Annotated in this window: 52 protein-coding genes and 2 pseudogenes (1 of these 54 running past the window's edge); 27 read left to right on the top strand and 27 right to left on the bottom strand. The window is 65.5% G+C overall.

Going from position 1 to position 55,088, the window contains the following annotated elements:
• From rpoD to EN846_RS32005, 3 genes are all read right to left on the bottom strand, one after another.
• Positions 1-1,282 carry the 5' portion of an RNA polymerase sigma factor RpoD gene (rpoD, locus tag EN846_RS32015; protein WP_127391802.1) on the bottom strand. Its footprint begins 749 nt before the window's first position, so only the first 1,282 of its 2,031 coding nucleotides appear in the window; the start codon lies at positions 1,280-1,282; the stop codon falls past the left edge of the window.
• A gap of 367 nt (positions 1,283-1,649) precedes the next feature.
• The gene (dnaG, locus tag EN846_RS32010) at positions 1,650-3,587 is read right to left on the bottom strand and encodes a DNA primase (RefSeq protein ID WP_135859043.1); all 1,938 of its coding nucleotides are present in this window, start codon (positions 3,585-3,587) and stop codon (positions 1,650-1,652) included.
• 143 nt (positions 3,588-3,730) lie between these two features.
• Positions 3,731-4,099 (bottom strand): RcnB family protein, encoded by a 369-nt coding sequence (locus EN846_RS32005; RefSeq protein ID WP_127284902.1) that lies wholly within the window; start codon positions 4,097-4,099, stop codon positions 3,731-3,733.
• A gap of 387 nt (positions 4,100-4,486) precedes the next feature.
• On the opposite strand from EN846_RS32005, the gene EN846_RS32000 reads away from it, so the two are divergent.
• The 3 genes and pseudogenes from EN846_RS32000 to EN846_RS31990 all read left to right on the top strand — a co-directional run bounded on the left by EN846_RS32000 (position 4,487) and on the right by EN846_RS31990 (position 7,784).
• On the top strand, positions 4,487-6,151 hold the full coding sequence (locus EN846_RS32000; protein ID WP_135914092.1) for a Na/Pi cotransporter family protein: 1,665 nt from the start codon (positions 4,487-4,489) through the stop codon (positions 6,149-6,151).
• A 147-nt stretch (positions 6,152-6,298) separates the two neighbouring features.
• Positions 6,299-6,502 (top strand): annotated as a pseudogene (locus EN846_RS31995) (DUF2061 domain-containing protein); the annotation flags it as partial.
• A gap of 100 nt (positions 6,503-6,602) precedes the next feature.
• Entirely contained in the window at positions 6,603-7,784 is a 1,182-nt protein-coding gene (locus EN846_RS31990) for an MFS transporter (RefSeq protein WP_127393205.1), read from the top strand.
• An 88-nt stretch (positions 7,785-7,872) separates the two neighbouring features.
• Here EN846_RS31990 and EN846_RS31985 read toward each other — a convergent pair whose 3' ends face one another.
• Positions 7,873-8,430 (bottom strand): GNAT family N-acetyltransferase, encoded by a 558-nt coding sequence (locus tag EN846_RS31985; protein WP_127393204.1) that lies wholly within the window; start codon positions 8,428-8,430, stop codon positions 7,873-7,875.
• A 124-nt stretch (positions 8,431-8,554) separates the two neighbouring features.
• Here EN846_RS31985 and EN846_RS31980 point away from each other — a divergent pair.
• Positions 8,555-9,540: pseudogene (locus EN846_RS31980) on the top strand (hypothetical protein).
• Between the two features lie 33 nt (positions 9,541-9,573).
• On the opposite strand, the gene EN846_RS31975 reads toward EN846_RS31980, so the two are convergent.
• Complete coding sequence (locus EN846_RS31975) at positions 9,574-10,023, bottom strand: GatB/YqeY domain-containing protein (protein WP_127284896.1); 450 nt, start codon at positions 10,021-10,023, stop codon at positions 9,574-9,576.
• Positions 10,024-10,344: 321 nt separating this feature from the next.
• Between EN846_RS31975 and carA the strand changes: the two genes are divergently transcribed.
• Positions 10,345-11,550: a glutamine-hydrolyzing carbamoyl-phosphate synthase small subunit gene (carA, locus tag EN846_RS31970; protein ID WP_128346341.1), complete on the top strand. Its 1,206-nt coding sequence runs from the start codon at positions 10,345-10,347 to the stop codon at positions 11,548-11,550.
• Positions 11,551-11,563: 13 nt separating this feature from the next.
• Here the strand turns inward: carA and EN846_RS31965 are convergent, their stop codons facing one another.
• A complete protein-coding gene (locus EN846_RS31965) occupies positions 11,564-12,832 on the bottom strand; it encodes a TCR/Tet family MFS transporter (RefSeq protein ID WP_127393218.1) in 1,269 nt (422 codons plus the stop codon).
• Positions 12,833-12,996: 164 nt separating this feature from the next.
• The gene (locus tag EN846_RS31960) at positions 12,997-13,911 is read right to left on the bottom strand and encodes a neutral zinc metallopeptidase (RefSeq protein WP_127393219.1); all 915 of its coding nucleotides are present in this window, start codon (positions 13,909-13,911) and stop codon (positions 12,997-12,999) included.
• Positions 13,912-14,093: 182 nt separating this feature from the next.
• Here EN846_RS31960 and EN846_RS31955 point away from each other — a divergent pair, with 182 nt between their 5' ends.
• On the top strand, positions 14,094-16,145 hold the full coding sequence (locus EN846_RS31955; RefSeq protein ID WP_245493360.1) for a hypothetical protein: 2,052 nt from the start codon (positions 14,094-14,096) through the stop codon (positions 16,143-16,145).
• Positions 16,146-16,163: 18 nt separating this feature from the next.
• Here EN846_RS31955 and EN846_RS31950 read toward each other — a convergent pair whose 3' ends face one another.
• Complete coding sequence (locus EN846_RS31950; RefSeq protein WP_127393220.1) at positions 16,164-16,352, bottom strand: hypothetical protein; 189 nt, start codon at positions 16,350-16,352, stop codon at positions 16,164-16,166.
• A 97-nt stretch (positions 16,353-16,449) separates the two neighbouring features.
• Positions 16,450-16,905 carry a manganese-binding transcriptional regulator MntR gene (gene mntR, locus EN846_RS31945; RefSeq protein WP_187331431.1) on the bottom strand — a complete coding sequence of 152 codons (456 nt, stop codon included), beginning with the start codon at positions 16,903-16,905 and terminating at the stop codon, positions 16,450-16,452.
• A 230-nt stretch (positions 16,906-17,135) separates the two neighbouring features.
• On the opposite strand from mntR, the gene EN846_RS31940 reads away from it, so the two are divergent.
• The 3 genes from EN846_RS31940 (at position 17,136) to EN846_RS31930 (ending at position 20,359) form a co-directional block, all read left to right on the top strand.
• Positions 17,136-18,497: an Nramp family divalent metal transporter gene (locus EN846_RS31940; RefSeq protein ID WP_128346340.1), complete on the top strand. Its 1,362-nt coding sequence runs from the start codon at positions 17,136-17,138 to the stop codon at positions 18,495-18,497.
• Positions 18,498-18,659: 162 nt separating this feature from the next.
• Positions 18,660-19,559 (top strand): protein-L-isoaspartate O-methyltransferase, encoded by a 900-nt coding sequence (locus EN846_RS31935; protein ID WP_127393894.1) that lies wholly within the window; start codon positions 18,660-18,662, stop codon positions 19,557-19,559.
• A 149-nt stretch (positions 19,560-19,708) separates the two neighbouring features.
• A complete protein-coding gene (locus EN846_RS31930; RefSeq protein WP_127393895.1) occupies positions 19,709-20,359 on the top strand; it encodes a dihydrofolate reductase family protein in 651 nt (216 codons plus the stop codon).
• Positions 20,360-20,609: 250 nt separating this feature from the next.
• On the opposite strand, the gene EN846_RS31925 is transcribed toward EN846_RS31930, so the two are convergent.
• Positions 20,610-21,479, bottom strand: coding sequence for a LysR substrate-binding domain-containing protein (locus EN846_RS31925; RefSeq protein WP_127393896.1), 870 nt, complete (start codon positions 21,477-21,479; stop codon positions 20,610-20,612).
• Between the two features lie 96 nt (positions 21,480-21,575).
• Here EN846_RS31925 and EN846_RS31920 point away from each other — a divergent pair, with 96 nt between their 5' ends.
• A complete protein-coding gene (locus tag EN846_RS31920; protein WP_127309544.1) occupies positions 21,576-22,175 on the top strand; it encodes a LysE family translocator in 600 nt (199 codons plus the stop codon).
• Positions 22,176-22,257: 82 nt separating this feature from the next.
• Here the strand turns inward: EN846_RS31920 and EN846_RS31915 are convergent, their stop codons facing one another.
• Positions 22,258-23,052 carry an SDR family oxidoreductase gene (locus EN846_RS31915; RefSeq protein WP_128346613.1) on the bottom strand — a complete coding sequence of 265 codons (795 nt, stop codon included), beginning with the start codon at positions 23,050-23,052 and terminating at the stop codon, positions 22,258-22,260.
• A gap of 192 nt (positions 23,053-23,244) precedes the next feature.
• Between EN846_RS31915 and EN846_RS31910 the strand changes: the two genes are divergently transcribed.
• Positions 23,245-23,709, top strand: coding sequence for a MarR family winged helix-turn-helix transcriptional regulator (locus tag EN846_RS31910; RefSeq protein WP_127393977.1), 465 nt, complete (start codon positions 23,245-23,247; stop codon positions 23,707-23,709).
• A gap of 132 nt (positions 23,710-23,841) precedes the next feature.
• On the opposite strand, the gene EN846_RS31905 is transcribed toward EN846_RS31910, so the two are convergent.
• Positions 23,842-25,020, bottom strand: a complete 1,179-nt coding sequence (locus EN846_RS31905) for an MFS transporter (protein WP_127309547.1) — start codon at positions 25,018-25,020, stop codon at positions 23,842-23,844.
• 196 nt (positions 25,021-25,216) lie between these two features.
• On the opposite strand from EN846_RS31905, the gene EN846_RS31900 reads away from it, so the two are divergent.
• The 4 genes from EN846_RS31900 to carB all read left to right on the top strand — a co-directional run bounded on the left by EN846_RS31900 (position 25,217) and on the right by carB (position 30,993).
• Positions 25,217-25,573, top strand: coding sequence for a helix-turn-helix transcriptional regulator (locus EN846_RS31900; RefSeq protein WP_127393976.1), 357 nt, complete (start codon positions 25,217-25,219; stop codon positions 25,571-25,573).
• Positions 25,573-26,331, top strand: coding sequence for a metallophosphoesterase family protein (locus EN846_RS31895; RefSeq protein WP_128346615.1), 759 nt, complete (start codon positions 25,573-25,575; stop codon positions 26,329-26,331). The genes EN846_RS31900 and EN846_RS31895 overlap by 1 nt, the downstream gene beginning before the upstream one ends.
• A 130-nt stretch (positions 26,332-26,461) precedes the next feature.
• Positions 26,462-27,268, top strand: coding sequence for an SH3 domain-containing protein (locus EN846_RS31890; RefSeq protein WP_127393511.1), 807 nt, complete (start codon positions 26,462-26,464; stop codon positions 27,266-27,268).
• A 221-nt stretch (positions 27,269-27,489) separates the two neighbouring features.
• On the top strand, positions 27,490-30,993 hold the full coding sequence (gene carB / locus EN846_RS31885; RefSeq protein ID WP_127393512.1) for a carbamoyl-phosphate synthase large subunit: 3,504 nt from the start codon (positions 27,490-27,492) through the stop codon (positions 30,991-30,993).
• Between the two features lie 237 nt (positions 30,994-31,230).
• On the opposite strand, the gene EN846_RS31880 is transcribed toward carB, so the two are convergent.
• Positions 31,231-31,782 carry a DUF4142 domain-containing protein gene (locus EN846_RS31880; RefSeq protein ID WP_135860831.1) on the bottom strand — a complete coding sequence of 184 codons (552 nt, stop codon included), beginning with the start codon at positions 31,780-31,782 and terminating at the stop codon, positions 31,231-31,233.
• 139 nt (positions 31,783-31,921) lie between these two features.
• Here EN846_RS31880 and EN846_RS31875 point away from each other — a divergent pair, with 139 nt between their 5' ends.
• Entirely contained in the window at positions 31,922-32,254 is a 333-nt protein-coding gene (locus tag EN846_RS31875) for a hypothetical protein (protein WP_245518758.1), read from the top strand.
• A gap of 255 nt (positions 32,255-32,509) precedes the next feature.
• Here EN846_RS31875 and EN846_RS31870 read toward each other — a convergent pair whose 3' ends face one another.
• Positions 32,510-32,992: a GNAT family N-acetyltransferase gene (locus EN846_RS31870; RefSeq protein ID WP_127394272.1), complete on the bottom strand. Its 483-nt coding sequence runs from the start codon at positions 32,990-32,992 to the stop codon at positions 32,510-32,512.
• Between the two features lie 5 nt (positions 32,993-32,997).
• Positions 32,998-33,918: a lytic transglycosylase domain-containing protein gene (locus EN846_RS31865; RefSeq protein WP_135859030.1), complete on the bottom strand. Its 921-nt coding sequence runs from the start codon at positions 33,916-33,918 to the stop codon at positions 32,998-33,000.
• A 175-nt stretch (positions 33,919-34,093) separates the two neighbouring features.
• Here EN846_RS31865 and EN846_RS31860 point away from each other — a divergent pair, with 175 nt between their 5' ends.
• Positions 34,094-34,663 carry a methylated-DNA--[protein]-cysteine S-methyltransferase gene (locus tag EN846_RS31860; protein ID WP_127285918.1) on the top strand — a complete coding sequence of 190 codons (570 nt, stop codon included), beginning with the start codon at positions 34,094-34,096 and terminating at the stop codon, positions 34,661-34,663.
• Between the two features lie 41 nt (positions 34,664-34,704).
• On the opposite strand, the gene EN846_RS31855 is transcribed toward EN846_RS31860, so the two are convergent.
• On the bottom strand, positions 34,705-35,034 hold the full coding sequence (locus tag EN846_RS31855; RefSeq protein WP_127285917.1) for a hypothetical protein: 330 nt from the start codon (positions 35,032-35,034) through the stop codon (positions 34,705-34,707).
• On the opposite strand from EN846_RS31855, the gene EN846_RS31850 reads away from it, so the two are divergent.
• Positions 35,024-35,287, top strand: coding sequence for a hypothetical protein (locus tag EN846_RS31850; RefSeq protein WP_127394209.1), 264 nt, complete (start codon positions 35,024-35,026; stop codon positions 35,285-35,287). The genes EN846_RS31855 and EN846_RS31850 overlap by 11 nt on opposite strands.
• A gap of 37 nt (positions 35,288-35,324) precedes the next feature.
• On the top strand, positions 35,325-35,537 hold the full coding sequence (locus EN846_RS31845; protein ID WP_006202464.1) for a cold-shock protein: 213 nt from the start codon (positions 35,325-35,327) through the stop codon (positions 35,535-35,537).
• A 481-nt stretch (positions 35,538-36,018) separates the two neighbouring features.
• Here EN846_RS31845 and EN846_RS31835 read toward each other — a convergent pair whose 3' ends face one another.
• The 3 genes from EN846_RS31835 to EN846_RS31825 form a co-directional block, all read right to left on the bottom strand.
• On the bottom strand, positions 36,019-36,627 hold the full coding sequence (locus EN846_RS31835; RefSeq protein ID WP_127393642.1) for a glutathione S-transferase family protein: 609 nt from the start codon (positions 36,625-36,627) through the stop codon (positions 36,019-36,021).
• 75 nt (positions 36,628-36,702) lie between these two features.
• Positions 36,703-37,563 (bottom strand): EAL domain-containing protein, encoded by an 861-nt coding sequence (locus EN846_RS31830; RefSeq protein WP_127310771.1) that lies wholly within the window; start codon positions 37,561-37,563, stop codon positions 36,703-36,705.
• The gene (locus EN846_RS31825; RefSeq protein ID WP_127393641.1) at positions 37,560-38,456 is read right to left on the bottom strand and encodes an EAL domain-containing protein; all 897 of its coding nucleotides are present in this window, start codon (positions 38,454-38,456) and stop codon (positions 37,560-37,562) included. The genes EN846_RS31830 and EN846_RS31825 overlap by 4 nt, the downstream gene beginning before the upstream one ends.
• Before the next feature lie 214 nt (positions 38,457-38,670).
• Between EN846_RS31825 and EN846_RS31820 the strand changes: the two genes are divergently transcribed.
• Positions 38,671-39,873: a pyridoxal phosphate-dependent aminotransferase gene (locus EN846_RS31820; RefSeq protein WP_127393640.1), complete on the top strand. Its 1,203-nt coding sequence runs from the start codon at positions 38,671-38,673 to the stop codon at positions 39,871-39,873.
• Between the two features lie 139 nt (positions 39,874-40,012).
• Here EN846_RS31820 and EN846_RS31815 read toward each other — a convergent pair whose 3' ends face one another.
• Positions 40,013-40,408 carry a cupin domain-containing protein gene (locus tag EN846_RS31815; protein WP_127393639.1) on the bottom strand — a complete coding sequence of 132 codons (396 nt, stop codon included), beginning with the start codon at positions 40,406-40,408 and terminating at the stop codon, positions 40,013-40,015.
• Between the two features lie 134 nt (positions 40,409-40,542).
• Positions 40,543-41,094 (bottom strand): isoprenylcysteine carboxylmethyltransferase family protein, encoded by a 552-nt coding sequence (locus EN846_RS31810; RefSeq protein ID WP_127393638.1) that lies wholly within the window; start codon positions 41,092-41,094, stop codon positions 40,543-40,545.
• Between the two features lie 147 nt (positions 41,095-41,241).
• Between EN846_RS31810 and EN846_RS31805 the strand changes: the two genes are divergently transcribed.
• The 3 genes from EN846_RS31805 to EN846_RS31795 all read left to right on the top strand — a co-directional run bounded on the left by EN846_RS31805 (position 41,242) and on the right by EN846_RS31795 (position 45,554).
• Complete coding sequence (locus tag EN846_RS31805; protein WP_127393860.1) at positions 41,242-42,102, top strand: alpha/beta hydrolase; 861 nt, start codon at positions 41,242-41,244, stop codon at positions 42,100-42,102.
• Positions 42,103-42,322: 220 nt separating this feature from the next.
• The gene (locus tag EN846_RS31800) at positions 42,323-44,374 is read left to right on the top strand and encodes an elongation factor G (protein ID WP_127286252.1); all 2,052 of its coding nucleotides are present in this window, start codon (positions 42,323-42,325) and stop codon (positions 44,372-44,374) included.
• A 682-nt stretch (positions 44,375-45,056) separates the two neighbouring features.
• On the top strand, positions 45,057-45,554 hold the full coding sequence (locus EN846_RS31795; protein ID WP_127311572.1) for an isoprenylcysteine carboxylmethyltransferase family protein: 498 nt from the start codon (positions 45,057-45,059) through the stop codon (positions 45,552-45,554).
• A 55-nt stretch (positions 45,555-45,609) separates the two neighbouring features.
• On the opposite strand, the gene EN846_RS31790 is transcribed toward EN846_RS31795, so the two are convergent.
• A complete protein-coding gene (locus tag EN846_RS31790; protein ID WP_127286933.1) occupies positions 45,610-46,506 on the bottom strand; it encodes a LysR family transcriptional regulator in 897 nt (298 codons plus the stop codon).
• A gap of 74 nt (positions 46,507-46,580) precedes the next feature.
• Complete coding sequence (gene trxB / locus EN846_RS31785) at positions 46,581-47,555, bottom strand: thioredoxin-disulfide reductase (RefSeq protein ID WP_135859025.1); 975 nt, start codon at positions 47,553-47,555, stop codon at positions 46,581-46,583.
• 245 nt (positions 47,556-47,800) lie between these two features.
• Between trxB and EN846_RS31780 the strand changes: the two genes are divergently transcribed.
• Positions 47,801-48,277, top strand: a complete 477-nt coding sequence (locus tag EN846_RS31780; protein ID WP_127393090.1) for an Lrp/AsnC family transcriptional regulator — start codon at positions 47,801-47,803, stop codon at positions 48,275-48,277.
• Between the two features lie 66 nt (positions 48,278-48,343).
• Here the strand turns inward: EN846_RS31780 and EN846_RS31775 are convergent, their stop codons facing one another.
• The 4 genes from EN846_RS31775 to EN846_RS31760 form a co-directional block, all read right to left on the bottom strand.
• A complete protein-coding gene (locus tag EN846_RS31775) occupies positions 48,344-48,946 on the bottom strand; it encodes an HAD family hydrolase (protein WP_348630850.1) in 603 nt (200 codons plus the stop codon).
• Positions 48,947-48,974: 28 nt separating this feature from the next.
• Positions 48,975-49,547, bottom strand: coding sequence for an SIS domain-containing protein (locus tag EN846_RS31770; RefSeq protein WP_127393088.1), 573 nt, complete (start codon positions 49,545-49,547; stop codon positions 48,975-48,977).
• 7 nt (positions 49,548-49,554) lie between these two features.
• Positions 49,555-51,039 carry a D-glycero-beta-D-manno-heptose-7-phosphate kinase gene (gene rfaE1, locus EN846_RS31765; protein ID WP_127393087.1) on the bottom strand — a complete coding sequence of 495 codons (1,485 nt, stop codon included), beginning with the start codon at positions 51,037-51,039 and terminating at the stop codon, positions 49,555-49,557.
• Positions 51,040-51,189: 150 nt separating this feature from the next.
• A complete protein-coding gene (locus EN846_RS31760) occupies positions 51,190-51,822 on the bottom strand; it encodes a LysE family translocator (RefSeq protein ID WP_127393086.1) in 633 nt (210 codons plus the stop codon).
• Positions 51,823-51,984: 162 nt separating this feature from the next.
• Between EN846_RS31760 and rfaD the strand changes: the two genes are divergently transcribed.
• The 3 genes from rfaD to waaC are packed head-to-tail and all read left to right on the top strand — an operon-like array spanning position 51,985 to position 54,901.
• Positions 51,985-52,935 (top strand): ADP-glyceromanno-heptose 6-epimerase, encoded by a 951-nt coding sequence (rfaD, locus tag EN846_RS31755; protein WP_127393085.1) that lies wholly within the window; start codon positions 51,985-51,987, stop codon positions 52,933-52,935.
• Positions 52,908-53,915 carry a lipopolysaccharide heptosyltransferase II gene (gene waaF / locus EN846_RS31750; RefSeq protein WP_127393084.1) on the top strand — a complete coding sequence of 336 codons (1,008 nt, stop codon included), beginning with the start codon at positions 52,908-52,910 and terminating at the stop codon, positions 53,913-53,915. The genes rfaD and waaF overlap by 28 nt, the downstream gene beginning before the upstream one ends.
• Positions 53,912-54,901, top strand: a complete 990-nt coding sequence (gene waaC / locus EN846_RS31745; protein WP_128346680.1) for a lipopolysaccharide heptosyltransferase I — start codon at positions 53,912-53,914, stop codon at positions 54,899-54,901. The genes waaF and waaC overlap by 4 nt, the downstream gene beginning before the upstream one ends.
• Positions 54,902-55,088: the final 187 nt, after the last annotated feature.

Here is a 55,088-nt window from a genome sequence, read left to right as displayed (position 1 = left end):
CCTGGTTGACGATCTTGCGGAATTCCAGGATCGAGATCGCCGTTTCGGTGGCGAGGTTCTGGATCTCGGAACGCAGATCGCGGATCGCGTCCTTCTCGTTCTTGGTGAATTCCTTCCAGCCGCGCGAGGTCAGGTTGGCGATCGAGCGCGTCCAGTTCGGATCGAGCTCCGAGCCCTGATACTCCTTGAGGAATTCCTCGCGGCGCACACCGTAACTTTCGGCCAGCCGCAGGAGCTTGCCCTCGTTCTGCACCAGGCGCTTGTTGATGTCGTAGAGCTGCTCGACCAGCGCTTCGATGCGCGCCGTGTTGAGCGACAGCGACTTCACCGCCTTGATCAGCTGATCCTTCAGCTCCTTCAGCCGGCGGTCCTGGCTGGGCGACAGCGTACCGGCCGCGGCCAGCCTGTTCTCGACCTGCTGGTCCTGCAGCTTGCGCAGCTTCTTGTAGGTGTCGGCGATGACGTCCAGCGTCTCCATCACCTGGGGGCGCAGTTCCGCTTCCATCGCCGCCAGCGACAGGCTCGCCTCGTCCTCGTCGTCCTCGTCTTCCTCCAGCCCGCGCGTGTCGCCGCCGACATTGGTGATGTCGTCTTCCTCGTCGCGAGCGGCGGAGCGGCCACGCGGCTTTTCGTCCGCCTTGGGGGCTTCCTCGATTCGCTCGACCACTGGCGCCTGCTTGGCTTCGGGTCCGGCATAGGTGGCTTCGAGGTCGATGATCTCACGCAGCAGGATCTTCGATTCGTTGAGCTCATCGCGCCAGATGATGATGGCCTGGAAGGTCAGCGGGCTTTCGCAGAGCCCCGCGATCATCGTCTCGCGGCCGGCCTCGATGCGCTTGGCAATGGCGATTTCGCCCTCGCGCGACAGAAGCTCGACCGAGCCCATCTCGCGCAGATACATGCGGACCGGATCGTCGGTGCGATCGGTCGGCTCCTTCTTGGTGGTCGTGGTGGCGACGGCGGTGCCGGTCTGCTCGGCGAGTTCGTTGGCGTCTTCCTCGGCGTCCGCGCTCGTATCGGCGGCCTCAGACTCCTCGCCCTGCTCGTCGTCCTCGACGACATTGATGCCCATGTCGGAGAGCATCGCCATCGTGTCCTCGATCTGCTCGGAGGTCACTTCCTCCGAAGGCAGCACCGAGTTCAGCTCGTCCATCGTAACGTAGCCGCGCTTCTTGGCGGCCTTAATCATCTTCTTGACAGCATCATCGGAAAGGTCGAGCAGAGGGCCATCGGTGGCGCCTTCGCGTTCGGTCTCGACCTCTTCCTTTTCCTTTGTCGCCATTCTTTGTCGTCTCCAAGCGGCCTTAAAGCGGAGCCGCGTAAGCTGCAGTGCCGGTCAAATCGGATGCGCTCGCACCAGAACGCTCTTCACCGGGCCAGTAACCGCATCTCTCGTTAAGTCCAGATTAACCCTGATATCTGTGGCAGGCCTTTTGCCCGTCCAGTGACCAGTACCCGGCATCTCTCAATTTTCCCGTCGACGCCTGGCACGGGTTAATATTTCGAATCGTCCTGATTCCGCCATTCTGCCAGAAGGTCAAGCGCCTCTCGCATGATTCGCATGAAAAAAGCGAATCAATTACCCGACTTAGAGGCGTCGATTCGACGCGGGGACATTTCCATTTCGCTCTTTGGACGGAGTTTGGACCCTATACGCGCCCGACTCTGCCCGAGGATACGCCAAACCCTTCGATCAGCGCTTCCGTTGCCTGTACATCGTTGAATTGCGCCTGAATCTCGATCAGATGCCGGAAATTTTCGTCCGAGGGATCCGCGTCGAGCGCTGCCTGCGCCTGTTTCAGCTCTCTATGTAAGGTGCGCGCGCTGCGCTGCAAGTGCAGCGCCTGGTTGAAGGCGTCGCGGGCATCCTCGAGCGCGGCGGTTTCGAGCGCCGGCCACTGCCGCGCGCGCTTGATCAGTTCCACCGCCCGCCCCCAGATGCCGCCGCACCCGGCCCGCTCAATCGTGGCGATCACCGCGCCGCGCTCGTCGGCGGCATCATGCGCCATGGCGTCGAGGATCGCGGCGTGCAGTTTCTTCAAGTCGGCATTGGCAAGGTCGAGGAATTCGACATGGGCGAAATTCTCGTCGATCAGCGGCGGGTGGTTGACGAGCGCCACGATGATCGTCGCCTCCCGCACCGACATGCCCTCGCCGCGCTTGACCAGCGCCGACTGTCCGAGGCTCTCGGTGATGGCGATGCGGCCGCTTGCGCCCTTGGCGAACTGTCCGCCGGGCGCCTTGCCCTGGCCGCGCTCCCCCGGCCGGCCGCCATCATGACGACCCTGCCGCGGGCCGCGCTGCGAGCCGAAGAAGCTCTGTTCGCGCTCGCGCATCTCCTGCTGGTAGTGATAGCGCGTGCTTTCGTCGCGGATGCGGCTGGTCAGTTCACGCAGCGTCTTTCCCAGTTCCGCCCGCCGCTCCGGCGTGTCGAAAACGCCGCCCGCCGTCTCGCGCATCCACAACAGGTCCACCAGCGGCCGCGCATCGGCAAGCACCGCGCGGAACGCGTCCGGCCCCTCGGCCTTGACCAGATCGTCGGGATCCTTGCCTTCCGGCAGCAGCGCGAAACTCGCCGAGCGCCCGGCCTGTACCGACGGCAGCGCAAGATCGGCGGCACGCCATGCCGCCTTCAATCCGGCCTTGTCGCCGTCGAAGCACAACACCGGCTCCGGCGCCATGCGCCACAGAAGCTCCAGCTGGTTCTCGGTGAGCGCGGTGCCGAGCGGCGCCACGGCATTCTCGAAACCGGCCTGCGCCAGCGCGATCACGTCCATATAGCCTTCGACCGCGATCACCGTACCGCCCTTGGCCAGTGCCTTGCGGGCGCGGGCGAAATTGTAGAGCACATTGCCTTTGTGGAAGAGCTCGGTATCGGGCGAGTTCATGTATTTGGCGAGCGCGTCGGGCGCCAGCGCCCGGCCGCCAAAGGCGATGATCTTGCCACGCGAATCCGGGATCGGAAACATGATGCGGTCGCGGAACCAGTCGTAGGAGACCGGGATGTCGTCGCCATGCCGCACCAGCCCGCAGGCCTCGATATCGGCCTTCGGCACGCCCTTGGCGGCAAGATGCTCCTTCAGCGCATTGCGGCTGTCCGGCGCATAACCCAGCCGAAACGACTGCTGGGTCGCCGAGGTCAGACCACGCTCCCTCAGATAGGCGCGGGCCTTTGCGCCTTCCGGCCCCTGCAACCGCTCCTGGAAGAAGGCGGTCGCCATCTCCATGACATCGGTCAGACTGGCGCGTTCCTTCTCGCGCCGTTCCTCCTGTTCGTCGCGAACCGGCATCGGCACGCCGGCCATGTCGGCGATCTTCTCGACCGCCTCGGGAAAGCTCATGCCGTCGAGCTCGGTCAGGAACTTGAAGTGGTCCCCCGACACCGAGCAGCCGAAGCAATGGTAGCGGCCCTTCTTGTCCTCGCAATGAAAGGACGGGCTCTTCTCGCCATGGAACGGGCAGCAGGCCCAATAGTCGCCGCGCGATGCATTGGTCTTCTTCCTGTCCCACGCGACGCGCTGGCCGATGACCGAGGAAATCGGCACACGGTCGCGGATCTCGTCGAGGAAGGCGGGCGGAAAGCGCATCGGGAAACTCTTTTCCCGTCCATATAAGCACGCTTGCCGGACCGCACGACCCCAAATACGGACGATGCCCGGTTTCCACAGGGCAAAAGGAAAGCGGCCGTCGCCGGCCGCCTTCTTCAAAACGCAGCTCAGTGCTGGCTGGCTTACTGCGCGGCGATGGCACCAAAGATGATGCCGGAGAAGATGCTGACCAGCACATAGTCGTTGCCGACGCGGATCCACTCCTGGCCAGGGCCCGGACGGCGCAGGCCATAACGGCCGTAATTGCGGATCGGCTGGTGCCGCTTCCAGCTGGAGTACTTCTGCCCGTTGCGCCAATGACTGCGCTTCACCACGACCTTCTTCTTGATGACGCGCTTCCTCACGTCGACGTGCTTGCCGGGCTGCTGCCAGTCGACCTGGCTATAGTTCGACTGCGGCGCGACCGGCGCATTGAGCGGCGCGGCCTGGCCCGAGACGGACGTGGCGGCCAGCATCGAGGCGGCGACGGCGGAAAGAACGAGACGTTTCATCACGGGTACTCCTTGGTTGTCGATGCACAAGCAATAGGGTGCCGGGGATGAACCGAAACTGAATGGTAGAATTACAATTATGTAATGATTTCTTGCATTTAGGATGCCAAATTCAACATCGTCGTCAGATGGGGCGTTTGATAGGCGCGGGAGCGCCGGGCGGCATGCCGCCACCGGGCCGGCGGGCCATGCAACCAAATCGCCGTCCATCCATTTCCGACACGCCCTGTCGTGCGCCAACCGTCGCCCGACGGTCAAAATCTATTATCCGGCTAAAGTAAATCGGCGTATTCTCGGTTCTGAAATGTCTATGATTCGCACCCTCTATTGCCTGGTCGACGGTTCGGCTCGCGCGCAGCGCGCGCCCGTCGGATCGCGAGATCGCGCATGAGCGGTTCCGTCGTCCTTCTGCATCTTGCCGGCGCCGTGGCGCTGATGTTGTTCGCCACCCGCATGGTCAAGACAGGCGTCGAGCGCGCCTATGGCGATGCGCTGCGCCACAGGCTGCGCGCCACCATGCGCAATCCGCTGATGGCGGTTCTGGCCGGCTGCGGCCTCTCGATCGCGCTGCAGAGCTCCACCGCCGTGACCTTGCTGGTCGGCTCCTTCGCCGGCGCCGGCATCGTCTCCGGCATGTCCGGCCAGTTGGCCGTGCGCGGCGCCGAGATCGGCTCGGCGCTGGTGGTCAAGCTGCTCACCTTCGACCTCTCGCTGCTGGTCCCGGTATGCCTGGTCGCCGGCACCCTCATGTTCATGGCCACCGAGCGGCGCGACTGGCGCCAGTCCGGTCGCATCCTGGTCGGCATCGGCCTATTGCTTCTGTCGCTGGAGATGATCGGCCAGGCCTCGGAACCGCTGCGCCAGAGCACGCTGATGCCGATGATCGTCAACTATTTCTCCGGCGATTTCGTCACCGCCTACCTGCTTGCCGCGCTGGTCACCTGGCTGTTCCATTCCTCGATCGCGGCCGTCCTGCTCCTGGTGACGCTGGCTGGCCGCGGCTTCATCCCGCCCGAGCTCGGCATCGTGCTGGTGCTTGGCGTCAATCTCGGCTCTTCGATCATCGCGCCGCTGCTCACCCGCAACGCCGAGCCCGGCGTGCGCGTCGTGCCGGTCGGCAACCTGCTGATGCGCGGCATGGGCTCGCTGGTCATGCTGATCCTGTTCATGACGCTGAAGCCGCCGGTCGGCTTCCTCGGCGCCAGCGTCCCCGACCAGATCGTCAACGCCCACATCCTGTTCAATGTGATCGTCCTGCTCGCCGGCCTGCCGCTCGCCAGCCTCGTCTACCGCGCCTCGGAGAAGATCGTGGCGCTCGGCGCCAAGCCGGAGCAGGCTTCGGCGCTCGACATCGTCGAACTGTCGGCGCTCAACGAAAGCGCGCTTGATACGCCGAGCCAGGCGCTGGCCAACGCTACCCGCGAGGTCGTGAGGGTCTGCGAGACCGTCGAGATCATGCTGAAGCGCATCATCGAGCTCTACGAGAGCGCCGACGCCGACAAGATCAAGGCGCTCGCCGCGCTCGACGACCGCGTCGACAAGAAACACGCGGCGATTAAGCTCTATCTGGCCAAGGTCACCAAGAACCCGATGAGCGAGGACGAGGCGCTGCGCTGCCAGGAATTGATCGGCGCCTGCGTCAAGCTGGAGCAGGTCGGCGACATCATCGTGCGCAACATGCTGGTGCATGTCAGGAAGAAGCTCGAGCGGGGGCTGGAGTTCACGCCCGAAGGCTGGCGCGAGCTCAGCGCCTTCCATGCCTCGGTGCTCGCCAATGCGCGCCTTGCCTTCAACGTGCTGGTCTCGCGCGACCCCGAGGCCGCCCGCCAGCTGGTGCTGGAAAAGGACCGGCTGCGCGACCGCGAGAAGGAAACCAGCGCCAGCCATTTCGTGCGGCTGCGCGACGGCACCGCCAAGAGCGTCGAGACCAGCTCGATCCACCTCGACACCATCCGTGACTTGAAGCAGATCAACTCGCTGCTCGCCTCCATGGCCTATCCGGTGCTGGAAGAGCGTGGCCTGCTCGGCGGTTCAAGGCTGAAGGCGGGCTAGGTCGATACCGGGTGCGGCGACATCACCTCAGTCCCATCAGAATTTGTCTTTGCTCATCCTCTCGTCTCTCGGCTAAGGATCGTGTGAGGTCTACTGGGAGGATGATCGGCGACGGACACCCATTCACGCAGCTTCGCCAAGGCGCTTTCCTGGCGCGCCACCGGCACCATCGACACGATGATCATCTCGCTGGTGGTAACGGGCAGCGTCAAGCTGGCCGCCGCCATCGGCGCCACCGAGGTCGTCACCAAGTCATTGCTCTACTATCTCCATGAACGGGCATGGCTGAAAATCCCTTACGGCAGGAAGACGGCCTTCCTGGCCCCATCGGCAGCTGACCGACCGGATTGAGCCGGTCAAGAAAAGCTAAAGCGGCATCGACATTTTCTGCATTGCCGGCGGCGCCCATCCATGGTTTGAGGCCATCTCATTTGGGATCGCTTGCCGCGCCATGCTTCCTCTCATTGCCCTGTTCATCGCCGCCTTTGCCTTCGGCACCACGGAATTCGTCATCGCCGGCGTGCTGCCGCAGGTCGCCGGCGGCCTCGGCGTTTCCATTCCTACTGCCGGTTACCTGGTCTCCGGCTACGCCTGCGGCATTGCCGTTGGCGGTCCGCTGCTGGCACTCGCCACCAAGACGATCTCCCGCAAGACCCTGCTCATAGGCCTCGCCATCGCCTTCACCATCGGCCAGGCGGCTTGCGCGCTGGCGCCTGACTTCACCTCGATGCTGCTTCTGCGCATTGCAGTCGCCGTGGCGCACGGCGCCTATTTCGGGGTCGCCATGGTGGTGGCCGTCGGCCTCGTGCCGGAAGACAAGCGCGGCATGGCGGTGGCGGTCATCCTGTCCGGCCTCACCGTTTCCAACGTCATCGGCGTGCCGGCCGGAACCGCGATCGGCAACCTCTGGGGCTGGCGCGCCACTTTCTGGGTGATGGGCGCGCTGGGCGTGGCGGCAATTGCCGCCATGCTTGCTTTGTTGCCCCGCACGGCGGGTTCGTCGAACAGCCCCGCCAGCCTTTCGCACGAGGTCCGCGTTCTGGGACGTCAGCAGGTCTGGACCTCGCTCATCCTGATGCTGATGCTGATGATCGGCCAGTTCGGCCTGTTCACCTACATCACCCCGACCTTGCTCGAAGTCACCGGCCTCGATGAGAGCCTGGTGCCCTGGGTGCTGCTGCTCAATGGCGTCGGCGCAACCATCGGCGTCTTCCTCGGCGGCAAGCTGGCCGACTGGAAGCTGATGCCGTCGCTGATCACCATGCTGCTCCTGCAGGCGCTGGTGCTTGGCGTCATCTATGCCGTCAGCCCCTACCCCGTGCCGATGGTCGTTGCGATCGTCATCTGGGGCGGCCTCAACTTCGCCATCGGCGCGCCGATCCAGACCCGCATCCTGGCCTGGACGGCGGACGCCTCCAATCTCGCCTCCTCGCTCATCCCCTCCGGCTTCAATGTCGGCATCGCGCTCGCCGCCTCGCTGGGTGCGGCCATGCTCAATGCCGGCTACGGCTACCGTAGCCTGCCGGTGGTCGGCGCGCTGGCCATGCTGGTCGCGGTCGCCGTGGCGGTGGCCTCGCAAGTCTGGGAAGGGCGCAGCCGCGTGGCGCCGCCGCTGCCCGCGGCAGCCGAGTAGCGACGCCTCGGCCACGGCGCCAGAAGACACGGCAAAACAACGCGTTGTCGCGCCCTCCTGAATCAGATCGTCAGGCTGCCATCGTCCGCTATAGATCGATGCGGAAGCGCAGGCTCTCGGCGCCGCCATAGGCTGCGTCCTCGAAGAAGCGGCCGACGTGCCTGCCGCCATTGGCCAGGATCACCTTGTGCGAGGCCGAATTTTGCGGCTTGGCGGTGATCTCGACAAAGGGCAGGCCGACCGCCCTCGCCTCGTCGAGCATCAGCCGCAGCGCCTCGGTCGCATAGCCACGCCCTCGCTTCCACGGCACCACCGCGTAGCCGATATGACCGAGAACATGCGAGGGAAGCGCCGCCGTACCGGGCTGCCAGCGGAAGCCGATCGAGCCGGCGGCCTCGCCGTCCCAGATCCAGCGCCGGAAGCCGGGCAGCCGTGGCACCGTCGTGCCGTCCGGCAGCGTGATCGGCAGCCCCCTGCCTCCGGGATCGTCGAGACCGGCGAGGAACGCAAACGGGTCCTGTTCGATGGCGGCGAGCTGCTCTCGCGTCGCTTCCTCAAGCCGCACATTGTCCGGCGACCAGCCGCGCTCCAGCGCCGCCTTGTAGGACGGCAGGTGTTCGAGTGCTGGCTTGACGATTTCAACCATGATGCCATTCCGGCTTTGGGGTGGGCAGCTAAACTAGAAGTGTTTCGCAGATTGGCGCGAGACCTTTTATGATCGCCTCCAGGTGATTCATCGCAAGACACAATGCGTTGACGGGGATGAGTTGGTGCGGTTGAGATCTGTTCCGCTGGGTGTGGCTATCCTCAGCCTCCTTGCCATTGTCGTCACCTTGACGGCTTCGCCTCGATCTTTCGCCGCCCTGCAACCGTCCGGCATTCCGGCCTGGCTGCAGGCCCATGTTGGCGAGGGCGATGGCCAGATCGCAGAGGTCGTTCTGGAGCGGGCGCGCGCGCTTTACCTGAAAAAAGTGGCCGCCGGCGCCGTCAGCAACCCCTGCTACTTCGCCATGGATGCGACGCGCCCCGGCGATCTCGGCAACGGCGTGCTGGGCGCCGCTACTACATCATCTGCGAAGCCAGCCAGTCGTTTCACGCGATCTCGTCGGGCCACGGCGGCGGCCGCAACCTGAAAGGCACCGTCGATTTCTCAAACGGCAGGCGATGCGCCAGGAACTTCGGCAATGCGATGGATTCGGAATTGACCGCCGGCGGCGCCTACATGACCCGCGAGGCGAAAACCTCGTTCAAGGGCTTCTATCGCACCGGCGCAAGACGGGACACGGCTTTCCTGCGCACCTTCATCCAGTTCGACGGCGAAGGCGAAGCCGCCAATGCCAGGCAGCGCGTGATTGGCGGCCACGCGGCCCAGGTTCTGCGCGGCATGTGCCTGCGCAAGAACCCCAACAGCTCTTACGCCGACCATGACGGCATGGTGCCGTTCGGCAAGCTGGTGGACTATGCCGGCGGCCGCAGCAATGGCTGCACCAGCTGGTCGGCAACCGATGCCGCGCAGCTCATCGCGATGGTCAAGGGCAACCCGACGACGCTCTACATCTATCCGGAATCGGGAGACATCGCCGCCGTGGCGGGCGGCCGTTCCGCTTCGGGCGCCTACTGGAACGCATCCTGCCTGAAGGATATCGGCAGGCCGAAATTCTGGCCGAGGAAGACCCTCGAGCCGATCATTGCCCAGTACAAGAAGGACCATCCGGCGCCGCCGCCGCAGCCGCTGCCGATCTGCAAGGGGTCGTGAGGCCGCCTCCCCCGTGAAGCGGGCGAGCGCAGGTTACTGCAACAGCCCTTTGACGATGCTGCTCGCCTTGCCGAAATCCATCTGGCCGGCATATTTCTGCTTCAGCGCGCCGATCACCTTGCCCATGTCCTTCTGGCTGGCGGCGCCCGTCGCCGCGATCGCCTCGCGTGCCGCAGCCGTAACGGCGGCATCGTCGAGCTGCGTCGGCAGGAAGCCGCGGATGATCTCCATCTCGCCACGCTCCTGCGCGGCCAGTTCCGGCCGCTTGCCGTCCTCGAAAGCCTTCGCCGATTCCTCGCGCTGCTTCACCATCTTGGCCAGGATCTGCAGGATCTCTTCTTCGCTCGCGGCCGGCTTGCCGGCACCGCGATTGGCGATGTCGCGGTCGTGGATGGCGGCCTGGATCAGCCGCAGAGTGGGCAAGCGGTGCTTGTCCTGCGCCTTCATCGCGCTCTTCAGGGATTCGGCGATTTTTTCGCGCATCGTGCTCTCTCCTTCGAACGGCGCGGACAATAGCTTTGCCCCGCGCGCAAAGCAAATCCAGGCAAGCCACTGATATTGCTGGAGAAACAAAATCGGGACTGGTTTCCGGCCACCGCATTGACCGCTTTGGCGCCTTCGCCTATGTACTCGGTCCTGCATGAGACAATGAGTTCATGCCGCCCAAAAGTGCATAGCGGTTTTGGGAAAACGGCATGAGCGAGAAGAACTGACGCGCGGAAGCCGCAGAAATCGCTGCTCCGCGCCGTTTGCTGCGCAGTTGGTCCCAGACCCGCTGTAACGCAGCCTTACAGGAGTGCCGCCATGGCGACGACGACTGCCCCTTGGAATACCGAGAAGCCGACCGCGCTTTTGGTGCTTGCCGACGGCACCGTCATCGAGGGTCGCGGCCTCGGCGCCACCGGATCGGCGGTCGCCGAAGTCTGCTTCAACACCGCGCTCACCGGCTACCAGGAAATCCTCACGGACCCATCCTATGCCGGCCAGATCGTCACCTTCACCTTCCCGCATATCGGCAATATCGGCACCAATGACGAGGACATCGAGGACCTCAACCCGGCCGCCCGCGCCGGCGCCGTCGGCGCCGTGTTCAAGGCCGATGTCACCAACCCGTCCAACTACCGCGCCGCTGGCCATCTCGACCAATGGCTGAAGAAGCGCGGCATCGTCGCGCTTTCGGGCATAGACACGCGCGCGCTGACCGCGCTGATCCGCGAAAAGGGCATGCCCAATGCCGTCATCGCGCATGCGCCGGACGGCGTCTTCGACCTCGACGATCTGAAGCGGCGCGCCGCCGCCTGGTCGGGCCTGATCGGCCTCGACCTCGCCAAAGAGGTCACCTCGGGGCAATCCTCCGTCTGGCGCGAGACGCCCTGGGTCTGGAACGAAGGCTTTGGCGAGCAGGCCGAGCCGTCGCTGCACGTCGTTGCTATCGACTATGGCGTCAAGCGCAACATCCTGCGTCTGCTCGCCGGCCTCGGTGCCAAGGTCACCGTTGTGCCGGCCAAGACCGGCGCCGAGGAAATCCTCGCCATGCAGCCGGACGGCATCTTCCTCTCCAACGGTCCCGGCGATCCGGAAGCGACCGGCGACTACGCGGTGCCTGTGATCCAGGACCTGCTCAAGACCGAAATCCCGGTGTTCGGCATTTGCCTTGGCCACCAGATGCTGGCGCTGGCGCTGGGCGGCAGGACCGCCAAGATGCATCAGGGCCATCACGGCGCCAACCATCCGGTCAAGGACCACACCACCGGCAAGGTCGAGATCGTCTCGATGAACCATGGTTTCGCGGTCGACGCCGACTCGCTGCCGGAAGGCGTCGAGGAGACCCATGTCTCGCTGTTCGACGGCTCGAACTGCGGCATCGCGCTCACCGGCCGTCCGGTGTTCTCGGTCCAGCATCACCCCGAGGCCTCGCCCGGCCCGCAGGATTCGCACTATCTGTTCCGCCGCTTCGTCAACCTCATCCGCGAGAAGCGCGGCGAGCCGGCGCTGGCCGAACGCGCCTAGCAGATCAAACTTCTCAAGCCGGATCGGTCACGGCCTCCTGCGCGTGCATGCGCTCGACCTCCTTCGGCGTCGGCTTGGCGACTTTCGTGACGAAGACGATCACCGCCAGGGTGAGGAAGACCGCACCCAGCAGATAGGGCGCGCCGCCGAACACGACCGGGGCGTTCGGACCGGTGAACCACGAGAAGATCCCCGTGTAGAGCAGCGGTGTGATGATCGATGTGATCGAGAAGATCGACGTCATCGCCCCCTGCAGTTCGCCCTGCGCCGAAGGCGGCACCTTGGCCGCGGCAAGGCTTCTCAGCGGCGGATCGGCCAGTGCCTCCAGGCAGCCGACGACGATCACCGCATAGATCATCCAGCCCTGTGAGGCGAAGGCATAGCCGAAGGCGCTGAGCGCGGTGAAGGTCAGGCCGATCGCCGCCGTCCTCCACTCGCCGAGCTTCGGGATAACGCGCGGCAGGACGGTGGCCATGACGATCGCCCCGCACAGGCCGAAGGCGCCGAGCGACAAGCCGATCTGTTGCTCGCTCCAGCCATAGCGATAGTTGGACACGAACGACCACACCGCCGGGTACATCATGTGTCCGAGCGTCATCAGGAAGAAGACTAGGCCGATCCAGCCGATGCCGTGGTAGTTGCGCATCTGGATGAGCGTGCCTACCGGGTTGGCGCGTTTCCACTCGAAGCGGCGGCGATGCTTGTCGTCGAGCGTCTCCGGCAGCAGGAACAGCGCGATCAGGAAATTCACGAACGCAAGCCCGGCGGCAAAATAGAACGGCACGCGCGGCCCGAACGTGCCGAGCAGCCCACCCAGGACCGGGCCGATGACGAAGCCGACGCCAAAGGCGATGCCGAGCAGGCCGAAATTCTTCGCCCGGTTCTCATCGGTCGAGATGTCGGCGATGAAGGCGGAGGTCGTCGAATAGCTGGCGCCGGAGATGCCGGCCAGCAGGCGCCCGATGAACAGCATCGGGTAGGTCCAGGCGATGGCGCAGATCAGATTGTCGATCGAAAAGGTGAGCACGGAGGCAAGCAGCACCGGCCGCCGTCCGAAGCGGTCGCTCAACCCGCCGATGACGGGAGCGAACACGAACTGCATCGCCGCATAGGCGAAGAACAGCCAGCCGCCCTCGATCGCCGCCTCGCTGACGCCGACCCCCGTCAGTTCCTGCAGATAGGCCGGCAGCACCGGCATGATGATGCCGAAGCCGATAATGTCGAGCAGCAGCGTCGTGAAAACGAGCGCAAGGCCCCGCCTGGCGGTCTTGGGGTCGATCATGATGGTGTCAAGCTCCTCGGCCGCCTTGCAGCAAAGGCGGGTGCACCTTATAGGCGAGCCCGCCACCAAGAACAATGAGGGAACGACGGCAACTGCCTCATCCTGACATCAGTTGCCGCGATGGCCGATGCCGATCGCCGTAGCAGGAACCCCGATGCGCCGCCTCAGATCGGATTGTTGAACGTGTCGCAGTCCGAGAGCTTGCCGCTCTTGTAGCCACGAGCCAGCCAGGTCTGACGCTGCTGCGATGTGCCGTGGTTGAAGCTTTCCGGCACCACGTAGCCCTGCATCTTCTTCTGCAGCGTATCGTCGCCGATCTGCTTGGCGGCATTGAGAGCGCTCTCGATGTCGCCCTGTTCCAAAATGCCCTTCTGCGCGGTGTAATGCGCCCAGACACCGGCGAAGCAGTCGGCCTGCAGTTCGACCTGCATCGACATGTGGTTGGCGTCGGCCTCGCTCATCCCCTGCCGCATGTTGTTGAACTTGGGCAGGATGCCGGTGAGGTTCTGCACATGGTGGCCGACCTCATGCGCGATCACATAGGCCCGGGCAAACTCTCCGGAAGCGCCGAACTGCTGGTCGAGCTGCTGGAAGAACGTCATGTCGAGGTAGACCTTGTGATCACCCGGACAATAGAACGGTCCGGCCGCAGCCGAGGCGAAGCCGCAGGCCGAGCGTATCTGGCTGCTGAACAGCACCAGCTTCGGATCTTCGTAAGTCAGGCCATTGGCCTGGAAGATGCCTTTCCAGGTGTCTTCGGTTTCGGCAAGCACGGTCGAGACGAACTGCTTCATCTCGTCGGAAGCCGGGGCCCCCGCGCCGCCACCTTCGCTGCCGCTGTCGTCGGTGATCTGGCCGCTGCTGTCGCCGCCGCCCAGTATCTGTGACGGATCGAAGCCGAAATACCAGCCGGCCAGCACAACCAGGATGACGATGAAGATGCTTGAGCCGCCGCCGGTGCGGCCCCCGATCGGGATGCGGAACTGGCCCGGGCTGCCGCCGCCGAATCCGCCGCTGCCACCCGTGTCGCTGCGCTCGTCCTCGACATTGTCACTCTGACGGCGGCCTCTCCAGAGCATGGCAACTCCTCGCGATGCGAATTTCCAAACGGCCAGGCCGGCATCCTGGTGCCAATCAGACCCAACAAACAATTATCCCAATGGTTGCAGCAAGTCACAGCATTTTTCGCTCGCAAACCGGCGCTGGAATGGGCGGCGCAAGGCCTGTAGCATGGCGCCGGACAAGGGGATGCGAGGGGCGCTTGCGGACGATCGGCCGTTTCCTGTTTCTGCTGGTATTGGCCGGTTTCGGCGCTGGGGCGGCGCCTGCCGCCACGCTCGATTCCAGCGTCGCCGTCACCGACCCCGCGACCTTGCAGGCGCTCGAGCGCGGCGGCCTGTCGATCAGCCGACTGCTCGGCCCGGCGATCGGCCTGACGCGCGACGTCGACAATCGCGGCCTGTTTTCGGTGCGCGCGCTGACCCCGGTGCGCAATGCGGTCAAGCAGGAGATCGCCGACGAGCCCGCGGCAAGTCCCGATCCCTATGTCGCGGGACTGGCCAAGTCCAAGGACACGAGCCAGAAGTTCAATCCGAAATACATCGACGACAACGGCTCGACGCTGGACCTCACCGGCGTCGTCAACCGCATGGATCGCGGCTATCTCGGCCACACCGAATGCGGCGAGATCCGGCTGATCTACCGTTTCCACTATTCGGTCGAGGAAAAGCCCGGAGAGCGGGTCTCCTCGCGGCTGCCGCTGACGATGAGCCTGGTCTTCAACGCCAAGCCGACTGCCGCGACGGGGCGCGCCTCCAAGGATCGCCCGCGCGCCGCCGATGGGTCCTGCGCCGACGTCGCCAGGCGCTGGCTGGCGGCCGGCGGGAAGGACCTTGCGCCCGAGCAGCTTGCGGCCTGGCTGCGCTCCGACGAAGGCCCGCTGTCGGGCGCCATGCTCAATTCCTCGCAGATCATGCGGGTCGAGCTCAACATGCAGGTGCTGCGCCTGTCGGCCTCGACCCGCCGCGATTTCGGCGGCCACGCCGAATATCTGCTGAAGATCTTCAAATGGGATCCGGCCACCGCCACCTTCCAGGAATCGCGGATGGAGAACCAGATCGACCGCAAGACGGTGCTGGCGGACCGGCAGGCCTTCGCCAAATGGCTGCTCACCGACCGCAACATCTACGATCTCGATCGCGGCCGGCTGATCGTCGACGATAAATTCCTGGCGACCAGCGCCGTCTCGGTAGCGCCTGGCGGCATGGCGCGCTCGCAAAACAACATCGCCTATGGCCTGCTCGATGATGCCGCCGTCGACAAGGCGCTGAAGGACTATGTCGCCAGGGGCAACGCGCTGCGCTCCATAAAGTCGGTGGCCGGCTTCAATCTGCGCCTCAACGAGATGAGCTGCACCGGCTGCCACCAGACCCACGGCATCGCCGGTTTCCACTACACCGGCGCCGATCCGGCCAGCGAGCCGCGGCGCAACGCCGTGTTCGTGCCGGGCTCGGCGGTCTTCTTCGCCGACCTGCCGCGCCGCCTGGCCATCGTCGAGCAGTTCGCCGCCGGCGAGCATCCCGATTTCAGCAAGGGCTTCGCCGCCCGTCCGGATGCGAAATTCGCCGACGCCCTGAAAGGCACCGACCTCTACAATGGCTGGGGCTCGATCTGCTATCGCGGCACGGATGAAAGCTTCAAGGACTGGACCTGCGGCGAAGGCCTGCGCTGCGCCGGCGTCCACGAAAGCGCCATCCATCCGGGCTTCGGCACCTGCGTCAGCGAGGCCGGAACCGCGGTCGGCGACACCGTCGAGTTCGGCGAGATCAGGATGTCGAAATGGGGCAGCGACCAGTATTGCCGCCTCTCGCCGGCGACGGCGAAAGCCTGCGCCATCGACCCGGCCAGGGACAAGAAGCCGCCGATCAAGCTTGCCGGCTATGGCGCGGCGCGCCAGCGCTACGACAACCCCGAGCAGAAGACCGGCGGTTTTCCGGGCGGCATGCTGCGTAAGGCCAGTTGCGACAAGCTGCCCGACGAGGCGAGTTGCGGGCGGCTCGCCAAGACCGGCTTCAACGACTGCATCGGCTCCGGCAAGGACCACAAATATTGCACAAGGGAATTCACCAAGACCGCCGGCCTGCGCGCCTGCGACAAGACGCATCCCTGCCGCGAGGACTATATCTGCACCGCCGGCTATGAAGACCTGGCCGAGGCCAAGCCCGGCAAGGGCACCTGCATCCCGCCCTATTTCATCTTCCAGTTCCGCGTCGACGGCCATCCACGCAGCTGGGTGCAGGACACCGAGGAGTGAACGCGCCGGCTGGAATCTTCAAGGCTTCTGCTTGCTGCCGGCGCTCTTGCCGTCGGAACTTTTCGAGCGCTCCTCGAAACGCGCCGCGCCCTTTTCCAGCGGACGGCCGGTCTCGGCTTCGGTCTTGCGCTCGTCTTTCGCCGCCGCCTGTCTCAGTCCCTTTGCGGCCTGCTTGCCCTTTGCGGTCGGTGCCTGTTCAACGCCCATCTCTTCCTCCCTGGCGCGGCTATCGCGCCGAAGAGCAACGTTCTGGACGTATCGGGGTTCCGGGGTTTCGCCCGCCAAGCACGGCGGCTGACGAGGCTCAGCGCGGCGCGATCATCGCCTTGCGGAAGGCTTCGAGCGTCTCGGCGCTGACATGGTGCTCGATGCCCTCGGCGTCGATGCGCGCCGTCTCGGCGCTGACGCCGAGCGAGCGCAGGAAGGCTTCCACGGTCTGGTGGCGGATGCGGCTTTCCTCCGCGACCTTGCGGCCGGCCTCGGTCAGGAACACGCCGCGATAGGGTTTCCGGGAAACCAGTCCGTCGGCGCAGAGCCTGGTCAGCATCTTCGCCACCGTCGGCTGGGCGACGCCGAGCCTGGCCGCGATGTCGACCTGCCGCGCCTCGTTGCCATCCTCGATGAGGTCGGCGATCAGCTCGACATAGTCCTCGACGAGCGCGCCGCGGCGCGCTTCGCGCGTCTGCCGGAAGCCCTCCGAATGGACATCGGCGTCCGGAAGCGGCTCTTCGCGTCGAACCGGTCTGTTCCTTAGCGCCAATGCGCGGCCCTCTAAACAACGTTGAATCGGGCCCGTAGTCATAGCACGGAGCCCGGCTGGTCTGGCCGTTTATTTGCATTCCGCGGCAGGCGCAACGGGGTCAGGAGCCTGGTCGCTCCGCCCGTTGGCATCGTCGCAAAAGCATAAACAATGAAATATAGCCTATTGCATAATGTTGAGCCGTGGCATAGATAAGGGCCAACCTCGACCCTTTCCAGCGGAAATCCCTGATGTCCGACGCAGAAGCCGTATCCAGATCCGCGTGGCGTTTTGCCCGGCCTGACGAGGACGAACAGCCCAGCCTGCGTGAGGTCAACGCCTCCATCACCGTGCCGCAGACCGGCATCTGGTTCCGCCGCCTGTTCGCCTTCATGGGCCCGGGCTACATGGTTTCGGTCGGCTATATGGACCCGGGCAACTGGGCAACCGACCTCGCCGGCGGCGCCCAGTTCGGCTATACGCTGCTGTTCATCATCATGCTGTCGAACCTGATGGCGATCCTGCTGCAGGCGCTTGCCGCCCGGCTCGGTATCGCCACCGGCCGCGACCTCGCCCAGGCCTGCCGCGCCTACTATCCGCGCTCCGTCAACTTCCTGCTGTGGATCGCCTGCGAGTTGGCCATCATCGCCTGCGATCTCGCCGAGGTCATCGGCACGGCGATCGCGCTGCAGCTGCTGTTCGGCATCCCGCTGATCGGCGGCGCCATGCTTGCCGCGCTCGATGCCTTCCTGGTACTGCTCCTGATGAACAAGGGCTTCCGCTATCTCGAAGCCTTCGTCATCGCACTTCTGATCATCATCTTCGGCTGTTTCGCCATCCAGATCTTCGCCGCCGCACCGCCGGTCGGCTCGATCCTGCATTCGATGTTCGTGCCGTCGCCCGAGATCGTCACCAATCCGGCGATGCTCTACATTGCCATCGGCATCATCGGCGCCACCGTCATGCCGCACAATCTCTACCTGCACTCCTCGATCGTGCAGACCCGCGCCTATGAACGCACCGACCGGGGCAAGCGCGATGCGATCAAGTGGGCGACCACCGACTCGACCATCGCACTGGTCCTGGCGCTGTTCGTCAACGCCTCCATCCTGATCGTTTCGGCGGTGGCCTTCCATGGCACCGGCCATCAGGACGTCGCCGAGATCGGCCAGGCCTTCGAGCTCTTGTCGCCGCTGCTCGGCCTCGGCATCGCCTCGATCCTTTTCGCCGTGGCGTTGCTCGCCTCCGGCCTCAACTCAACGGTCACGGCGACGCTTGCCGGCCAGATCGTCATGGAAGGCTTCCTGCGCCTGCGCATCCCGCAATGGGCCCGCCGCCTCTTGACGCGCGGCATTGCCATCGTTCCGGTGGTGATAGTCACCGCGCTCTACGGCGAGAGGGGCACCGGCCAGCTGCTGGTGTTCAGCCAGGTGATCCTGTCGATGCAGTTGCCCTTCGCGGTCATTCCGCTGGTGCAGTTCGTCTCCGACAAGAACAAGATGGGCAATTTCGCCATCCCGCGCGCGGTCGCCATGCTCGCCTGGGTCGTCGCTGCCGTCATCCTCGTGCTCAATTTCAAGCTGCTCTACGACACCATCGCCGGCTTCGGCTGAGAACAATGCACGTCGCCCAAGAGTGCGCTGCGGTTTGGGACGACGACATGCATGAAAGCAAGCGACTTGAGGCGTGCCGCCTGAATTCCTCCAGGCGCGGCACGCCCGGGGACCCGCGCCACCGCGACAAATCCGCGGGCCGCGCTATCTTCTCAAGCCACCATGACCGGAACCGCCGAGGCCCGCCAATTCTACGCCCGACTGATGGCCGCCCATGCCGGCTCGGCCGATCCGCGCCTCGAGGAGGCCTTCGCCACGGTGCCGCGCGAGGCCTTTCTCGGGCCGGGGCCGTGGACCGTCGTCGCCGGTGACGGCAGGGTCGAGACGCCGACCGCAGATCCCTCCCACATCTACCAGAACGTGCTGGTGGCGCTCGATGCCGACAAGGGCATCAACAATGGCGAGCCCATCCTGCACGCCATGTGGATCGGCAAGGTCGCGCCCAAGCCAGGGGAGGTCGTCACCCATATCGGCGCCGGCACCGGCTATTACACCGCGCTGCTGGCGAAGCTGGTCGCGCCCGGCGCGGTCATCGCCTTCGAGCTTGACGCAGCACTTGCCGCCCGGGCCGAGGAGAACCTCGCCGCCTTTGGCAACGTGACGGTCATCCACGGCAATGCCGTAGCGAGCCCACTGCCGCCGTCCGACATCGTCTATGTCAATGCCGGCGTGGCAGCGCCTCCGGCCGCCTGGCTGAAGGCGCTGAAGCCGGGCGGCCGCATGGTCTTCCCATGGCGCCCTGCCGAACGCGTCGCGCTGGCCGTGCTGGTGACCAGCACGGAATCCGGCTTTGCCTGCCGCCCGTTCATGGGCTCGTGGTTCATCCCTTGCGTCGGCGCATCGACCACGGACCCCTTGGCGAAAATCCCCGATCGCGAAAAGGCGGCGCGCAGCCGCTCGATCTGGCTGATCAGCGACAAGGCGCCGGACCGCACCGCCACTGCCATCATCGGCGACGTCTGGTTTTCGTCGCGAGGCGTCGACGGCAGCGGGGATGAGCGCGCTGAGCGGCAGAATCTTTTGCGGCCGCTGTCGGGCCGACGCCCGTCCAGGCGTCCTTAGAGCAATTCCAGGAAAAGTGCGCAGCGGTTTTCCGTCCGGAATTGCGTCAAAACAAATACTTAGAGCAGATCAGCGATTCCATGAAACGCCGAGCCGCTCTTGGCCAAGATCCGGCCCGATGGCGCGGATCACGAAAAGGGAGAGTTCCAATGAGGAAGATCATCGCTGCCACATTCGTCAGCCTCGACGGCGTCATGCAGGCGCCCGGCGGTCCGGAAGAGGATCCGGTTGGCGGCTTCAAGTTCGGCGGCTGGACGTTCCACTATTTCGACGAGGTGGCGGGCGTGGCCATGGAGGAACTGTTTTCCAAACCCTTCGCCCTGCTGCTCGGCCGCCGAACCTACGACATCTTCGCCGCCTATTGGCCGTACCAGAAGGATCAGATCGCAGATGCCTTCAACCCTGCGACCAAATATGTGGCGACGCACCGCCCGGATTCGCTGACCTGGGAAAACACCGAGCCGCTTGGGTCCGATGTGGTCGCAAGGCTCAGGCAGCTCAAGCAGGAAGACGGACCCGACCTGCTCATCCAGGGATCGGGCAACCTGATCCAGACGCTGCTCGCCAACGGGCTGATCGATGAGATCAAGCTGATGACCTTCCCGCTGCTGCTGGGCAAGGGCAAGCGGCTGTTCGGTGACAATGCGATGCCGGCCGCCTTCAAGCTCGTCAAGTCACAGGCCACCACCACCGGCGTCATCATGGCGACGTATGAGCGCGGCGGCGAGATCCGCACTGGCTCCTTTGCTCAGGACAAGCCGTCGGATGCCGAGCTCGAGCGGCGCAGGAACTGGAAGTAGCGGGGCGGGCATTGGCACCTTTCCTCTCCCTCCGGAGGGGGGAGAGGTGGCGCTGCGGAGCAGCGACGGAGTGGGGGAAGACGCTCCTCAAATACACCCTCGCTGACAACTCGCGGCGGCGCCTCAATAAGGGCGAGGCGCCGGCTTGAAGTAACAACGCCCGAGCCCAGGTCGACCCCCACTCCGTCGAGCTTCGCTCGACACCTCTCCCCCGATCGACGGGGGAGAGGAACCCAAGTTCTGCTCGAGCTCAAGCGGCCACCGGCCGCCGCACGAGCCCATCGCGGATGTGTCGCGCAAACTCTCGCGCAGCGGGCTCGATGCCATGCTTCGGCAGATGCAGGTTGATGGCGAAACTCGGCAACGCCGGAAGGTCCGGACCGGACGACAGGATGTCGAGATCGGCGGGCACGGTCGATGCCAGCCAGGTGGTGACGGCAAGGTCGGAACGGACCGTAGCGGTCGTGGCATCGATGTTGCCGTTCTCGAACACAGTGCGCCAGTCGAGCCCATGCGCGCCGAGGGCAGCGAGCACTGACGGACGAAACGCGCAGGTGTCGGCCACCATCGACACCGGCAGCGGGCGCTTCAGGCGTGCCGAGCCGCCTCTCGCTCCGACCCAGACCAGTCGGTCGACGAGCAGGCATTCGCCGGCGGTGGGGCCGGCTCGTTCCTCGATGATGGCGAGATCGATCGTTCCGGCCGCAAGCGCCGCCGCAAGCTCCGGCGAGGAAGCGCAAACCAGCGAAATCTCAACCTGCGGATGGGCTTCGGCGTAGGCTTTCAGCACCGGCGCAAGCAACGTGCCGACAAGGTCGTAAGGCACGCCGAGGCGCACCTTCCCCGCAACCGCGCTGCCGGCCATCTCGGTCCAGATCTCGTCGTTGAGCGCGAGCAGGCGCTTGCCCTTGCCGAACAGCCGCTCGCCGGCGCGGGTCAGCCGCAGGCCGCGCCGGTCACGCTCGAACAGGCTGCAGCCAAGAACGTCCTCCAGCCGCTTGATTTGCTGACTGACGGCGCCTTGCGTCAGATTGAGCGCATTGGCCGCCGCCGTCATGCTGGCCCTGTCGGCGACGGTGACGAAGGTTCGGATCAAGGCGGTGTCGAGATTGCGGATCATTTTTGCATTATAGATGCTAATGCAAACCATATCAAACATTGCATTTACTGATATCTGGCAAACCTTAGCATGTCGGTTCCCGCGCAAGGAGCCTGCATGCCCGAAACCCTCCTTCCCCTCGTGCTGTTCGCGCTCATCTCCACCTCGACGCCCGGCATCGCCACGACCCTGTCGACGGCCTCCGGCGCGCAGTTCGGCTTTCGCCGCTCCGTGCCGCTGATGGCCGGCAGCGCCGCCGGCCTGGCCACGGTGGCGGCGGCTGGTGCCGCCGGGCTTGCCGGGCTGCTCGCCGCCGTGCCGTCCTTGCAGCTGGCGATGAAGATCGCGGGTTCGCTCTATCTGATCTGGCTGGCAGTCAAGATCGGCCGCAGCGGCCCGCCCAATCTCGACGTGTCCATGGCCAGGCCGAACAGCTTTTTCGGTGGCGCCGGCATTCAGTGGATGAACCCCAAGGGCTGGGCGATGGGGCTGGGCGCCGCGGCATCCTTCGCAGCGCTTGCCGACGGACCCTTGCGGCTCGCGCTGCTGCTCGGCGCGGTGTTCGGCCTTGCCGCGGCGTTCTCGCTGTCGCTGTGGTGCGTGGCCGGCGCGCTGCTCGCCCGGCTGCTCAAGACCGAGCGGCAATGGCGCGCCCTCAACATCGTGCTTGGCCTGCTGCTGGCCGCCTCGATCCTGCAGATGTGGCGGCCAGTCTAAGCAATTCCAGGAACTTGCGCAGCGGTTTCCGTCCGGAATTGGGGAGAACAGACACTCAGGCTGGCCGCCAGACGACTGGGACTTAGACCGCGTAGCGCGCCGCCGGCTTGCCGGCGAACAGGCTGCCGTAGAACTGGTCCCGCGCGCCGAGATAGGTGTCCAGACCGGCCGGATCGGCAAGTCCGGGCGCGGTGACGGTCTCGCCCTGGGCAAGGCCGGCAAGGGCGGCGTCGACCAGGTCGTCGGCGCTCATCACCCAGTCCTGGTTGATCCTGTCGAGGCTGATCCCGGAGGCGTCCCAGAACTCGGTGCGGATCGGTCCGGGCAGCACGACCTGCGCCCTCACCGCGGTGCCGGCGACCTCCTTCTGCAGCGCTTCGGTGAAGTTGACGACATAGGCCTTGGTGCCGCTGTAGATGCCGCCGACCGCGATGCCGTAGGCGACCACCGAGGCGATGTTGACGATGGCGCCGTGGTTGCGCGCCAGCAGCCCCGGCAGCGCCGCGCGGGTCAAGCGCGTCAAGGCAACGACATTGACCTTGATCATGCTCTCGGCCGCGTCGGCATCGGCGTCGGCGACCGTCTCGATGCCGCCCATGCCGGCATTGTTGATCAGCAGCGTCACGCTCTCGTCCGTCGCGATCGCCTGCTCGACCCGGCGCAGGTCGCTGTCGTCGGCTAGATCGGCGACAATCGTCTTGACCTTGCGGCCATAGGCATAAGCCAGCCTGTCCGCCACCTCCTGCAGCCGGTCGGCGCGCCGCGCCACCAGCACCAGGTCGTAGCCCTGCCCGGCCAGCCGGTCGGCATAGACCGCGCCGATGCCCGAGGAAGCCCCGGTGATGACGGCCGTGCCCTTGTTGTCCTTCGTGCTCATTGTCCCGTTCCTTTGTTCGCTTCGCTCGGGTTCGGCGATGATGACCATGTCACCCGCCGATAACCTCCGATTTCAATTAGTGGCATATGCCACTTTTGCCGAAATAGGTATATGCCACTATCTTGTCAACGGCGGCGGCAAAAACTATTTTTGCGGCAGGCCGGCGCAGCTTTTCGCCGCCAAGGAGCGAACATGACCGAATCCCACAAGCCAGGATTCAGCCGCTGCAACAACGCCACGCTGCGGCGCGCCGCGCGGAGCCTCGGCCGCTTCTATGATGACGCGCTGGCACCATCGGGCCTGAAGGGCACGCAGTTCGGCCTGCTCTTTCAGATCCATGTCAGCAGCGAGCCGGCAATGGGCACCATCGCCGAGGCGCTGATCATGGACCTCTCGGCCCTCGGGCACACGCTGAAGCCGCTGATCCGCGACGGCTATGTCGAGACCTTTGCCGACAAGGACGACCGCCGCGTCAAGCGCGTGCGGCTGACGCCGCAGGGCAACGTCAAGCTTGGCGAGGCGATCAAGCTGTGGAGCGCTGCGCAGCAGCAGTTCGAGGACAAGGTCGGCGCCGAGCAGGCGGCGAAGCTGCGCGCGGCTCTGGACGCGGTGGCTGATCTCGATCTGGAAATGCCGGCGGCCGCTCCTTCGCTCTGAAGAAGCGGCCGCCAATCCAGATCAGGATGACGTTTCGTTGAATCGTCGTCCTGATCTAATTCTTTGTTGGACCATGATCTTTTCCGAAAACCGGTTCCCACTTTCCGGGATCATGCTCCAGCTTTGCAGCGGCTACTCGGCCGGCATTGCGACCGGGCGGGCCAATGCCCGACCGGCCAGCACGATACCCAGGCCCACGATCGGAAACACCGCCGCGACCAGCCCGAGATCGGCCGGCACGCCGAAGCGCAGCACCGCGCCCCCGACAACCGCGCCCAGCGCCACGCCGAGATAGAGCGCCGAGGCGTTGAGCGAGAGCACGATCGGGGCGGCGTCCGGGGCGAGCTTGATGATGCGGCTCGCCTGCGCCGGAGGGAAGGCCCAGCCGACGATGCCCCACGGCACCATCATCGCCATCAGCGCCGGCCCGGCGATATGCTGCGGCAGCAAGGTCGGGATCAGGGAGAAGGTGACCAGCATGGCAGCGCTCAGCGCCAGCGACCAGGCGACGGTGCGAGTCGCGCCGAAGCGGTCGGCGGCCTGCCCGCCGGCGATGTTGCCGATGACGGCGCCGGCGCCGAAGGCGAGCAGCATGCCGGGCAGCGCCAGCGGGCTCAAGCCGCCGCTCTGGATGGCCAGCGGCGCGATGAAGCTGAAGACGGTAAACGCGCCGACCAGCGCCAGGGCGGTGGTCAAAAGGATCGGCATCACGCCGGGCCGAAGCGCCGCCGCCAGCCGCGCCTTGAGCGGGAGCCTGGTGCCGATGATGCCGCGCGGCAGCCGCCACCACAGGATCGCGCCGGCCAGCGCGCCGAGCCCGGCAATGGCGAAGAAGGTGCCGCGCCAGCCGGCGACGGCCGCGACAAGCGCGCCGAGCGGCGCGCCGACGGCAACCGCCACCGTGGTGCCTCCGACGACGACGGCGATGGCGCGTGCCCGGTGATGGTCGTCGACCAGCGCCACGGCCGTGCCTTGCGCGGTCGCGGCGAACAGGCCGGACGACAGCGCCATGATGATGCGTGCGATCAGCAGCAGTTCGAAGGACGAGCTCAGCGCCGCAACGATGTTGCCGAGCACGAAGAACACCAGCGTCCACAGGATGACGCGGCGACGGTCCCATTCGCCGGTCAGCGTGGCCAGGATCGGCGTGCCGAACGCATAGGCGAGCGCGAAAGCGGTGATCAGCGACCCGGCGAGCGGAATCGAGATGCCGGCATCGGCTGCGATGTCGGGCAGAAGGCTGGAGATGACGAAGCCTTCGGTCGAGATCGCGAACGATCCGAGCGCAAGCCAGAAGATCCGCTTGTCCATGGGGGAGTGTCCTTTAGTTCAAAAGTTATTGAACAATTGGACATGGCAGGGCATGGTGTCAATGAAGCCAAGGGAAAATAGCTGAACCCTGCTGACAGCCCTGTGTCAGGACAGAGCCCGCGATCAACGGATCGTTTGCCCCCGCCGCAGAAGGAGACGCGTTGAAATCGGCCCGGATTGTGCTTAATTCCCGGGGATGACCTTGCCTCACCCCAATGCTGACCAGATCAGCCTGCCGATCGTGCTCGCCGTGCTCGGCGACCCGACCAGGCTTGCCATCGTACGCTTCCTGGCGAGCAAGGAAGGCGTGCCGATGAACTGCAGCAAGTTCCTCGATCTCGGCTCCAAGACCAACCTCAGCTATCACCTGGCCAAGCTGCGCGAGGCCGGCGTCACCCGCACCGAAGCGGTCGGCACCAACCGCATGATCACGCTGCGCCGCGACGACCTCGACCGCCGCTTCCCCGGCCTGCTCGACAGTGTCATTGCCGCCGCCGGTGACGACAAGGCGCTGCCCATGGTCGGCGCCGCCGAGATCGAGATCGGCGCCTGATGCGCATTGCGGTTCTCGCCGACATCCACGGCAATTTGCTGGCGCTGGACGCCGTGCTCGACGACCTCAAGCATCGCGGCGGCGCCGATATCACCGTCAATCTCGGCGACTGCGTCTCCGGCCCGCTCTGGCCGCGCGAGACGATGGAACGGCTGCAGGCGCTCAAGCTGCCCACCGTGCGCGGCAACCATGACCGCCGCGTGGCGCAGGACCCCGCCGACGAGACGATGTGGCCGTCCGACCGCTACGCCCAGGAACGGCTCACGGGGTTGCAGCGCGAGGCGCTGCTGGCCTTGCCGCTGACGCTGGAGGTCCTGCCCGGCGTGGTCGCCTTCCACGCCCGCCCCGACCATGACGAGAAATATCTCGCCGATGCGATCACCGACGGCCAGCTGGTGCGCGCGCCGCTGGCCGCGATCCGGCGGCGGCTGAAATCGCTCAACCCCGCCTGCCGCATCGTGCTGTGCGGACACAGCCATCGCGCCGAGTTGATCCGCATCCCCGGCGGCCCGGTCATCTTCAACCCCGGCAGCATCGGTTGCCCCGCCTATGACGATGACACGCCGCCGGCGCATGTTTCCGAGCAAGGCACGCCGCATGCGCGCTACGGCATCGTCGAACTCGGCGAGCAGGGCCGCCCCGACCGCTTCGAGGCCATCGCCGTCGATTACGACCACGAGGCCGCGGCCAGGCAGGCCGAACAGGCGGGACGGCCGGAATGGGCGCATGCGCTCAGAACCGGCTTCATGCCGGACTGAGCGGCGGCACGCCCCGTCACCGCCAAGTTTCAGATGACATCGCGCCATATCGTCTCCTATAACCGCCTCGGCTTGAGGTGGCGCGCTTGAGTCGGTCGCGCTTTGGAACGTGCATGCCCATGGCCGAAGGATGAAGCGCAGAGTTCCGCTCCGATCGACGCTGCAGGCACTGATTGCCGTCGCTTTGCCGCTGGCCGCCTCGCCGGCCATGGCCGAGGACGCGCCTGGCACCATCATTTCCATCGTCAGCGGCCTCGCGCCGGACGACCTGCTCAACATCCGCGCCACCGCATCGGCGACCGGAAAGATCCAGGCGCGCCTGCCCGGCGGGGCGGCGGTGAAGAATCTCGGCTGCAACGAAGTCAACGGCAATCCCTGGTGCAAGGTCGAGGACACCGAGAACCCTCGCGTCGGTGGCTGGGCGCCCGCGCGCTACCTGACCCCGAACAATCCGGCGCCGGCGCCCGATGATGCCGCCGCGCCGTCGACCGAAGCCAGCGCGCCTCAACTCCCCGAAGCACCGGCCGCCGACATCACCGCGCGCCTCGGCGGCTCTGACCCGGCGGCGCCGCGCTCCGCCGCCGATATCGGCAGGACGGCCATGCAGGATGCCTATGGCCTTGCCTTCACATCATCGGCGGCAGGACTTTCCGACGGCCCCGCCCCCGATGCCTCCGGCGGCATCCCCTGCGCGCGCCATATCGGCCAGCCGATGACCCGCTGCGAGGTAACCGTCGTGCACACGGGCGGCGAGAGTGCCGTCACGGTAGCCTGGCCGGATGGCGGCACGCGCATCATCACCTTCCACGGCGGCTTCCCGGCCAGTTCGGACTCGGCAGACGAATTCCGCTTCACCCGCGAGGGCACGCTCAACATGATCCGGATCGGCACCTCGGAGCGATTCGAGATCACGGACCAGCTTGCGCTGGGGGAATAGGTATTAGGCAGTAGGCAGTAGGGAATAGGCACTGGGCGCCTGAAACCCTGCCTACTCCCCTACTCCCCTACTCCCTAATCCCTCATTTTCGGGGTTACATCCGCCAAAACTCTTCCCTATAAGGCCCTCCTAGCCTGATACCAGAATCGCAAGCACAACCGGCCGGGTCCTCCCGTCCCGGTTTTTCGTGCAAGCCGCTCGCCGAACGGAACCCGTAGACCATGCCAAGACGCACCGACATCAAGTCGATCCTGATCATCGGGGCCGGCCCCATCGTCATCGGCCAGGCCTGCGAGTTCGACTATTCCGGCACCCAGGCCTGCAAGGCGCTGAAGGAAGAGGGCTTCCGCGTCATCCTGGTCAACTCCAACCCGGCCACGATCATGACCGACCCGGAGCTGGCCGACGCCACCTACATCGAGCCGATCACGCCGGAAGTGGTGGCCAAGATCATCGCCAAGGAACGGCCGGACGCGCTGCTGCCCACCATGGGCGGCCAGACCGCGCTCAACACCGCCTTGTCTTTGCGCCGCATGGGCGTGCTCGACCGCTACAATGTCGAGATGATCGGCGCCGACGCGCATGCCATCGACAAGGCCGAGGACCGCGCGCTGTTCCGCGAGGCGATGAGCAAGATCGGCCTGGAAACGCCGAAGTCGATGCTTGCCAACGCCACCGACGTCAAGAACGCCGACCGCAAGACGCATGAGGCCGAGCGCGCCGCGCTGAAGGCCGAGAACCCCGACAATCTCGACGCCGCGCTCGACGCGCTGGAAACCCGCTGGAACCTCGGCGAAGGCGACCGCAAGCAGCGCTACATCAGCCATGGCATGGCGATCGCCGCCCAGGCGCTCGACCATGTCGGCCTGCCGGCCATCATCCGCCCGTCCTTCACCATGGGCGGCACCGGCGGCGGCATCGCCTACAACCGCGCCGAATTCTACGACATCGTCCAGTCCGGCCTAGACGCCTCGCCGACCACCGAGGTGCTGATCGAGGAGAGCGTGCTCGGCTGGAAGGAATACGAGATGGAGGTCGTCCGCGACCGGGCGGACAATTGCATCATCGTCTGCTCGATCGAGAACATCGATCCGATGGGCGTGCACACGGGGGACTCGATCACCGTCGCGCCGGCGCTGACCTTGACGGACAAGGAATACCAGATGATGCGCAACGCCTCGATCGCGGTGCTGCGCGAGATCGGCGTCGAGACCGGCGGCTCCAACGTGCAGTTCGCCGTCAACCCGGCCGACGGCCGCCTGGTGGTGATCGAGATGAACCCGCGCGTCTCGCGCTCGTCGGCGCTGGCCTCCAAGGCGACCGGCTTCCCGATCGCCAAGATCGCGGCCAAGCTCGCCGTCGGCTACACACTGGACGAACTGGAGAACGACATCACCGGCGGCGCCACGCCCGCCTCGTTCGAGCCGTCGATCGATTACGTGGTGACGAAGATCCCGCGCTTTGCCTTCGAGAAATTCCCCGGCGCCGAGCCGGTGCTGACCACCGCCATGAAGTCGGTCGGCGAGGTGATGGCCATCGGCCGCACCTTCCAGGAATCCTTGCAGAAGGCGCTGCGCGGACTTGAGACCGGCTTGACGGGTCTGGACGAGATCGAGATTCCCGGCCTCGGCCACGGCAGCGCGCCCGCCAGCCATGTCGACGACCGCAACGCCATTCGCGCAGCACTCGGCACGCCGACGCCGGAACGGCTGCGCATGGTGGCGCAGGCGATCCGCATGGGCACCTCGCTGGAAGACGTGCATGCCATGTGCAAGATCGACCCGTGGTTCCTCGAGCAGATCGCCGGCATCATCGCCATGGAGGAGCGCGTGCGCGAGCACGGCCTGCCGCAGGATGCCGAGAATTTGCGCATGCTGAAGGCGATGGGTTTTTCGGACGCTCGCCTCGGATCCTTGACGAAGAGCGACGCCGAAGCGGTTCAGAAGGTCAGAGAAAAGCTCGACGTCCATCCGGTCTACAAGCGCATCGACACCTGCGCCGCCGAGTTCGCCTCGCCCACCGCCTATATGTACTCGACCTATGAGGTTCCGTTCGCAGGCAGCCTCGCCAACGAGGCGCAGGTTTCGTCGCGCAAGAAGGTCGTCATCCTCGGCGGCGGCCCGAACCGCATCGGCCAGGGCATCGAGTTCGACTATTGCTGCTGCCACGCGGCGTTTGCGCTCCGCGACGCCGGCTACGAGGCGATCATGGTCAACTGCAACCCGGAGACCGTCTCGACCGACTACGACACCTCCGACCGGCTCTATTTCGACCCGCTGACGGCGGAGGACGTGCTGGAGATTCTGCGCGCCGAGCAGGCGTCCGGCGAACTGGTCGGCGTCATCGTCCAGTTCGGCGGCCAGACGCCGCTGAAGCTGGCCGACGCGCTGGAGAAGGCCGGCATCCCGATCCTCGGCACCTCGCCCGACATGATCGACCTCGCCGAGGACCGCGACCGCTTCCAGAAGCTGCTGCACAAGCTCGGCCTGACCCAGCCGAAGAACGGCATCGCCTATTCGGTCGAGCAGGCCCGCCTCGTCGCCGGCGAGCTCGGCTTCCCGCTGGTGGTGCGCCCGTCCTACGTGCTCGGCGGCCGCGCCATGCAGATCATCCATGACGAGGGCATGCTGCAGACCTACCTGCTCGACACCGTGCCCGGCCTGGTGCCGGAGGACATCAAGCAGAAATACCCCAACGACAAGACCGGCCAGATCAACACGCTGCTGGGAAAAAACCCGCTGCTGTTCGACACCTATCTGTCGGGCGCCATCGAGGTCGACGTCGACTGCCTCTGCGACGGCAAGGCGACCTTTGTCTCTGGCATTCTGGAGCACATCGAGGAGGCCGGCATCCACTCGGGCGACTCGGCCTGCTCGCTGCCGGTGCACGCCCTGCCCTCGGACCTGGTCGACGAGCTGGAGCGCCAGACGGCTGCCTTGGCTCGCGCGCTCAATGTCGGTGGCCTGATGAACGTGCAATACGCGATCAAGGACGGCACGGTCTATGTGCTGGAAGTGAACCCGCGCGCCTCGCGCACCGTGCCCTTCGTCGCCAAGACCATCGGGCGTCCGATCGCCAAGATCGCCGCCCGCATCATGGCCGGCGAGACGCTGGAGGATGCCTTCGCCCACTACGGCCCGATGCCGGATCCGCGCAACCCCGGCCATATCGCGGTCAAGGAAGCCGTCTTCCCCTTCGCCCGCTTCCCCGGCGTCGACATTTTGCTCGGGCCGGAAATGCGCTCGACCGGCGAGGTCATGGGCCTCGACCGCGACTTCGCGCTCGCCTTCGCCAAGAGCCAGCTCGGCGCCAATGTCGACCTGCCGCGCTCCGGCACGCTGTTCGTGTCGGTGCGCGACGAGGACAAGAAGGGCATCCTGCCCGCCGTCAAGCGCCTCGCCGGCCAGGGTTTCAAGGTGCTCGCCACCTCCGGAACCGCGCGCTTCCTCGCCGAGAACGGCGTGGTGGCCGAAAAGATCAACAAGGTGCTGGAAGGCCGCCCCCACATCGAGGACGCCATCCGCAACCGCCAGGTCCAGATCGTCTTCAACACCACCGACGGCCAGAAGGCGGTGTCGGACTCCAAGTCGCTGCGGCGTGCGACGCTGATGCAAAAGGTGCCGTATTACACGACGCTGTCGGGTGCTGCGGCGGTGGCGGAGGCGATCGCGGCGCTGCGGGCCGGGAGCCTGGAGGTGACGCCGCTGCAGGAGTATTTTGCTTAGGCGATTAGCTCTCTTCTCCCCGTGAACGGGGAGAAGGAGCTGGCCGCGACGCCGGCGCACTTCCTGCGACTTCGGCGATTGGCGAAACCACCGGCGCAAGCGTCTTTCTCCCCGTCACTATACGGGGAGAAATGCCCGGCAGGGCAATGAGGGGCGGCGCCAGCCAGATGCTCTTCAGGTGCTCTTCAGAAACCCGGTGAACCGTCCGGCGAACAACAGCGAGGTCCACGGCGGCCCTCACCCCTGATGCGCCACCGCCAGTTCCTTCACGTGCTTCTCGTGCATCTTGAGCGTCGGCAGCGTCTTCTTGGCGAATTCCTTCATCGCCGGGTCGTCGCCGGACTTCGCATAGGTGCTGAACAGGGCGACCGCTTGCCGGTGCGCGTCGGTCTGCATCTTGATGTATGCCTGGTCGAACGCCTCGCCGCTGACGCGCTTGAGCTCGTCCAGCAGCTGCTGCTCCTTGGGCTGCAGCGCGGGCCCGGCGGGCTTGATCGAGGCGGTGGTCTGGCCCTGGCTCAGCGCCGCCTTGAAATCCTCGCCCGCCCTGGTGTGGTCGGCGATCATCTCTCTGGCGAAGGCCTTGATGTCGTCGGAGGCGGCCTTCTCCTCGGCCAGCCTGCTCGACTGGATCTCGAATTCGTTGGCGTTGGGCACGGTGGTGACGAAGGTCGGCGTGTCGACCTTGCTGTCGGCAAGCATGGGCGCGACCTGGTTCGTCGATTGCGCCAGAGCGGCCGGCGCGCCGGCCAGCAGGGCTGCGACGGTCGCGGTCAGAAGGGTTTTCATCTGATGTCTCCGATCCGGAACGGTCCCTCCGGCATTTCCAACGCGGCATCGGCGGCGGGGTTGCGTTGAATTAGCCTGCACACCGACCCAAATCTCCTGCATGCTTGTCCTGCCTGGCTGCCAGACTGGAGTGAAGACAGTGCCCGACGAGATCGACTTCCGCTGCCCTGAAATTGTCGCCGACAACGCCGCCAAGGGTCTCAGGCTGCGCAAGCAGTTCGGCCGCGGCGGTACCGAGATCGGCGTGGCGCGGGCCACCGAACTGAAGAACCGGGAGAAACTGTCGCCGTCGACGATCCGGCGCATGGTCAGCCATTTCGCCCGCCACGAGGTCGACAAGCGCGGCAAGAATTACGGCAATGAGGACAATCCGTCGGCCGGCTACATTGCCTGGCTGTTGTGGGGCGGCGACGAGGGCCGCGCCTGGGCGCTCGAGATCAAGCGCAGGATCGGCAACGCGCCGGATATCTGACCAGGGATAGCTGAAGGAAGACATGGCGAAGGGAAGACAGGGCGAAGCGGGCCCCGAACCCGCCTCGGGACCCGCCGTGGAGTGGCTGACACATGCCGGCGCAACCGCTCCGATGCCGCGCGAAACTGTCGACCCCCCGATCGGTGCGCGGCATGACGCAGGGTTAGCATTTGCGCGCGGCGGCTTATGTGAAGCGGTTCACAAACTGTCCCGTTTCCCGGTGCAAAGCGTGACGGGCCGCCTGGAAGCAGCGCCCTACCCTTCCCAGTCGACCGGCATCATGCCCAGCCGCTCGTAGAGCCGGAGGGCGGCGGCGTTCTCTACCGTGTTGGTCTTGAGATCGACATGGGCCGCGCCCCGCTCGCGGAAGGCGATGAAGGCGTGCCGCATCAGCGCCTCGCCGATGCCGCGGCCGCGCGCCTGCCGATGGACGGCGAGATCCTTGACGAAAGCCGTCGCCCAGCAAAGGGCTGCTCCCGCCAGCAGGCCCCTGGCGTCGATGACCAGGAAGCAGAGAGCGGGGTCGAACTCGGCGTCGCCGGAGATGCGCGGCCACCACTCGTCGAACGGCCCGTCCGTGCCGTCGTCGAACACTTCGGTGAGCAGCGCATGCAGGGGCCGCGCATCGGCGGGCTCGAAGCCGCGCATGACAAAGCCGTCCGGCCAGTGCGGCGGCGGCAGATCGTCGTCGAGGGTCTTGCGCAGCCGGATGTCGTCAGGCGCCGGCGGACGCGGCATCGCGCTCAGGCGTCGGGCTGCAGGCGGCGCCGCGCACGGTCGACACCGAGGCCGGTCGCTTCCAGCATGCCCCTGCGCTTGGCGTCGTAGTAATAGCCGCTCTGGTAGAGCCGGTCGGCGCGCTTTTCATCGCCCCCCGACACCAGCCAGGCGCCGCGCAGATATTTGACCGCATATTTGAGATTGGTCTCGGCGTCGAACAGGCCGCTCGCCGGCCCGTCATAGCCCATGCCGCGCGCCGTCGCGTGCTTGATCTGCATCAGCCCCCAATGGCCGTGATTGTAGGCTTTCGGGTTGAAGGTGCTCTCGCGGTTGACGACATGGCGCACGAGATCGATGGGCACCTCGTAGAGCGCGGAATATTTCTCGATCAGCCGTTCGATCTCGGCGCGCGGGCCGGTGGCGTGCGGCTCGGGCTCGCCGGGCGGGGCAAGCAGCGCCGGGTTCTGCGGCACGACATAGGCGACCTGCTGGACGCCGGGCATCGTTGCCGCCTTCACCGCCTGGCCGGTGACGGGCATGGCCATCGCGGCCGTTGCATAGGCGGGCGCCTGCTTGATCGATCCCGGGCTGAGCGGCGAGGTGCCGGCCATCACGGCCGGCTGCGCGGCAAGCGGCGTCGATCCGGCGAAAGCGGCTGGCTGGGCCGGCGGCGGCAACGGCTCGCCCGGCGTCGCCATGCCCGGCGTTGCCGTGGTCGCATCGGCGGGCAGCGCCGCCACCTGCACCGGTACAAGGCCGGAGGGCTCGGGCAGCACCGCCACCGTTTCCGGCAGCGCGACGGTCGGCGTGTCGTCCTCGACGGCAGGGGTCGCGGCTGCCGCCAATGCGGGCGCGGCCTTCATCTGCGAGGTCGAGGTGCAACCGCTCAGGCCAGCCGCGCCCACGAGCACGCCGATCGCGGTGAGGATGATTTTGGTTGCCAAGCCCTGCAGGTCCGATTGTCGGTTGTTAAGAAGTCCTTACACCAGCGATTCTTCGTGGGCAATCTGGGCCATCCGGCGGTTTTCGGGTGGCGGGAGCCGGTGCAAACTGCGATATTGTTCCCTATCTGTACCGTTCACGTCCCCGTTTTTCGCCGTTTGCGGAAAGGAACACGTCATGGAAACCACGCAAGCGATCACGGCCGGCCACACAGTGTTAGAAACAGTGATCGGCTTCATGGGCATCGCCTGGAGCGAGAAAGGCCTGATCCGCCTCTGCCTGCCCGAGCGCAGCCGCGAGGCGGTCGAGCGCCGGTTGTTCCGCCATGGCGGCGTTTCCCGCTCCACCGAGCAGCCGAAATGGGTGGTGGACCTGATCGCCTCGATCAAGGCCTATGCCGCCGGCGAGGACGTCGATTTCTCCGGCGTGCCGGTCGATCTTGCCGGCGTCGACGATTTCCGCCTCGCCATCTATGACGCGGCGCGCAAGCTCGGCTTCGGCGAGACGACCACCTATGGCGAGCTGGCGACGCGCGCCGGCCATCAAGGGCTGGCTCGCGAAACCGGGGCGGCGCTTGGCGCCAACCCGGTGCCGCTGGTCATCCCGTGCCACCGCATCCTTGCCGCCGGCGGCAAGATCGGCGGCTTCTCGGCGCCGGGCGGCTCGACCACCAAGGAAAAGATGCTGGCCATGGAAGGCGTGCGTCTCGGCCCGCCGCCCTCGGCGCAGGTCTCGTTCGGCTTTTGAACCCGGCCTGCAGGCCAGCCTTGCCTGAATGTCGACGGACCTCAGTCCGATTGCAGGAAACGGCGACGGAACCGCCGATCGAAGTCCGGCCGCTTGCAGACGAAGACCGGGCAGGATTTCGCATCGGCGCTGGGCACGTAGGCGCGCTTCCTCACCTCGCCCAGGTCGCAGAAGCGCTCGTCCCTGACGTAGCGGTCATAGAGCGGCAGCCCCGGCACGCGCGTCGACTGGTAGCGCAGGATGACCGCGCCCTGGCGCGCGATGGTCGCCTGCACCCTGTCGCAGCTCATCCGGGTCGGGTCGTAGCGCGAGATCGCCTGCGCCTCGGCGGCCACCAGCGTCATCAAGGCGGCAAGCAGTATGGTCTTCATGATCCTCTCCCAAACCCTGCGCCCGAGACCTGCTCGTTCCTCCCTCGCGGCGCACGCCAGTCGCGAATTTTTCACGCGATTGGGGCGGCCGTTGGGCGGCGGTGCGATCAGGGCTTTCGCACACAGTCTTGTTTTCAACGCAAAATCCGCCTATATGCATCGCATTGATATTTCGGCCGATCGATCGGGCCTCGCGATCTTCGCGTTTGCTGACGTCTATCTCCAAAATTTCGATACCACCGGCTGGACCTAGTCCGGTCAAACTAAAGCAAATGTGAAGGATACTTCGAATGGCAACTGGTACGGTCAAGTGGTTCAACGCCACCAAGGGCTTCGGCTTCATCCAGCCCGACGCGGGCGGCGCGGACGTTTTCGTCCACATCTCCGCTGTCGAGCGCGCTGGCCTGTCGACCCTCGTTGAAGGCCAGAAGATCAACTTCGAGATCGAGCAGGACCGCCGCACCGGCAAGTCCGCTGCTGGGTCTCTGAGCAAGGCAGCCTGATTTAGCAACAGCGCGCGCCGGACGAAGGTTCGGGGCGCGCGGCAAGTCACGGATGTACTGACGGTCGCGCGAGAAGCGCGCCGGAGCGGAAAGACCCGACAAGCTGGAACAGCAGATAGCTGCCAGCCCGGCCATACGCTCCCGATCAGGCTACCGGAATGGGAAGGCGGGATTTATCCCGCCTTTTTATTTGCCCGCAGTTCAGAAGACTGGCGAAACCGCCGAAGCTGCCTTCTTCTCCCCGTTCACGGGGAGAAGTGCCCGGCAGATGAGGGGCGGCGCGACGCTGCGGAATTGGCTTCCTTGGCGCAGCAGCACAGCAATGCAAACACAAAAGTTGGCGCCGCCCCTCATCTGGCTGCCGCCATCTTCTCCCCGTGAACGGGGAGAAGGACGCCTTCGCTGAAGCTTTCGCCTGTAACACTGTTAACTCGCGCCCCGTCCGGAGCAGCCGCGAAGCGGCGACGGCGTGACGACGAAACTACGGCAGCCACTCCAGCGGCACATGCCCCTTGTCCGCTTCGACCCGCTTCAGCCATGCGGCAACCGCAGGATAGGCGTCGAGCTGGAAGCCGCCCTTCTCGGCGGTATGCGTATAGGCATAGAGCGCGATGTCGGCGACGCTGTATGCATCGCCGGCGAAGAAGGCATTGGCTTCCAGATGCCTGTTCATCACGCCGAGCGCCTTGTTGCCGCGCTCCAGCGTCAATGCCAGCCGTTCCGGCGTCGCGTCCCTGGCGCGCTCGGGAAAGGTGAGCAGCGCCTTGCGCACGGCGATGTAGGGCTCGTGGCTGTACTGCTCGAAGAAAAGCCACTGATAGGCGAGCGCCCGCTGGTAGCGGTCGGCCGGCAGGAAGCGCGTGCCCTCGGCGAGATAGAGCAGGATGGCGTTGGATTCGGCGATCCGCCTACCGTCGTCGAGCTCGAGCAGCGGCACCATGGCGTTGGGATTCTTGGCGACGAAATCGGCCTTGCGGGTGTCGCCGGTATGCGAGCTCACCTCGACATTGGTGAAGGCAATGCCGAGCTTGGCCATCAGCAGGCGCGGCTTGTAGCAATTGCCGCTGTCGATCATGCTGTAGAGTATCATCGGGTCTCCTTCCGGCTCGCGCCAATATCGCGCGGCGGAAGCCGCCTCATCCAGTGATTTGTTTTGGCCTGAGCATCAGCGCCGCTGATGCAACGGCACGACCTTGCTTTCGGCGCCGAGCAGCGCCTCGATCGACAGCGGCTCCTCGTTGAAGATCGTGCCGGCCAGCGCCGGGCGGGCGAGATGATAGCCCTGCAAGAAGTCGACGCCGCCATCGAGCGCGACGCGAAGATGCACGGCCTGCTCGATGCCCTCGACCAGCACCTTGGCGCCGCGGTCGTGCAGGGTCGAGACCAGCGGCCGGAAGAAACGCTCGGCCGCGGCATGGCGGCAGAACTCGGCGAACCAGGCGCCGTCGATCTTGACGATGTCCGGCGCAAGCAGCGCGATGCGCGCCTCGGTCGAGTGGCCGGTGCCGAAATCGTCGATAGCGATGCGGATGCCGTCACGCCGCATCTCGCGCACCAGGCTGGCAAGGACATGATCGTCGGCCGCCTGCTCGGTGATCTCGCACACCAGCATGCCGGGGTAGAGGTCGAGCTCGCCGAGATGCCTGGTCATCAGCCGGATCTCGGCCAGCGCCCGCCCGAGATGATCGTTGACCAGCGGATTGTAATTGAAGAACAGGTCGAGCCCCTCGACGCCGATGTTGCGGAAGTTCCGCAAATGCAGCATCCGGCACATCGTCTCGACGAACAGGCGGTCCGGAGAGGGGACGCCGTCGAAGAACACCGGCGGCGCGAGCGGCCTCGCGTCCCGCTGCGCCTCGATCAGCGCCTCGACGGCAACCGGCGCCAGCGAGCGGCCGCGTGGTGCGAAGATCGGCTGGTAGGCGCTCTTCAGCCGGAACTCGCCATAGACGCCGTATTCGATACCGATCTCGTCGGCAAAGATCGCCTCGGCGGCGTTGCGCCGCCTGTCCGGCCATACGCTCACGATGCGGTCCTGCGCCCGAATACCCGCGCCCCGCGCGCTGCCGGTGCCGTGCCCGGAACGGCCGGCGCCACACCGGCGCCCGTCGCCGCCGCGGGCGGGGCCCCCTTGCCGAAGACGCGAAAACTGGTCGGCGCCAGTTCCGGCCGCGCCAGCACGAAGCCCTGCACCATCGAGGCTCCCGATTTTTCGGCGAGTTCGAGCTGCCAGCCCTCCTCGAGGCCTTCGAACACGGTGCGGATGCCTTGCTGCTCGAAGCTCCTCACCATGGTGGTCAAGAGGGCAAAGCCGGCGCCGGACTCCATCAGCTGCGTGATCCAGTGCGCGTCGAACTTGACGATGTCGGGCTTGAGCTCCTTGATCCGGTTGATGTCGGATTCGTCGGCGCCGTAATCGTCGACCGCGATGCGGAAGCCGTTGGCCCTCAGCGCCTCGACGAAGCTGTAGAGCGCCTCCTGCGATGCCGTTTTCTGCTCGGTCACTTCGCACACCATGCGGCGCGGGTCGATGCCGGCCTCGTGCAGCACCAGCCGCATGTCGCGCAGCGCCTTGTCGGCGACGCCGCGGTCGGTGAACACCGAGGGATCGAAATTGACGAAGATCGATGCCTCCTCCGGCAGGCAGACGCCGGCGTTGAGCAGGTGCAGCGTGCGCGTCAGCGCCTCGATATGCAGGCGGTCGCCCGCCGGGCAGGTGTTGAAGAAAGTCATCGGTGACTGCGGCTCGCCGTCGCGAAACGGCCTGATCAGCCCCTCGAACGCGACGATCGACAGCTTGCCTTCGTTGAAGGCGAAGATCGGCTGGAAGGCGCTCTGCAGCGTATGGACGCCCCAGACACCGCTTGCGGTGCCGTCATCATGACGGATGATGTGGGCGAGCCCGATACTACGCGACAAGGGTTCCTCGCTCCGCAAGACTGGCGGAATTGGCTTATGATCCTGCCATCAGCGGTTTTAGCGACCGTTGATGAATTTATTGTTGCCGAGGCGATGCCGGTCACGGCGGCTTGACCCCTGGCTCATGCGACAGCGCTTGCGCTTGGCCGGATGTTGCGACAAGAGAGGCGCCGCGGCCGCTCCTGGCCGCGCCGCCCCTTGGAGATATCAGGTCATGGCCTTTCTTGCCGACGCCCTTTCCCGCGTGAAGCCTTCCGCGACCATCGCGGTGACGCAGAAAGCGCGCGAGCTGAAAAACGCCGGCCGGGACATCATCGGCCTCGGCGCCGGCGAGCCGGACTTCGATACGCCCGACAACATCAAGAACGCGGCGATCGACGCGATCCGCCGTGGCGAAACCAAGTATCCGCCCGTGTCCGGCATCGCGCCGCTGCGCGAGGCGATCGCGAAAAAATTCAAGCGCGAGAACAATCTCGACTACCGGCCGGAGCAGACCATCGTCGGCACCGGCGGCAAGCAGATCCTGTTCAACGCCTTCATGGCGACGCTGAACCCTGGCGACGAGGTGATCATCCCGCGCCCCTATTGGGTGAGCTATCCCGAGATGGTGGCGATCTGCGGCGGCACCTCGGTGTTTGCCGACACCTCGATCGACAACGGCTTCAAGCTGACGCCGGCGGTGCTGGAAAGGGCGATCACGCCGCGCACCAAATGGCTCTTGATGAACTCGCCGTCCAACCCGTCCGGCGCCGCCTACACGGAAGCCGAGCTTCGGGCGCTGGCCGACGTGCTGCTCAAGCACCCGCATGTCTGGACCCTGACCGACGACATGTATGAGCACCTCACCTATGGCGATTTCGTCTTCAGGACCATCGCCGAGGTCGAGCCGAAACTCTACGAGCGCACGCTGACCATGAACGGCGTCTCGAAGGCCTATGCCATGACCGGCTGGCGCATCGGCTACGCCGCCGGCCCCGTGCCGCTGATCAAGGCCATGGACATGATCCAGGGCCAGCAGACCTCCGGCGCCTGCACCATCGCGCAATGGGCTTCCGTCGAGGCGCTGAACGGCCCGCAGGACTTCATTGCCAAGAACAAGGCAATCTTCCAGGGCAGGCGCGACCTGGTCGTCTCGATGCTCAACCAGGCGCGCGGCATCTCCTGCCCCTCGCCGGAAGGCGCTTTCTACGTCTACCCGTCCTGCGCCGGGCTGATCGGCAGGAAGACGAAAGCCGGCAAGGTGATCGACAGCGACGAGACCTTCTGCTCGGAACTGCTCGAGGCCGAAGGCGTGGCGGTTGTGTTCGGCTCGGCCTTCGGCCTTGGCCCGAACTTCCGCATCTCCTACGCCACCTCGGAGACGCTTCTGGAAGAGGCCTCCACGCGCATCCAGCGCTTCACCGCCTCCCTCACCTGATCAGGTCGCCGCCAAAAGAAAACCCGGCTCCAGGCCGGGTTTTTCTTGGGTCGCCGAGCAATTCCAGGAAAAGTGCGTAGCGGCAGGCTCGGCGACTTCGCCGTAGCCTTTCGTCCGGAATTGCGCAAAAACAAAGGCTCTAGCCGCCATACTGCTCGTCGCTGACCTTCTCCAGCCAGTCCGCATGGACACCGTCGAGCGCTTCCTGCATGGCGACATGCGTCATCGCCGTATTCGCGCCGGCGCCATGCCAGTGCTTTTCGCCGGGCGCGAACGAGATGACGTCGCCGGCCCTGATCTCCTGGATCGGCCCGCCCCAGGTCTGGGCACGGCCGGCGCCCGAAGTGACATAGAGCGTCTGGCCAAGCGGATGCGTGTGCCAGTTGGTGCGCGCGCCCGGCTCGAAGCTGACCAGGGTTGCCCTGAGCCGCGCCGGCGCTTCCTTTTCGATGATCGGGGTCTGCAGCACCCGGCCGGTGAAATATTTCTCCGGCGCCATGATGGTCGGCACGCTGCCGCAGGCAATGATCTTCATCGTCTCGATCCTCGAACTGATGTCATATCCGTGGCGGCAACCGTCGCGCTACGGCCCGCCATCGTGGCGGCAGTTTCCTCCGATGCCGCTCGCGGCGCAACGGCTTCCCGGGCGGCCCGACGCGGCGAAACGTGTCACCATCGCAGCCGCGGCCAGAACAGGCCCGCTTGCTTTCGATGGGCCTCATAGGCACCGGCCAGATCGGTGCGCGAAAATTTCTTCTCTTCGTCCAGCGCCGCGATCAGGTAGAGCACGAAGATCCCGGCAACGGGCACCACCGCCCAGATCGACCAGGTCGCGATACCCCAACCGGCCCAGAAGATGATGTAGGAGGTGTAGAATGGGTGGCGGATGTAGGAGAACGGTCCGTCGGTCACCAAGCCATGCGGATTGTCGGCGTCGAAGACAAAGCGTAGCCGCGCCTTGCGCGACCTCGAAATCGCCCACCAGAACAGCGCGGAGCTCACCAACTGGATCGCCAGCCCGACGATCTTGGCCAATGGCGGCTGCGGCAGGATCCAGATGATCGCCAGGAAAAACAGCGCTGTCGCGGCCACGACGACCGAAATTATCTTCGCACCCGAGGACATGCCCGACGATTGGAAATGGGCGCGCATCGACCACAGATATTGGCCGACCGTGGCGATGCCGATGATCGAGACAAGAAGGTCGAGCCCACGTTCCATCGTCAAATTTCCAAGCCAACGCCGAAGATTCGCAGGCACTATAGCCGGTCGCCGCGGATTAATCCTTCCTTAACCAGAAACCTAAAGCCCGTGTAGACCCAGGGCATGCGATGCTGGACGTCACGCAATCCTGAGGTTCAATGCATCATGGCCGTCGCCGAGCATACGATCCGCACCCCGCAGGCCGATTTGCGCGTCAGCGAGTCGGCAGGCCCCGGCATGCCCATCGTGATGATCCATGGTTCCGGCGCCTCGCGCGCCGTCTTCGCCCGCCAGTTCGACAGCCCGCTCGCCGATGCCCACCGGCTGGTCGCTTTCGATCTCCCGGGTCATGGCCAGTCCTCGGACGCCGCCGACCCGATGGCGGACTACACCCTCACCGGCCTGGCGCGAGCCGCCGGCCACCTCCTCGACGATCTGAGCATCGACCGCGCCATCGTCTATGGCTGGTCGCTCGGCGGCCATGTCGCGATCGAGCTGGCAAGCTTCCATCCGGCCGTCCACGGACTGATGCTGACCGGCGCGCCACCGGTGTCGAAAGGCTTCTTCGGCATGCTGCGCGGCTTCCACGCCAACTGGGACATGCTGCTGGCTTCGAAGAAGATCTATTCCGAACGCGACGCCGAACGCTTCGAAACACTGTGCTTCGGCGACAGCGCCGATCCGTCGTTCCGCGAAGCCATCCTGCGCACGGATGGCCGGCTGCGCGCCGTGGTGACGCGCTCGATGATGGCCGGCAAGGGCGCCGACCAGAAGCAGGTCGTCGAGCAGGCCGCCTTTCCGGTGGCGATCGTCAATGGCGAGAACGACCCCTTCATCCGGCTCAACTACTTCGACACGCTGGACCATGGTTCGCTCTGGGAGCAATGCCACGTCGTCCCGGGCGCCGGACACGCACCCTTCTGGGAGCGACCGGATCTGTTCAATCCGATGCTGTCGCGCTTTGCCGAAACGGTTGCGGCGCGGGAGGCCGATACTGCCCTGCCGGCCCAGCGCCGGGCTGGTTGACGCCACAGCATAGCGCAACGGCTTCCTTGCAGCCGCTGGCATGGCGCTGGCCCTGAGCGCCTGACAACGCAAAGCCGCCGAATTTCCTATTTTCCTTGCCCTCCCCGCAAACCCGTGGGACGATGCCCTTGGGCAGGTGGCGATTGAAAAGAAGCCCCGCCCGCGACGGCCGAACAGGCCGGCCGCCGCTCCCAGGGAAACGCCTGAGTGGAGGTCAGCCATGGGTACTCGCGCCGGAGGACGACGCACGGGACCGAAATGCATTGCCATAGTCGGTCCCTTCGCAAGCGGTAAGACGACACTTCTCGAAGCAATACTGGCCCGCACGGGCGCCATCCCCCGCCAGAATCCCGTTTCATCAGGCAGCACCGTTTCCGATCATTCAGCCGAGGCCCGCGCCCACGCCATGAGCGTCGAGGCGACCTTCGCGACCACGGAATTCATGGGCGAGCAGCTCACCTTCGTCGATTGTCCCGGCTCTATCGAGTTCGCCTTCGAGGCCGAACCGGTGCTCGCCGCCTGCGATGCCGCTGTCGTCGTTGCCGAAGCCGACGAGAAGAAGATCCCCGCGCTTCAGCTCATCATGCGCAAGCTCGACGATCTCGGCGTGCCGCGCATCCTGTTCCTGAACAAGGTCGACAAGGCGGTCGCCGGCGTGCGCGACACGCTGAAGATGCTGCAGCCGGCAAGTTCGGTGCCGTTGCTGCTGCGCCAGATTCCGCTGCGCAAGGACGGTGTCGTCATCGGCTCGATCGATCTCGCGCTGGAGCGTGCCTACATCTACCGCGAGTATGCCGAGAGCCAGGTCGCCGACATACCGGGTGACGACAAGGCTCGCGAGCTGGAGGCCCGCTTCTCCATGCTGGAGACGCTCGCCGACCACGACGACCAGTTGATGGAGCAGCTGCTCGAGGAGATCGAACCGCCGAAGGATGCGATCTTCGACGACCTTGCCGCCGATCTTCGCGCCGGCGCGGTGACGCCGGTGCTGATCGGCACCGCCGAGAAGGGCAATGGCGTGCTGCGCCTCCTGAAGGCGATACGCCATGACGCGCCCGACATCGAGGCGACCCGCAAGCGCCTTGGCGCGCCCGACGGCAACCAGACCGTCGTCCAGGTGATGAAGACCATCCACACCGCGCATGGCGGCAAGCTGTCGGTATCGCGCGTGCTCTCCGGACAGCTCGCCGACGCGGCCGAGCTTTACCTGTCGAACGGCGAAGCCGCCAAGGTCTCCGGCATCTACAAGATGCTTGGCAAGGACCAGCTGAAGCTCGCCTCCGCCAAGGCGGGCGACACCGTCGCGCTCGGCAAGCTCGACATTGTCAAGACCGGCCAGACGCTGAGTTCCGCCAAGGGCGGCATCAGTCCGCTGGTCACGCTGGAGCCGCCGCAGCCGGTGTTCGCCTTCGCGCTGCGGCCGAAGGAGCGCAAGGACGAGGTCAAGATGTCGGCCGCCATCCAGCGCCTTGCCGAGGAGGATCCCTCGCTCAGCCTGCGCCACAACCAGGACTCCGCCGAAACCGTGCTGTCGGGGCATGGTGAGATGCACCTGCGGGTCGTGCGCGAGCGGCTCGAGGGCAAGAACCAGATCCCGGTAGAGGGTCACAACCCGGCCGTGCCTTACCGCGAGACGATCCGCAAATCGGCGCAGCAGCGCGGTCGCCACAAGAAGCAGTCCGGCGGCCACGGCCAGTTCGGCGACGTGGTGGTCGAGATCAAGCCGCTGCCGCGCGGCTCCGGCTTCCAGTTCACCGACACCATCACCGGCGGCGTGGTGCCGAAGACCTACATCCAGTCCGTGGAGACCGGCATACGCGACTATCTGAAATCCGGCCCGCTCGGCTTCCCCGTGGTCGATGTCGCGGTCAATCTCTCGGACGGGTCCTACCATGCCGTCGATTCCTCCGACATGGCCTTCCAGATGGCGGCCAAGCTGGCGATGAAGGAAGGCATGGCTGCCTGCTCGCCAGTGCTGCTGGAGCCGGTGATGAAGGTCGAGATCGTCACGCCGTCGGACGCGACGTCGAGGATCATCGCCCTGATCCCGCAGCGGCGCGGCCAGATCCTCGGTTATGACGCGCGGCCCGACTGGCCGGGTTGGGATGTGGTCGAGGCGACCATGCCGCAGGCGGAGATCGGCGACCTGATCATCGAGCTGCGCTCGGCGACGGCCGGCGTCGCCAGCTACCGGGCCGCCTTCGACCACATGGCCGAGCTGACCGGCCGGCTGGCGGACGAGGCGATGAACGCCAACGGCAAGGCTGCCTGAGCCGATCCGCCAATGCGAAAACGGCGCCCGGGTGATCCGGACGCCGTTTATCGCGGACCGTCTTCCTGGGAGGCAAACGGCAGGTCCGCCGCATGTGTCCGCCCTGTAGCCGACGGAAGAAAGGTTCGGACGCGGTAGCCGCCTGAGCCCGGTCCGTCCGAGTGATGCCCCCATCTCCCGAACCGACCAAACCGCGTCCTATGGTCTGCTTAGTCGATAGCGTGTGTCTGCGCCATGTTACCAGAGGTTACATGTCACTGTTACGTGGCATTGCCGATCGATTTTCCGCGCCCTCATTGCCCTGCGGGCAACAAAAAAGCCGGATCAATAAAGATCCGGCTGAGTTTGATTGGAAGTGCCTGTTAAGGCTAACCTCCAGAGGGGAACACTCGAGGGCGCTAATGGGAGGAGAACGCGCCCAGGAGATGATCTATATATGTGCTCATCATGCCCAAGAAACAAGCATCTATTTTGCAACACACGCATGCAAAAAGACGGAGGCTGTGGTCCAACCTATTCCAAGGCTCGATAGGACCAGAAAAATCGACGGAATCGAGCACGCTACAGGGTCGAAATCATTGCCGAGGTCTGCATCGAGGTCGATTCAATTGGGAAAATGCGAACGCCGCCGAATGATGTGGATTCGAGCAGCCCAAGTCCATTTTTGCGGCAAGGGTGGCTGATGCGTAGATTTTCGGCAATCGCCGGCAGCGCTCTGTTCCTTGTCGTGGCGCCCGGCGTCGTCGCCGGGCTGGCGCCGTTTCTGCTGACGGACCGCTACCGGCTGCCGCTGTCGACGGTGCCGGGCTTCGCCCCTGTCGGCTGGGTGCTGGTCGTGGGAGCGGCAGCCATGCTGCTGCACGCCTTCGCCCGCTTCGCGCTCGAGGGCCTTGGCACGCCGGCCCCGGTGGCCCCGACCGAACGGCTGGTCGTCGGCGGCATCTACCGCCATGTGCGCAACCCCATGTACGTTGCTGTGCTGTCGATCATCCTCGGCCAGGCGCTGTTGTTCTCGAGCTGGGCGCTCGTCGTCTACGGCGCCATCGTCGGCGCGGCCATGGCCTCGTTCGTCAGGCTCTACGAGGAACCGACCCTTGCCCGCCGATACGGCGCCGAATACGAGGCCTACCGCCGCGCCGTCCCCGGCTGGCTGCCGCGGCTGACGCCGTGGCGAGGGTGATCCGACAAACCGGAGGTTCAGGTCAGGCCGGCCTTAGCAAGATTTCGATGCGCCCTTAGAAGGACCAGCTGCGCGCCTTGGCGATGATGAAATCGCGGAACACATGCAGCTTGGCCTGGTTCTTCATCGCGTCCGGATAAGCGAAATAGGTGTCGAAGGACGGCACTTCCGTCTCCGGCAGCAGCTGGATCAGGCCCGAATCCTTGTTGATCACGTAGTCGGGCAGCATGGCGATGCCGGCGCCGCCCTGCACCGCGCGCTTGATCGACAGGATGTCGTTGATCTGCAGCGTCGGCACTCTTTGCCCGTTCTCGAAATCGCCGACCGTCTCAAGCCAGTTCAGCTCCGACAGATGCGAGGGCACCGGCACGCCGAAGGTGACGATGCGGTGGTTCCTGAGCTCGGCGATCGAGGCCGGCTTGCCGAACTTGGCGATATAGGAGGGCGCCGCGTAAAGATGGAAATGCACGGTGAACAGGCGGCGCTGGATGAGGTCCGGCTGCTGCGGCTGGCGCAGCCGGATGGCGCAGTCGGCTTGCCGCATGGTGAGGTCGAGCTCCTCATTGGCGAGGATCAGCTGCAGGCTGATCTCGGGATAGAGCTCGATGAATTCCTGCACGCGTTCGGTCAGCCAGCCGGCGCCCAGCCCCACCGTGGTCGTCACCCTTAGCACGCCGGACGGCCGGTCCTTGGCCTCGGCCAGCCGCGACTTGATCGTCTCCAGCTTCATCAGCACGTCATGCGCCGTGCGGAAAAGCATCTCGCCCTGTTCGGTCAGCACCAGGCCGCGCGCGTGGCGATGGAACAGCGCCACGCCGACATCATGCTCCAGCGCGCTGACCTGCCGCGAGATCGCCGACTGCGACAGATGCAGCGTCTCGGCGGCGTGGGTGAACGACCCAGCCTCCGCCGCAGCGTGAAACACGCGTAGCTTGTCCCAGTCCAGCGCCATGATTTCCCCTCTTATCGTTTTCTGGCGTCTGAATGAAAAATCAGGCTTTTAAACGGCTTCTCTCAGCCGTTTCGTTATTCCGCTGCCTCGCGATGCACCTCGATCCCGGCGAGATATTTTTCCGCCTCGAGCGCGGCCATGCAGCCGAGCCCGGCTGCCGTCACCGCCTGCCGGTAGACGTCGTCGGTGACGTCGCCGGCGGCGAACACGCCGGGCACGTCGGTGCGGGTCGAATCCGGCGCCGTCCACAGATAGCCGTTCGGCTTCTGCTTCAGCTTGCCGACGAAAAGCTCGACCGCCGGCGCGTGGCCGATCGCCACGAACACGCCGTCGACCTTGAGCCGCGTCACCTCGCCGGTCGCCACGTTGCGCAGCGTCAGCCCTTCCACCGAAGGCGGCAGCGGCGCCTTGCCGGGCTGGCCGGTGATCTCGTCGACGACAGTGTCCCAGATGACGCGCACATTCTCCTTCTTGAGCAGCCGCTCGCGCAGGATGCGCTCGGCGCGGAAGTCGCCGCGCCGGTGAATGACGGTGACGCTCTTGGCGAGGTTGGAGAGGTAAAGCGCTTCCTCGACCGCCGAATTGCCGCCGCCGACCACCGCGACATCCTTGCCGCGATAGAAGAAACCGTCGCAGGTGGCGCAGGCCGAGACGCCAAAGCCCATGAAGGTCTGCTCGGAGGGAATGCCCAGCCATTTCGCCTGCGCGCCGGTGGCGATGATCAGCGCATCGGCGGTGTAGGTGGTGCCGGAATCGCCCTTGGCCCGGAACGGCCGCACGTTGAGGTCGACCTCGGTGATGATGTCGTTGACGATGTCGGTGCCGACATGCTCGGCCTGCTTCAGCATCTGCTCCATCAGCCATGGACCCTGGATCGGATCGGCAAAGCCCGGATAGTTTTCGACATCGGTGGTGATCATCAGCTGGCCGCCCTGCTGCAGGCCGGCGACCAACATGGGTTTCAGCATGGCGCGGGCGGCATAGATCGCCGCCGTGTAGCCGGCTGGGCCGGAGCCAATGATGAGGACTGGCGCGTGCTTGGTGGTCATGAAAGCTCTCTGCTGAGGGCAGCCAAGGATCTTGATTAAGGAAATCCCGCCCAAATTCGCCCGTAATGTAAGTGCTGCCCGCGCCGCCAGCAAGGCGGGTTGGCAGTCGTCCCCGGAAAGCTGCTGCGGCATAGCCGCCAATATCTCTCACCCTCCGTTCAAAAATCATCGAACGGAGGGATGGCATGCATCGGAAAGTCTAATTACAAAATCACGAAAGATTCTTGCGCGCACGAAAGCCGACCATGCCGCTCAAAGCCGATCTCGACGCCATCGACTGGAAGATCCTGCGCGAGCTGCAGGAAGACGGGCGCATGACCAATGTCGAACTGTCCAACCGGGTCGGCATTTCGGCGCCGCCTTGCCTGCGCCGCGTCCGACGGCTGGAGGAAGCCGGCATCATCCGCGGCTACCGCGCCCTGCTCAACGCGCCGGCGCTCGGCATGGACGTCGTTGCCTTCTGCCTGATCGGCCTGCATCACCAGGCCGACGCCGAGCTCAAAACCTTCGCCGAGCGCACGCGCGGCTGGCCGATCGTGCGCGACGCCTGGATGGTCTCGGGCGAGTCCGACTTCCTGCTGCACTGCGTGGCAAGCGACCTCGGCACCTTCCAGACCTTCGTCATCGAGGAACTGGCCTCGGCGCCGAATGTCGACACGGTGCGCACTGCGCTCACCATCCGTCGCGTCAAGGATGAAGGTCTGGTGGCGTTTCCGCCTTAATGCGCCGGCTGCCGATGAAACCGGCGGGAAAACAGAGGCTTGGCGCTCAATTTTGAATCGATACGATCAGAGCGATCGTATTGCGGCGAGCAAGCCCTCCAGGTCTCGCGCATCTCGGAGCGGCAAAACCGAAAGCCGGCCAATCGCCGCGGCCTCGCCATCGACAAGCCATCCGCGCTCGAGGCCAGCGCGCTGCCCCGCCTCCATATCGGCCGGCTTGTCGCCGACAATCAGCGATCGCTTGAGATCGAGGCCAAGCCGTTTCGCCGCCTCGATCAGCATGCCCGGATTGGGCTTGCGCATCGGATGGTTAGCGACCGTCAGCGGTCCGGCGCCAGCGTCGTGATAGGCGCAGGCCAGCACCATGTCGACGCAAGCGCCGCTGTCGGCCAAAAGCTCGAGCACGCGGCCGTTGACCAAAGCGAACTCATCCCAGCCAAAATAGCCGCGCGCGATGCCGGACTGGTTGGTGACCACCACGACGGGGATGTTGGCGCCGTTTGCGGCGACGATGGCCGGCGCGATGTCGTTGCGCAGCACGATGTCGGCCGGATCGTCAGGATAGCCGGTATCGACATTGATGGTGCCGTCGCGGTCGAGAAACAGCGCCGGTGTATTGGCCGGGAAGACCTTGGCGCCGATGCGCTCGATCCACAGACCCGGATCCACGAGGGGATGCGTCGCAGCGCTCCCTTGGTCAGCCATTGCTGAGACGCGCTTCGACCGCCTCGCACAGATAGTGGTAGAGGCAGAGATGCCCCTGCTGGATGATCGGCGTCGAGGTCGACGGCACATTGAGCAGGATATCGGTGAGCGGCTTGAGCTTGCCGCCGGTGTCGCCGGTCAGGCTGATCACCGTCATGCCCATCATGCGAGCCTGTTCGGCGGCGGCCAGGATGCTCGGCGAATTGCCGCTGGTCGAGATGGCGAGCAACACCGCGCCTTGCGAGCCATGCGCCTCGACCTGGCGCGAGAACACGGTGTCGAAGCCATAGTCGTTGCCCCAGGCGGTCAGCACCGCAGCATTGGCTGGCAGCGCGATGACATTGTAGGCCTTGCGCTCCTTGAGGAAGCGGCCGACCAGCTCGCCGGCGATATGGATGGCATCGCTGGCCGAGCCGCCATTGCCGCAGATCAGCAGCGCCTTGCCTTGCGACAGCGCGGTGACGACCGTGCTCACGGCGCGTTCCATCTCGGCCGTAAGGTCGCGTTCGACCGTCGCCGTAAGCGCGGCCGCCGAGCGGACCAGATAGTCGTTCAGTACGGACATGAAACCCTCAATTGGTAGCGCGCATCCTGCCGATGGTGCCGGTCGTGCTCTTGCCGGCGACGAGGTCGACCAGCACCACGCGTCCGCCGGCCTTCTGCACCACATCGGCGCCGACCACCTTGTCGATCGTATAGTCGGCGCCCTTGACCAGTATGTCGGGCAACAAGGCTTCGATAAGCGCCAGCGGCGTGTCTTCCTCGAAGACGACCACCGCGTCCACCGAGGCAAGGGCCGCCAGCACGCAGGCGCGGTCGTGCTGGTCGTTGACCGGACGTCCCGGGCCCTTCAGCCGGCGCACCGAAGCATCGCTGTTGAGGCCGAGCACCAGCCGGTCGCACTGGCTGCGCGCCGCGTGCAGCAGGCTGACATGGCCGGCATGCAGGATGTCGAAGCAGCCATTGGTGAAGCCGACGGTCAGCCCCTCTTCCTTCCAGGCCGCCACCATCCTGGCTGCCGCGACGGCGTCGAGGATGGCATCCTTGTGCGCGACCGGCCCGTGCGAGCGGAACAGCGCGCCGGCCAGTTCCTCGACCGTCAGCCGCGCCGTGCCGCGCTTGCCCACCACCACGCCGCCGGCGGCATTGGCGATTGTAGCGGCCTGCACACGGTCGGCGCCCGCCGCGAGAGCGAGCGCGAAGGTGGCGATGACGGTGTCGCCGGCGCCGGAGACGTCGAACACTTCCCGCGCCTGCGTGGCGATGTGGCGCGCATCGTCGGGCTCGACGACGCTCATGCCCTTTTCGCTGCGGGTCGCCACGACGAAGTCGAAGCCATGCGCCGAGATCAGTTCCCGCGCCGCCGCCACGATCTCGTCGTCGGCAAACACGGCGCGTCCCACGGCCTCGCCGAGTTCCTTGCGGTTGGGCGTGATTGCCGTCGCGCCGGCATAGCGTCCATAGTCGCGGCCCTTCGGGTCGACCAGCACCGGCTTTCCCGTTTCGCGGCAGATCGCGATCAGCTCGCCGGCGACGCCGTCGAGCAGCATGCCCTTGCCGTAGTCGGACAGGATGACGATGTCGGCGCGCGCGAGGGCCGTGCGGAAATGCTCGACCAGCGTCGATCGCTCGGCGGCGTTGAGCGGCTTCACCTCCTCCTCGTCGAAACGCAGCACCTGCTGGTTGAGCGCGCTGAAGCGGCTCTTCGACGAGGTCATGCGGTCGCGCTGCTGCGACAGGCCGAATGTCTCCGCGCCAAGCTCGCCAAGCATCCGCATCAGATCGTCGCCCGCCTTGTCGGCGCCGATCACCGAAACCGGAATTGCGGCGGCGCCCAGCGAGACGATGTTGGAGACGACATTGCCGGCACCGCCCATGGCCAGCATCTCGCCACGCCCGTGCAGCACCGGGATCGGCGCTTCCGGCGAGATCCGCTCGATGACGCCGCTGACGAAACGGTCGAGGATGAAGTCTCCGACCACCAGCACGGTGACGCCGCCAAAGCGCGCGATGGCACGGTGCAAGGGTTCCGGGGAAGGCAGATGATGATTGATCATGTCACTGGCAACGCGCGGAAAAGGCCGATGTTGAGGATGGTTCGGGATTCAAATGGCTGGCCGGTCGTTCATGGCGAAGCCGATATACCGCAATTCGAGCCAGCGCAACGGCGGCCAGGGAACGGGTCGCCGCCAAGGCCGGCTGGCCGATCAGCTCTTCTGCAGGGCGACATGGACGCCGAGACCGACCAGCACGGCGCCACCCGCACGCTGCATCAGCCGCTGCGCGCGGCTCGAACGCCGCAGCCGCGCGATCATCGCCCCGGCCAGGAAGACGCACGCTATGTCGGCCGAGGAGAACATCAGGTTGACGACGGTTCCAAGGATGACGAACTGCAGCCAGACCGGAAATGCCGCCGAGGCATCGATGAACTGCGGCAGGAACGCCATGAAGAAGATCGCCGTCTTGGGATTGAGCACTTCGACGGTGATGCTCTCGAAAAAGGCGCGGCGCGCCGATTTCCGCTCGATGGCGGGCAGTGCCGCGTCGCCTTGCGTCCTGGCGCGGAACAGCGAGACGCCGAGCCAGATCAGATAGAGCGCGCCGATGAGCTTGACCGCCATGTAGAGCGGCGGCACGGCGTGGAACAGCACCGACAGGCCCGCTGCCGCCGCAAGCACATGCACATAGCCGCCGAGATGGATGCCGAGCGCCGCCGTCAGACCTGACCAGCGGCCGCGCGCCATCGTCTGCGCCGCCGCATAGAGCATGGCCGGGCCGGGAATGTAGGCAAAGATCGCCGTGGTGGCGAAAAAGGCGATAAGCAGTTCGCTCGACGGCATTTCTTCCCTCACGGTCCGGCGGGTGGCGCGAACCGACTGAAGCCGGAGCTTTGCGGCCTCACTGTGACATCCGCCCGCAGCCGCCTGCTTTATCGACAGCCTAACCCGCCTCCCTTATAAGGGCCGGAATCGGCAAGCGAAACGAGTATCAGGGCCAAAAATATGATCATCGTCACGGGCGGCGCCGGTATGATCGGCTCCAACATCGTCGCCGCGCTCAACGCCGAGGGGCACAGCGACATCCTCGTCGTCGACGATCTCACCGACGGCCACAAGATCGCCAATCTCGCCGACCTCGATATCGCCGACTATCTCGACAAGGACGATTTCCTGACGCGCCTGGAAGGTGGCGGACTCGGCCGCGTCGACGCGGTCTTCCACCAGGGCGCCTGCTCGACCACCACCGAGTGGAACGGCAAATACATGATGGAGGTCAACTACGCCTATTCGAAGCGGCTGCTGCATGCCTGCCTGGCCTTGCGCGTGCCCTTCCTCTACGCCTCCTCGGCGTCGGTCTATGGCGGCGGCAGCGAGTTCCGCGAGGAACAGCAGTTCGAGCGCCCGCTCAACGTCTATGCCTATTCCAAGAAGCTGTTCGACGACTATGTCCGCCGCACCGTCTTCGACACCGATCATTCGCAGGTGGCCGGGCTTCGCTATTTCAACGTCTACGGACCGCGCGAGGCGCACAAGGGCGCCATGGCCTCGGTCGCCTTCCATCTGTTCAACCAGGTCGAGCGCGGCGAAAACCCGAAGCTGTTCGGCGCCTATGACGGGTTCGGACCCGGCGAGCAGAGCCGCGACTTCATCCATGTCGGCGACGTCGCCGACGTCAATCTGTGGCTATGGAAGCGAGGCTCGAGCGGCATCTTCAACTGCGGCACCGGCCGCGCCCAGCCATTTCGCGCCATCGCCGAGACCGTCATCGATACGCTCGGCAAGGGCAGGCTCGAATTCATCGACTTCCCCGACCACCTCAAGGGCAGCTACCAGAGTTTTACCCAAGCTGATATGTCCCGCTTGCGCGCGGCCGGTTTCAATGGCCAATTCCGGACTGTCGAAACCGGTGTCAGAGACTATGTCGAATGGCTGAAAGCCCAGCGATCCTCGTGATCGGCCCACGTTGGGTGGGCGACATGGTCATGGCGCAGTGCCTGTTCTCGGCGCTGAAGGAGCAATATCCTTACGCCGCGATCGATGTGCTGGCGCCGGCCTGGGCGGCACCGCTGGTCAAGCGCATGCCCGAGATACGCCAGCAGATCGATTTCCCGCTGAAGCCGGGCGCGCTCGAGTTCCGCATCCGCAGGCGCTTCGGCCGGCTGCTGCGCGGCCGCTACGACATGGCCTACGTCCTGCCTGGAAGCTGGAAGTCGGCGCTGATCCCGTTCTTCGCCCGCATTCCGCGCCGCGTCGGCAACCTCCGGGAAATGCGCTACGGGCTGCTGACCGACATCGTGCCGCTGCCCGACGCGGTAAAGCGGCGCACGGCGCGGGCCTATTTCGGCCTTGCCCGCGGCGGCACCTTCCAGGCTCCGAAGCTCACCGTCGATTCCGTCAGCCAGTCTGCCCTGCTCGAGCGGTCGGGCCTCACCGCGAAGAACTACGTGGCGCTGATGCCCGGCGCCGAATTCGGCCCGGCGAAACGCTGGCCGAGCGAAAGCTACGCCGAACTGGCGCGCGGAATGATGGCTAAGGGCCTGAAGGTCGCGCTGCTCGGCTCCAGGAACGACGCCGAGGTGACGGCGGAGATCGCCGCGCTTGCGCCCGGCGCCGTCGACCTTGCCGGCAAGACGCGACTGGAGGACGCCATCGACCTCATCGCCGCGGCGCGGCTGGCGGTGTCGAACGACAGCGGGCTGATGCATGTCGCCGCCGCTGTCGGCACGCCGATCGTCGCCGTCTACGGCTCGACCTCGCCTGAGAACACCCCGCCGCTTGCCGAGCAGGCCGAGCTCGTGTGGCTCGGCCTCTCCTGCTCGCCCTGCCACCAGAAGACCTGTCCGCTCGGCCATCTCAACTGCCTGAAGACGCTCGATGTCGCGCGGGTCGCGGCAGCAGTGGACCGGCTGCTGGAAATGCCGGCCGCCGCATGAAGGTCCTGATCGTCAAGACATCCTCGATGGGTGATGTCATCCATACATTCCCGGCTGTCGAGGATGCGCGCCGCCACCGCCCGGACGTCTCCTTCGGCTGGTGCGTGGAGGAAGCCTTTGCCGGCATCGTCGCCCTGCATCCGGCGATCGGCGCCATCCACACGGTGGCGATCCGGCGCTGGCGCAAGCGGCTTTTCAACAGCGACACCTGGCATGAAGCGGGAAAACTGCGCCGCGCCCTGCGCGCTGCCGGCTACGACCTCGTCATCGATGCGCAGGGACTACTGAAGTCCGCTGTGGTGGCAAAGCAGGCGGCGGCGCCGGTCGCCGGCTTCGACCGGGCAAGCGCGCGCGAACCGTCGGCGACGCTGTTCTACGACCACCGCTACGGCGTGCCCCGCGATCTGCACGCCATCGAACGGACGCGGCGGCTGTTCGGCCTGGCGCTCGGCTACCAGCCCGATCTCTCCGGCCTCCAGTCCGGCATCGTGCCGCCGGCGGATGGCCTGGCCGGCACCAGCGGCAACACCGCGTTCCTGCTGCACGGCACCAGCCGCGAAGACAAGAAATGGCCGGTTAAGGACTGGATCGAGACCGCCGGGCTGTTGCTCGAGAGGAAAATGACGCCTGTCGTCACCTGGTCGAACGAGCCTGAAAAGGCAGTGGCCGAGGCGATCGCCAGGGCCGTGCCGCAGGCGGTGCTGGTGCCCAAATCGCCGCTGGCGGTGATCGCCGCGATCATCGGCCGCTCGGCGCTGGTCATCGGCGCCGACACCGGCCTCACCCACCTCGCCAGCGCCTTCGGCGTGCCGACCGTCGCCATCTTCCTGGCCACCGAACCCGGCCTCACCGGCCCGCGCGGGCCGTATGCGTCGACGCTTTTGGCCGCGCCCGGCGGCCGTGTCACCCCTGCGGAGGCAGCGGCGGAAGCCGAGCGGCTGATCGGGCTGCAGGCGCTTGGTCGAGCAGGCGCGGACAGAGATTGATTTATTCAATCAATTCAATTGGAAAGGTCAGCGCCGCCCCTCATCCGCCTGCCGGCACCTTTGTAACTTGTCCCTTGCCGACTCTGCTATTGCAGCAGGTGCGGTGGCGGACGAGAGACCGGAGCATCTTTGGGCCTTGAAGCCCGTGGGAGAGCGAGGGTCATCGTCCGCCGTTCCATCGACCCCG

This window comes from Mesorhizobium sp. M4B.F.Ca.ET.203.01.1.1, assembly GCF_004791025.1.
In the GTDB taxonomy this organism is placed as follows: Bacteria; Pseudomonadota; Alphaproteobacteria; order Rhizobiales; family Rhizobiaceae; genus Mesorhizobium; species Mesorhizobium abyssinicae.
The sequence above is the reverse complement of the archived record's forward strand: the minus strand, read 5'-3'. Positions and strand labels throughout refer to the sequence as shown.

Excerpts from the sequence above, each read along its gene's own strand:
- EN846_RS31935 (WP_127393894.1), top strand. The coding sequence starts at position 18,660 with ATGACCGGAACCGCCGAGGCCCGCCAATTCTACGCCCGACTGATGGCC.
- EN846_RS31805 (WP_127393860.1), top strand. The coding sequence starts at position 41,242 with ATGGCCGTCGCCGAGCATACGATCCGCACCCCGCAGGCCGATTTGCGC.
- EN846_RS31820 (WP_127393640.1), top strand. The coding sequence starts at position 38,671 with ATGGCCTTTCTTGCCGACGCCCTTTCCCGCGTGAAGCCTTCCGCGACC.
- EN846_RS31985 (WP_127393204.1), bottom strand. The coding sequence starts at position 8,430 with ATGGTTGAAATCGTCAAGCCAGCACTCGAACACCTGCCGTCCTACAAG.
- EN846_RS31925 (WP_127393896.1), bottom strand. The coding sequence starts at position 21,479 with ATGATCCGCAATCTCGACACCGCCTTGATCCGAACCTTCGTCACCGTC.
- EN846_RS31780 (WP_127393090.1), top strand. The coding sequence starts at position 47,801 with ATGCCGCTCAAAGCCGATCTCGACGCCATCGACTGGAAGATCCTGCGC.
- EN846_RS31880 (WP_135860831.1), bottom strand. The coding sequence starts at position 31,782 with ATGAAAACCCTTCTGACCGCGACCGTCGCAGCCCTGCTGGCCGGCGCG.
- EN846_RS31855 (WP_127285917.1), bottom strand. The coding sequence starts at position 35,034 with ATGAAGACCATACTGCTTGCCGCCTTGATGACGCTGGTGGCCGCCGAG.
- EN846_RS32000 (WP_135914092.1), top strand. The coding sequence starts at position 4,487 with ATGAGCGGTTCCGTCGTCCTTCTGCATCTTGCCGGCGCCGTGGCGCTG.
- EN846_RS31940 (WP_128346340.1), top strand. The coding sequence starts at position 17,136 with ATGTCCGACGCAGAAGCCGTATCCAGATCCGCGTGGCGTTTTGCCCGG.
- EN846_RS31810 (WP_127393638.1), bottom strand. The coding sequence starts at position 41,094 with ATGGAACGTGGGCTCGACCTTCTTGTCTCGATCATCGGCATCGCCACG.
- EN846_RS31965 (WP_127393218.1), bottom strand. The coding sequence starts at position 12,832 with ATGATCGACCCCAAGACCGCCAGGCGGGGCCTTGCGCTCGTTTTCACG.
- EN846_RS31890 (WP_127393511.1), top strand. The coding sequence starts at position 26,462 with ATGAAGCGCAGAGTTCCGCTCCGATCGACGCTGCAGGCACTGATTGCC.
- EN846_RS32005 (WP_127284902.1), bottom strand. The coding sequence starts at position 4,099 with ATGAAACGTCTCGTTCTTTCCGCCGTCGCCGCCTCGATGCTGGCCGCC.
- EN846_RS31770 (WP_127393088.1), bottom strand. The coding sequence starts at position 49,547 with ATGTCCGTACTGAACGACTATCTGGTCCGCTCGGCGGCCGCGCTTACG.
- EN846_RS31905 (WP_127309547.1), bottom strand. The coding sequence starts at position 25,020 with ATGGACAAGCGGATCTTCTGGCTTGCGCTCGGATCGTTCGCGATCTCG.
- EN846_RS31915 (WP_128346613.1), bottom strand. The coding sequence starts at position 23,052 with ATGAGCACGAAGGACAACAAGGGCACGGCCGTCATCACCGGGGCTTCC.
- EN846_RS31815 (WP_127393639.1), bottom strand. The coding sequence starts at position 40,408 with ATGAAGATCATTGCCTGCGGCAGCGTGCCGACCATCATGGCGCCGGAG.
- rfaD (WP_127393085.1), top strand. The coding sequence starts at position 51,985 with ATGATCATCGTCACGGGCGGCGCCGGTATGATCGGCTCCAACATCGTC.
- EN846_RS31920 (WP_127309544.1), top strand. The coding sequence starts at position 21,576 with ATGCCCGAAACCCTCCTTCCCCTCGTGCTGTTCGCGCTCATCTCCACC.
- carA (WP_128346341.1), top strand. The coding sequence starts at position 10,345 with ATGGCGACGACGACTGCCCCTTGGAATACCGAGAAGCCGACCGCGCTT.
- EN846_RS31845 (WP_006202464.1), top strand. The coding sequence starts at position 35,325 with ATGGCAACTGGTACGGTCAAGTGGTTCAACGCCACCAAGGGCTTCGGC.
- EN846_RS31950 (WP_127393220.1), bottom strand. The coding sequence starts at position 16,352 with ATGGGCGTTGAACAGGCACCGACCGCAAAGGGCAAGCAGGCCGCAAAG.
- trxB (WP_135859025.1), bottom strand. The coding sequence starts at position 47,555 with ATGACCACCAAGCACGCGCCAGTCCTCATCATTGGCTCCGGCCCAGCC.
- EN846_RS31895 (WP_128346615.1), top strand. The coding sequence starts at position 25,573 with ATGCGCATTGCGGTTCTCGCCGACATCCACGGCAATTTGCTGGCGCTG.
- carB (WP_127393512.1), top strand. The coding sequence starts at position 27,490 with ATGCCAAGACGCACCGACATCAAGTCGATCCTGATCATCGGGGCCGGC.
- EN846_RS31800 (WP_127286252.1), top strand. The coding sequence starts at position 42,323 with ATGGGTACTCGCGCCGGAGGACGACGCACGGGACCGAAATGCATTGCC.
- dnaG (WP_135859043.1), bottom strand. The coding sequence starts at position 3,587 with ATGCGCTTTCCGCCCGCCTTCCTCGACGAGATCCGCGACCGTGTGCCG.
- EN846_RS31960 (WP_127393219.1), bottom strand. The coding sequence starts at position 13,911 with ATGCTCTGGAGAGGCCGCCGTCAGAGTGACAATGTCGAGGACGAGCGC.
- EN846_RS31760 (WP_127393086.1), bottom strand. The coding sequence starts at position 51,822 with ATGCCGTCGAGCGAACTGCTTATCGCCTTTTTCGCCACCACGGCGATC.
- EN846_RS31930 (WP_127393895.1), top strand. The coding sequence starts at position 19,709 with ATGAGGAAGATCATCGCTGCCACATTCGTCAGCCTCGACGGCGTCATG.
- EN846_RS31990 (WP_127393205.1), top strand. The coding sequence starts at position 6,603 with ATGCTTCCTCTCATTGCCCTGTTCATCGCCGCCTTTGCCTTCGGCACC.
- EN846_RS31975 (WP_127284896.1), bottom strand. The coding sequence starts at position 10,023 with ATGCGCGAAAAAATCGCCGAATCCCTGAAGAGCGCGATGAAGGCGCAG.
- EN846_RS31910 (WP_127393977.1), top strand. The coding sequence starts at position 23,245 with ATGACCGAATCCCACAAGCCAGGATTCAGCCGCTGCAACAACGCCACG.
- waaF (WP_127393084.1), top strand. The coding sequence starts at position 52,908 with ATGGCTGAAAGCCCAGCGATCCTCGTGATCGGCCCACGTTGGGTGGGC.
- EN846_RS31790 (WP_127286933.1), bottom strand. The coding sequence starts at position 46,506 with ATGGCGCTGGACTGGGACAAGCTACGCGTGTTTCACGCTGCGGCGGAG.
- EN846_RS31850 (WP_127394209.1), top strand. The coding sequence starts at position 35,024 with ATGGTCTTCATGATCCTCTCCCAAACCCTGCGCCCGAGACCTGCTCGT.
- waaC (WP_128346680.1), top strand. The coding sequence starts at position 53,912 with ATGAAGGTCCTGATCGTCAAGACATCCTCGATGGGTGATGTCATCCAT.
- EN846_RS31795 (WP_127311572.1), top strand. The coding sequence starts at position 45,057 with ATGCGTAGATTTTCGGCAATCGCCGGCAGCGCTCTGTTCCTTGTCGTG.
- EN846_RS31835 (WP_127393642.1), bottom strand. The coding sequence starts at position 36,627 with ATGATACTCTACAGCATGATCGACAGCGGCAATTGCTACAAGCCGCGC.
- rfaE1 (WP_127393087.1), bottom strand. The coding sequence starts at position 51,039 with ATGATCAATCATCATCTGCCTTCCCCGGAACCCTTGCACCGTGCCATC.
- EN846_RS31860 (WP_127285918.1), top strand. The coding sequence starts at position 34,094 with ATGGAAACCACGCAAGCGATCACGGCCGGCCACACAGTGTTAGAAACA.
- EN846_RS31870 (WP_127394272.1), bottom strand. The coding sequence starts at position 32,992 with ATGCCGCGTCCGCCGGCGCCTGACGACATCCGGCTGCGCAAGACCCTC.
- EN846_RS31900 (WP_127393976.1), top strand. The coding sequence starts at position 25,217 with ATGACCTTGCCTCACCCCAATGCTGACCAGATCAGCCTGCCGATCGTG.